The organism is Marinoscillum sp. 108 (genome assembly GCF_902506655.1).
GTDB classification, from domain to species: Bacteria; Bacteroidota; Bacteroidia; order Cytophagales; family Cyclobacteriaceae; genus Marinoscillum; species Marinoscillum luteum.
Genome location: NZ_LR734817.1, coordinates 633,708 through 689,883 on the forward strand (window position 1 = coordinate 633,708; position 56,176 = coordinate 689,883).

At 43.2% G+C, this 56,176-nt stretch carries 67 protein-coding genes and 4 tRNA genes (2 of these 71 only partly in view); 16 read left to right on the top strand and 55 right to left on the bottom strand.

What is annotated here, in order from left to right; genetic code table 11:
• From rpsM to GV030_RS20440, 42 genes are all read right to left on the bottom strand, one after another.
• Positions 1-152: the 5' portion of a 30S ribosomal protein S13 gene (gene rpsM, locus GV030_RS20235; protein WP_159585172.1), read on the bottom strand. Its footprint begins 226 nt before the window's first position; the window shows 152 of its 378 coding nt (coding positions 1-152); the start codon lies at positions 150-152; its stop codon lies off the left edge, out of view.
• Positions 153-155: 3 nt separating this feature from the next.
• Positions 156-272: a 50S ribosomal protein L36 gene (rpmJ, locus tag GV030_RS20240; protein WP_009034194.1), complete on the bottom strand. Its 117-nt coding sequence runs from the start codon at positions 270-272 to the stop codon at positions 156-158.
• 5 nt (positions 273-277) lie between these two features.
• Positions 278-496, bottom strand: a complete 219-nt coding sequence (gene infA, locus GV030_RS20245) for a translation initiation factor IF-1 (protein WP_159585173.1) — start codon at positions 494-496, stop codon at positions 278-280.
• A complete protein-coding gene (gene secY / locus GV030_RS20250) occupies positions 496-1,818 on the bottom strand; it encodes a preprotein translocase subunit SecY (RefSeq protein WP_159585174.1) in 1,323 nt (440 codons plus the stop codon). Before secY ends, infA begins: the two co-directional genes overlap by 1 nt.
• Positions 1,819-1,821: 3 nt before the next feature.
• Positions 1,822-2,271 (bottom strand): 50S ribosomal protein L15, encoded by a 450-nt coding sequence (gene rplO, locus GV030_RS20255; protein ID WP_159585175.1) that lies wholly within the window; start codon positions 2,269-2,271, stop codon positions 1,822-1,824.
• 1 nt (position 2,272) lies between these two features.
• Positions 2,273-2,452 carry a 50S ribosomal protein L30 gene (rpmD, locus tag GV030_RS20260; protein ID WP_159585176.1) on the bottom strand — a complete coding sequence of 60 codons (180 nt, stop codon included), beginning with the start codon at positions 2,450-2,452 and terminating at the stop codon, positions 2,273-2,275.
• 4 nt (positions 2,453-2,456) lie between these two features.
• On the bottom strand, positions 2,457-2,975 hold the full coding sequence (rpsE, locus tag GV030_RS20265; protein WP_159585177.1) for a 30S ribosomal protein S5: 519 nt from the start codon (positions 2,973-2,975) through the stop codon (positions 2,457-2,459).
• Between the two features lie 8 nt (positions 2,976-2,983).
• Positions 2,984-3,331 (bottom strand): 50S ribosomal protein L18, encoded by a 348-nt coding sequence (rplR, locus tag GV030_RS20270; RefSeq protein ID WP_159585178.1) that lies wholly within the window; start codon positions 3,329-3,331, stop codon positions 2,984-2,986.
• 8 nt (positions 3,332-3,339) lie between these two features.
• Positions 3,340-3,891 (bottom strand): 50S ribosomal protein L6, encoded by a 552-nt coding sequence (rplF, locus tag GV030_RS20275; RefSeq protein ID WP_159585179.1) that lies wholly within the window; start codon positions 3,889-3,891, stop codon positions 3,340-3,342.
• 14 nt (positions 3,892-3,905) lie between these two features.
• The gene (gene rpsH / locus GV030_RS20280) at positions 3,906-4,304 is read right to left on the bottom strand and encodes a 30S ribosomal protein S8 (protein ID WP_159585180.1); all 399 of its coding nucleotides are present in this window, start codon (positions 4,302-4,304) and stop codon (positions 3,906-3,908) included.
• A gap of 85 nt (positions 4,305-4,389) precedes the next feature.
• The gene (rpsN, locus tag GV030_RS20285; RefSeq protein ID WP_159585181.1) at positions 4,390-4,659 is read right to left on the bottom strand and encodes a 30S ribosomal protein S14; all 270 of its coding nucleotides are present in this window, start codon (positions 4,657-4,659) and stop codon (positions 4,390-4,392) included.
• Between the two features lie 5 nt (positions 4,660-4,664).
• Positions 4,665-5,219 (bottom strand): 50S ribosomal protein L5, encoded by a 555-nt coding sequence (gene rplE, locus GV030_RS20290; protein WP_159585182.1) that lies wholly within the window; start codon positions 5,217-5,219, stop codon positions 4,665-4,667.
• Positions 5,212-5,556, bottom strand: coding sequence for a 50S ribosomal protein L24 (gene rplX, locus GV030_RS20295; RefSeq protein ID WP_370519087.1), 345 nt, complete (start codon positions 5,554-5,556; stop codon positions 5,212-5,214). Before rplX ends, rplE begins: the two co-directional genes overlap by 8 nt.
• On the bottom strand, positions 5,556-5,924 hold the full coding sequence (gene rplN, locus GV030_RS20300) for a 50S ribosomal protein L14 (RefSeq protein ID WP_159585183.1): 369 nt from the start codon (positions 5,922-5,924) through the stop codon (positions 5,556-5,558). The genes rplX and rplN overlap by 1 nt, the downstream gene beginning before the upstream one ends.
• A gap of 1 nt (position 5,925) precedes the next feature.
• Positions 5,926-6,180: a 30S ribosomal protein S17 gene (rpsQ, locus tag GV030_RS20305; RefSeq protein ID WP_159585184.1), complete on the bottom strand. Its 255-nt coding sequence runs from the start codon at positions 6,178-6,180 to the stop codon at positions 5,926-5,928.
• A 7-nt stretch (positions 6,181-6,187) separates the two neighbouring features.
• On the bottom strand, positions 6,188-6,382 hold the full coding sequence (rpmC, locus tag GV030_RS20310) for a 50S ribosomal protein L29 (RefSeq protein WP_159585185.1): 195 nt from the start codon (positions 6,380-6,382) through the stop codon (positions 6,188-6,190).
• Complete coding sequence (rplP, locus tag GV030_RS20315) at positions 6,379-6,801, bottom strand: 50S ribosomal protein L16 (protein ID WP_159585186.1); 423 nt, start codon at positions 6,799-6,801, stop codon at positions 6,379-6,381. Before rplP ends, rpmC begins: the two co-directional genes overlap by 4 nt.
• 21 nt (positions 6,802-6,822) lie before the next feature.
• A complete protein-coding gene (gene rpsC, locus GV030_RS20320; protein ID WP_159585187.1) occupies positions 6,823-7,584 on the bottom strand; it encodes a 30S ribosomal protein S3 in 762 nt (253 codons plus the stop codon).
• A complete protein-coding gene (gene rplV, locus GV030_RS20325; protein WP_370519088.1) occupies positions 7,585-7,944 on the bottom strand; it encodes a 50S ribosomal protein L22 in 360 nt (119 codons plus the stop codon). It lies immediately after the preceding gene.
• Between the two features lie 119 nt (positions 7,945-8,063).
• Positions 8,064-8,342 carry a 30S ribosomal protein S19 gene (gene rpsS, locus GV030_RS20330; RefSeq protein ID WP_159585189.1) on the bottom strand — a complete coding sequence of 93 codons (279 nt, stop codon included), beginning with the start codon at positions 8,340-8,342 and terminating at the stop codon, positions 8,064-8,066.
• A complete protein-coding gene (gene rplB / locus GV030_RS20335) occupies positions 8,342-9,163 on the bottom strand; it encodes a 50S ribosomal protein L2 (RefSeq protein WP_159585190.1) in 822 nt (273 codons plus the stop codon). The genes rpsS and rplB overlap by 1 nt, the downstream gene beginning before the upstream one ends.
• Positions 9,164-9,176: 13 nt before the next feature.
• On the bottom strand, positions 9,177-9,464 hold the full coding sequence (rplW, locus tag GV030_RS20340) for a 50S ribosomal protein L23 (RefSeq protein WP_159585191.1): 288 nt from the start codon (positions 9,462-9,464) through the stop codon (positions 9,177-9,179).
• 1 nt (position 9,465) lies between these two features.
• Complete coding sequence (gene rplD, locus GV030_RS20345) at positions 9,466-10,092, bottom strand: 50S ribosomal protein L4 (protein ID WP_159585192.1); 627 nt, start codon at positions 10,090-10,092, stop codon at positions 9,466-9,468.
• 2 nt (positions 10,093-10,094) lie between these two features.
• Positions 10,095-10,727: a 50S ribosomal protein L3 gene (gene rplC / locus GV030_RS20350; protein ID WP_159585193.1), complete on the bottom strand. Its 633-nt coding sequence runs from the start codon at positions 10,725-10,727 to the stop codon at positions 10,095-10,097.
• A 168-nt stretch (positions 10,728-10,895) separates the two neighbouring features.
• The gene (gene rpsJ / locus GV030_RS20355; protein WP_159585194.1) at positions 10,896-11,201 is read right to left on the bottom strand and encodes a 30S ribosomal protein S10; all 306 of its coding nucleotides are present in this window, start codon (positions 11,199-11,201) and stop codon (positions 10,896-10,898) included.
• Between the two features lie 12 nt (positions 11,202-11,213).
• On the bottom strand, positions 11,214-13,319 hold the full coding sequence (fusA, locus tag GV030_RS20360) for an elongation factor G (protein WP_159585195.1): 2,106 nt from the start codon (positions 13,317-13,319) through the stop codon (positions 11,214-11,216).
• Positions 13,320-13,334: 15 nt separating this feature from the next.
• Positions 13,335-13,802, bottom strand: a complete 468-nt coding sequence (gene rpsG / locus GV030_RS20365) for a 30S ribosomal protein S7 (RefSeq protein WP_159585196.1) — start codon at positions 13,800-13,802, stop codon at positions 13,335-13,337.
• A gap of 10 nt (positions 13,803-13,812) precedes the next feature.
• The gene (rpsL, locus tag GV030_RS20370; RefSeq protein WP_159585197.1) at positions 13,813-14,193 is read right to left on the bottom strand and encodes a 30S ribosomal protein S12; all 381 of its coding nucleotides are present in this window, start codon (positions 14,191-14,193) and stop codon (positions 13,813-13,815) included.
• Between the two features lie 97 nt (positions 14,194-14,290).
• A complete protein-coding gene (locus tag GV030_RS20375; protein WP_159585198.1) occupies positions 14,291-14,626 on the bottom strand; it encodes a DUF3467 domain-containing protein in 336 nt (111 codons plus the stop codon).
• 2 nt (positions 14,627-14,628) lie between these two features.
• On the bottom strand, positions 14,629-18,933 hold the full coding sequence (rpoC, locus tag GV030_RS20380; protein WP_159585199.1) for a DNA-directed RNA polymerase subunit beta': 4,305 nt from the start codon (positions 18,931-18,933) through the stop codon (positions 14,629-14,631).
• 51 nt (positions 18,934-18,984) lie between these two features.
• Positions 18,985-22,854, bottom strand: a complete 3,870-nt coding sequence (rpoB, locus tag GV030_RS20385) for a DNA-directed RNA polymerase subunit beta (RefSeq protein WP_159585200.1) — start codon at positions 22,852-22,854, stop codon at positions 18,985-18,987.
• A 133-nt stretch (positions 22,855-22,987) separates the two neighbouring features.
• Complete coding sequence (gene rplL / locus GV030_RS20390; protein ID WP_159585201.1) at positions 22,988-23,365, bottom strand: 50S ribosomal protein L7/L12; 378 nt, start codon at positions 23,363-23,365, stop codon at positions 22,988-22,990.
• Between the two features lie 30 nt (positions 23,366-23,395).
• The gene (gene rplJ, locus GV030_RS20395) at positions 23,396-23,923 is read right to left on the bottom strand and encodes a 50S ribosomal protein L10 (RefSeq protein WP_159585202.1); all 528 of its coding nucleotides are present in this window, start codon (positions 23,921-23,923) and stop codon (positions 23,396-23,398) included.
• Positions 23,924-23,929: 6 nt separating this feature from the next.
• Positions 23,930-24,628: a 50S ribosomal protein L1 gene (rplA, locus tag GV030_RS20400; protein WP_159585203.1), complete on the bottom strand. Its 699-nt coding sequence runs from the start codon at positions 24,626-24,628 to the stop codon at positions 23,930-23,932.
• A gap of 8 nt (positions 24,629-24,636) precedes the next feature.
• Positions 24,637-25,080 (bottom strand): 50S ribosomal protein L11, encoded by a 444-nt coding sequence (rplK, locus tag GV030_RS20405; protein WP_159585204.1) that lies wholly within the window; start codon positions 25,078-25,080, stop codon positions 24,637-24,639.
• A gap of 4 nt (positions 25,081-25,084) precedes the next feature.
• Positions 25,085-25,642 (bottom strand): transcription termination/antitermination protein NusG, encoded by a 558-nt coding sequence (gene nusG / locus GV030_RS20410; protein ID WP_159585205.1) that lies wholly within the window; start codon positions 25,640-25,642, stop codon positions 25,085-25,087.
• Between the two features lie 3 nt (positions 25,643-25,645).
• Positions 25,646-25,837, bottom strand: coding sequence for a preprotein translocase subunit SecE (secE, locus tag GV030_RS20415; RefSeq protein WP_159585206.1), 192 nt, complete (start codon positions 25,835-25,837; stop codon positions 25,646-25,648).
• Between the two features lie 18 nt (positions 25,838-25,855).
• Positions 25,856-25,928, bottom strand: a tRNA-Trp gene (locus GV030_RS20420).
• 105 nt (positions 25,929-26,033) lie between these two features.
• Positions 26,034-27,221 (bottom strand): elongation factor Tu, encoded by a 1,188-nt coding sequence (gene tuf, locus GV030_RS20425; protein WP_159585207.1) that lies wholly within the window; start codon positions 27,219-27,221, stop codon positions 26,034-26,036.
• A gap of 93 nt (positions 27,222-27,314) precedes the next feature.
• A tRNA-Thr gene (locus GV030_RS20430) sits at positions 27,315-27,386 on the bottom strand.
• A gap of 29 nt (positions 27,387-27,415) precedes the next feature.
• Positions 27,416-27,488 (bottom strand) — tRNA-Gly (locus tag GV030_RS20435).
• A 14-nt stretch (positions 27,489-27,502) separates the two neighbouring features.
• Positions 27,503-27,585, bottom strand: a tRNA-Tyr gene (locus GV030_RS20440).
• 129 nt (positions 27,586-27,714) lie between these two features.
• Between GV030_RS20440 and GV030_RS20445 the strand changes: the two genes are divergently transcribed.
• The 3 genes from GV030_RS20445 (at position 27,715) to frr (ending at position 29,641) form a co-directional block, all read left to right on the top strand.
• The gene (locus tag GV030_RS20445) at positions 27,715-28,296 is read left to right on the top strand and encodes a biotin/lipoyl-containing protein (RefSeq protein ID WP_221413416.1); all 582 of its coding nucleotides are present in this window, start codon (positions 27,715-27,717) and stop codon (positions 28,294-28,296) included.
• A gap of 75 nt (positions 28,297-28,371) precedes the next feature.
• Positions 28,372-29,076, top strand: a complete 705-nt coding sequence (pyrH, locus tag GV030_RS20450; RefSeq protein WP_159585209.1) for a UMP kinase — start codon at positions 28,372-28,374, stop codon at positions 29,074-29,076.
• A gap of 4 nt (positions 29,077-29,080) precedes the next feature.
• The gene (gene frr / locus GV030_RS20455) at positions 29,081-29,641 is read left to right on the top strand and encodes a ribosome recycling factor (RefSeq protein WP_159585210.1); all 561 of its coding nucleotides are present in this window, start codon (positions 29,081-29,083) and stop codon (positions 29,639-29,641) included.
• A gap of 8 nt (positions 29,642-29,649) precedes the next feature.
• Here frr and nadD read toward each other — a convergent pair whose 3' ends face one another.
• Genes nadD through GV030_RS20475 form a run of 4 tightly spaced genes read right to left on the bottom strand, consistent with a single transcriptional unit; the run spans position 29,650 to position 31,681 of the window.
• Positions 29,650-30,222: a nicotinate (nicotinamide) nucleotide adenylyltransferase gene (gene nadD, locus GV030_RS20460; protein ID WP_159585211.1), complete on the bottom strand. Its 573-nt coding sequence runs from the start codon at positions 30,220-30,222 to the stop codon at positions 29,650-29,652.
• Complete coding sequence (gmk, locus tag GV030_RS20465; RefSeq protein WP_159585212.1) at positions 30,219-30,788, bottom strand: guanylate kinase; 570 nt, start codon at positions 30,786-30,788, stop codon at positions 30,219-30,221. Before gmk ends, nadD begins: the two co-directional genes overlap by 4 nt.
• A 4-nt stretch (positions 30,789-30,792) precedes the next feature.
• Positions 30,793-31,059 carry an anti-sigma factor gene (locus tag GV030_RS20470; protein WP_159585213.1) on the bottom strand — a complete coding sequence of 89 codons (267 nt, stop codon included), beginning with the start codon at positions 31,057-31,059 and terminating at the stop codon, positions 30,793-30,795.
• 37 nt (positions 31,060-31,096) lie between these two features.
• Positions 31,097-31,681 (bottom strand): sigma-70 family RNA polymerase sigma factor, encoded by a 585-nt coding sequence (locus tag GV030_RS20475; protein ID WP_159585214.1) that lies wholly within the window; start codon positions 31,679-31,681, stop codon positions 31,097-31,099.
• A 234-nt stretch (positions 31,682-31,915) separates the two neighbouring features.
• Between GV030_RS20475 and GV030_RS20480 the strand changes: the two genes are divergently transcribed.
• Complete coding sequence (locus GV030_RS20480) at positions 31,916-32,674, top strand: glycosyltransferase family 2 protein (RefSeq protein ID WP_159585215.1); 759 nt, start codon at positions 31,916-31,918, stop codon at positions 32,672-32,674.
• Here the strand turns inward: GV030_RS20480 and GV030_RS20485 are convergent.
• The 3 genes from GV030_RS20485 to GV030_RS20495 all read right to left on the bottom strand — a co-directional run bounded on the left by GV030_RS20485 (position 32,671) and on the right by GV030_RS20495 (position 35,884).
• Entirely contained in the window at positions 32,671-33,744 is a 1,074-nt protein-coding gene (locus tag GV030_RS20485) for a glycosyltransferase family 4 protein (protein ID WP_159585216.1), read from the bottom strand. The genes GV030_RS20480 and GV030_RS20485 overlap by 4 nt on opposite strands.
• A gap of 63 nt (positions 33,745-33,807) precedes the next feature.
• Positions 33,808-35,115: an adenosylhomocysteinase gene (gene ahcY, locus GV030_RS20490; RefSeq protein ID WP_159585217.1), complete on the bottom strand. Its 1,308-nt coding sequence runs from the start codon at positions 35,113-35,115 to the stop codon at positions 33,808-33,810.
• Between the two features lie 49 nt (positions 35,116-35,164).
• A complete protein-coding gene (locus tag GV030_RS20495) occupies positions 35,165-35,884 on the bottom strand; it encodes a biotin--[acetyl-CoA-carboxylase] ligase (protein ID WP_159585218.1) in 720 nt (239 codons plus the stop codon).
• Between the two features lie 86 nt (positions 35,885-35,970).
• On the opposite strand from GV030_RS20495, the gene rsfS reads away from it, so the two are divergent.
• From rsfS to GV030_RS20515, 4 genes are read left to right on the top strand one after another with little or no spacing between them, the layout of a single operon-like run.
• On the top strand, positions 35,971-36,351 hold the full coding sequence (gene rsfS / locus GV030_RS20500) for a ribosome silencing factor (RefSeq protein WP_159585219.1): 381 nt from the start codon (positions 35,971-35,973) through the stop codon (positions 36,349-36,351).
• Positions 36,352-36,396: 45 nt separating this feature from the next.
• Positions 36,397-38,526: an ATP-dependent zinc metalloprotease FtsH gene (ftsH, locus tag GV030_RS20505; RefSeq protein ID WP_159585220.1), complete on the top strand. Its 2,130-nt coding sequence runs from the start codon at positions 36,397-36,399 to the stop codon at positions 38,524-38,526.
• A 51-nt stretch (positions 38,527-38,577) separates the two neighbouring features.
• Complete coding sequence (locus tag GV030_RS20510) at positions 38,578-39,342, top strand: UDP-2,3-diacylglucosamine diphosphatase (RefSeq protein WP_159585221.1); 765 nt, start codon at positions 38,578-38,580, stop codon at positions 39,340-39,342.
• On the top strand, positions 39,332-40,129 hold the full coding sequence (locus tag GV030_RS20515; RefSeq protein WP_159585222.1) for a hypothetical protein: 798 nt from the start codon (positions 39,332-39,334) through the stop codon (positions 40,127-40,129). The genes GV030_RS20510 and GV030_RS20515 overlap by 11 nt, the downstream gene beginning before the upstream one ends.
• Here GV030_RS20515 and GV030_RS20520 read toward each other — a convergent pair.
• The 3 genes from GV030_RS20520 to GV030_RS20530 form a co-directional block, all read right to left on the bottom strand.
• On the bottom strand, positions 40,124-41,473 hold the full coding sequence (locus tag GV030_RS20520; protein WP_159585223.1) for a TolC family protein: 1,350 nt from the start codon (positions 41,471-41,473) through the stop codon (positions 40,124-40,126). The two genes, GV030_RS20515 and GV030_RS20520, sit on opposite strands and share 6 nt — an antisense overlap.
• Before the next feature lie 67 nt (positions 41,474-41,540).
• Entirely contained in the window at positions 41,541-42,254 is a 714-nt protein-coding gene (locus GV030_RS20525) for an ABC transporter ATP-binding protein (RefSeq protein WP_159585224.1), read from the bottom strand.
• A 36-nt stretch (positions 42,255-42,290) separates the two neighbouring features.
• The gene (locus GV030_RS20530) at positions 42,291-43,541 is read right to left on the bottom strand and encodes an efflux RND transporter periplasmic adaptor subunit (RefSeq protein WP_159585225.1); all 1,251 of its coding nucleotides are present in this window, start codon (positions 43,539-43,541) and stop codon (positions 42,291-42,293) included.
• 318 nt (positions 43,542-43,859) lie between these two features.
• Here GV030_RS20530 and GV030_RS20535 point away from each other — a divergent pair, with 318 nt between their 5' ends.
• The 8 genes from GV030_RS20535 (at position 43,860) to GV030_RS20570 (ending at position 54,531) form a co-directional block, all read left to right on the top strand.
• Positions 43,860-44,534, top strand: a complete 675-nt coding sequence (locus tag GV030_RS20535; RefSeq protein WP_159585226.1) for a TetR/AcrR family transcriptional regulator — start codon at positions 43,860-43,862, stop codon at positions 44,532-44,534.
• Positions 44,531-46,705 (top strand): peptidase domain-containing ABC transporter, encoded by a 2,175-nt coding sequence (locus GV030_RS20540; RefSeq protein ID WP_159585227.1) that lies wholly within the window; start codon positions 44,531-44,533, stop codon positions 46,703-46,705. Before GV030_RS20535 ends, GV030_RS20540 begins: the two co-directional genes overlap by 4 nt.
• A 1-nt stretch (position 46,706) precedes the next feature.
• On the top strand, positions 46,707-48,059 hold the full coding sequence (locus GV030_RS20545; RefSeq protein WP_159585228.1) for an HlyD family secretion protein: 1,353 nt from the start codon (positions 46,707-46,709) through the stop codon (positions 48,057-48,059).
• Positions 48,056-49,489: a TolC family protein gene (locus GV030_RS20550; protein ID WP_159585229.1), complete on the top strand. Its 1,434-nt coding sequence runs from the start codon at positions 48,056-48,058 to the stop codon at positions 49,487-49,489. Before GV030_RS20545 ends, GV030_RS20550 begins: the two co-directional genes overlap by 4 nt.
• 151 nt (positions 49,490-49,640) lie before the next feature.
• A complete protein-coding gene (locus GV030_RS20555) occupies positions 49,641-51,020 on the top strand; it encodes a sigma-54 dependent transcriptional regulator (protein WP_159585230.1) in 1,380 nt (459 codons plus the stop codon).
• Positions 51,010-52,383: a PAS domain-containing sensor histidine kinase gene (locus tag GV030_RS20560; RefSeq protein ID WP_159585231.1), complete on the top strand. Its 1,374-nt coding sequence runs from the start codon at positions 51,010-51,012 to the stop codon at positions 52,381-52,383. The genes GV030_RS20555 and GV030_RS20560 overlap by 11 nt, the downstream gene beginning before the upstream one ends.
• A 31-nt stretch (positions 52,384-52,414) precedes the next feature.
• A complete protein-coding gene (locus tag GV030_RS20565) occupies positions 52,415-53,488 on the top strand; it encodes a glycosyltransferase family protein (RefSeq protein WP_159585232.1) in 1,074 nt (357 codons plus the stop codon).
• Positions 53,488-54,531: a hypothetical protein gene (locus tag GV030_RS20570; RefSeq protein WP_159585233.1), complete on the top strand. Its 1,044-nt coding sequence runs from the start codon at positions 53,488-53,490 to the stop codon at positions 54,529-54,531. Before GV030_RS20565 ends, GV030_RS20570 begins: the two co-directional genes overlap by 1 nt.
• A 13-nt stretch (positions 54,532-54,544) precedes the next feature.
• On the opposite strand, the gene GV030_RS20575 is transcribed toward GV030_RS20570, so the two are convergent.
• From GV030_RS20575 to GV030_RS20585, 3 genes are all read right to left on the bottom strand, one after another.
• A complete protein-coding gene (locus tag GV030_RS20575) occupies positions 54,545-55,051 on the bottom strand; it encodes a phosphoribosyltransferase family protein (RefSeq protein WP_159585234.1) in 507 nt (168 codons plus the stop codon).
• Positions 55,048-55,536, bottom strand: coding sequence for an Lrp/AsnC family transcriptional regulator (locus GV030_RS20580; protein WP_159585235.1), 489 nt, complete (start codon positions 55,534-55,536; stop codon positions 55,048-55,050). The genes GV030_RS20575 and GV030_RS20580 overlap by 4 nt, the downstream gene beginning before the upstream one ends.
• A 109-nt stretch (positions 55,537-55,645) precedes the next feature.
• The coding region annotated (locus GV030_RS20585) for a PKD domain-containing protein (protein ID WP_159585236.1) crosses the window boundary (this coding region is incomplete at its 5' end): on the bottom strand, positions 55,646-56,176 show 531 of its 4,544 nt. Its footprint extends 4,013 nt past the window's final position.

Here is a 56,176-nt window from a genome sequence, read left to right on the forward strand (position 1 = left end):
TCATCGTTCCAATCCTGAACTTTCTTGTTTGGATCTACACCAGCCTCGGCCAAAATACCTTGTGCCGAACTCTTTCCGATTCCAAAAATATAGGTAAGAGCAATCTCACCTCTTTTATTGTCGGGTATATCAACTCCTGCAATTCTAGCCATTTCTTATCCTTGTCTTTGTTTAAACTTAGGGTTCTTCTTATTGATCACGTAAAGCTTTCCTTTTCTTCGGATCACTTTGCAATCAACGCTACGCTTCTTTATGGATGCTTTAACTTTCATAATTTCTATTTATAGCGATATACTATTCTTCCTTTAGTCAAATCGTATGGTGACATCTCAAGCTTCACCTTGTCTCCGGGTAAAATCTTGATATAGTTCATTCTCATCTTACCTGAAATATGTGCGATCAATTGATGGCCATTTTCAAGCTCTACTCTAAACATTGCATTTGATAATGCCTCAACAATAGTACCGTCCTGCTCTATGGATGATTGCTTTGCCATTATGCTACTGCCGTATTTTGAGTTCGTCCTTTCACTCTACCTGACTTCATCATTCCTTCGTAATGTCTCATCAAGAGATAGCTCTCTATTTGCTGCAAAGTATCAAGGATCACCCCTACCATAATCAACAGGGAGGTACCTCCATAAAATTGAGCAAAAGTAGTGCTCACACCTGCCATCATGGCAAAAGCCGGCAAGATAGCGATCACTGCAAGGAATACTGAACCCGGCAAAGTGATACGGGTCAATACATTATCTATAAAGTCTGAAGTCTGTTTACCTGGCTTAATACCCGGAACAAAACCTCCGTTTCTCTTCATGTCATCGGCTATCTGATTAGGATTAATCGTAATAGCTGTGTAGAAGAATGTAAACAATATGATCAAAGTGGCAAACAACAGGTTGTATTGCCAGGATTGAATATCTGAGAAAGTAGTACCAATGTACTGTGCAATGTCGCTATCCTGACTCCATATACCTGCCAAAAGAGCTGGCAAAAACATCAGAGACTGAGCGAAAATGATTGGCATAACTCCTGATGAGTTCACCTTCAAAGGAATATACTGACGCTGTCCGCCGTATACCTTGTTCCCCACCACTTGCTTGGCATACTGAACAGGAATCCTTCTGGTTGCCTGCACAAGTGCCACTGTAGCCATTACTACCAGGAATAACGCAACCAATTCTAAGATAGAAAGCAGTGCTCCTGGCAATCCTTTTACTTCTACCACCTCATACCATAGAGATGCAGGAAGTCTTGATATAATACCTATCATGATCAGCATGGAAATACCATTACCGATACCTTTGTCGGTGATTTTTTCACCCAACCACATACAAAAAATTGTACCGGCTGTAAGAATCACCATTGAAGAGATTTGAAACAAAAACTGATTCTCTAAAACAATCGCTTCAGAAGGAATAGTTGCTGTTAAATATCCGATAGATTGTGCCAGACAGATAAATATGGTAAGGACTCTGGTAATTTGACTGATCTTCTTACGTCCACTATCTCCCTCTTTTTGAAGTTTCTGGAAATAAGGAACAGCCACAGTCATCAGCTGCAACACGATGGATGCAGAAATGTATGGCATAATACCCAATCCGAAAACTGAAGCTCTACTAAAAGCTCCTCCAAGGAAGGTGTTTAAGAGTCCAAAAATACCACCTGCATCACCAGTAAGTTGAGCAGGGTCCACACCAGGAAGAACCACAAAAGATCCTAATCGGAAAATAATTAAGAATCCAATAGTATTCAGAATTCTAATCCGCAGTTCCTCAATGGAAAAAATGTTCTTTATCGTCTGTATAAACTTCTTCATCTATTATTTTTCTACAGATGCAGTACCACCGGCCTTCTCAATAGCTTCTTGAGCTGTTTTGGAAAACTTATGGGCCTTAACCGTCAATTTAGCTTTCAACTCACCTCTTCCCAACACTTTAATTTTATCGCTCTTTTGAGCCAATCCGTTCTCTCTAAGTATTTCAGGAGTGATCTCGGTCAACTTCTTTGCTTCACTAAGTGCCTGCAAATCATCCAGATTGAGCGGCTTCATTACGATCTTGTTGTTATTCTTAAAGCCAAACTTAGGCACTCGTCTTTGAAGTGGCATCTGACCACCTTCAAAACCGATTTTTCGAGAATAACCCGAACGAGATTGAGCTCCTTTGTGACCCCTGGTAGCAGTACCACCTTTTCCAGAACCCTGGCCCCTTGCAATCTTCTTTCTATTTTTAGTAGCCCCACTAGCAGGCTTAAGTGATTCTAATTTCATCTTAAAGCTCTTTTACTTCGATTAAATGCTGAACCTTATTTATCATACCAGAAATCTGTGGAGTCAATTCCTTCTCTACACTTCTGTTGATTTTGCCTAAACCCAAAGCCTGGATAGTCCTCTTCTGACGTTGTGGACGCTTCACAATACTTCTGGTCTGTGTAATTATTACTTTAGCCATTTTCTTAACCGTTAAAGACTTTATCTAACGTAACTCCTCTTTGTTTTGCTACTGCATAAGGATCTCTCATCCTGTTCAAGGCATCAAATGTAGCCTTTACCACGTTGTGTGGGTTAGATGACCCTTTGGACTTAGCCAATACATCATGGATCCCAGCACTCTCCAAAACAGCACGCATCGCACCACCAGCAATTACTCCTGTACCAGGAGCTGCAGGCTTAAGTAATACCAAACCGCCACCGAATTTACCAATAGCTTCGTGAGGTACTGTGGTTTTAAACAAAGGAACCCTTACGAGATTTTTCTTTGCATCGTCCACTCCTTTTGTAATGGCGTCAGTCACCTCGTTTGCTTTACCAAGACCGTATCCCACTACACCACTACCATCACCTACAACTACGATTGCTGAAAAGCTGAATCTTCGACCACCTTTTACAACCTTAGCTACTCGCTTGATAGCAACCACCTTCTCTTTAAGGTCGATTTCGCTGGCTTTTACTGCTTTTATATTACTTTGTGACATAATCTTATTTAAAATTTAAGCCCACCTTCACGTGCTCCTTCGGCAAACGCCTTCACTTTACCATGGTATGGGTAACCGTTTCTGTCGAAGATTACACTCTGAATGCCAGCAGCACTTGCCTTCTCAGCGAGCTTCTTTCCAACCTCTTTGGATACCTCTACGTTAATTTGCTCTTTGCCCAGTTCAAGAGATGATGCGTAGGCCAATGTAACCCCTTTCACATCGTCAATGATCTGACCATAAATAGCCTTGTTGCTTCTGAAGACAGACACCCTTGGTCTGGTGCCAGTACCGCTGATTTTCCTACGGATACCGAGCTTAATTCTCTTTCTTCTCTCTAGTTTAGTTACGGCCATCTTATTTATTATTTAGAAGCGGTTTTACCAGCTTTTCTTCTTACTATTTCACCAACAAACCTGATACCTTTTCCTTTGTAAGGCTCTACCTTTCTTAAGGATTTGATCTTTGCAGCTACCTGACCAACCAATTGCTTATCAATACCCTCTACCGTTACCTTAGGGTTTTGACCCTTAGCAGTTTCAGCTCCTACGTTGATTTCACCTGGTACGGCAAGGAAAATATTATGTGAATAACCAAGGTTCAATTCAAGAATATTATCTTGTACTGCGGCTTTATACCCTACACCCACAAGTTCCAACTCTCTCTTATAACCTTCAGATACACCCACCACCATGTTGTTGATTAGTGATCTGTAAAGTCCGTGCATAGCTTTATGACGCTTCTGCTCAGTAGGTCTTTCTACAGTTAATGTATCTCCTTCAATATTCACCTTCATATCCGGGTGAATTTCTTGCTTCAACTCTCCCTTAGGACCTTTCACTGTTACCACGGTTTTATCCACGGTAATGCTGATTCCTGCAGGTATTGAAATGGGTGCTTTGCCTATCCTTGACATTTTAAATCAATTTTTTAATATACGTAACACAGCACTTCGCCTCCGACATGCTCTTTTCTGGCTTCTTTATCTGAAAGCACACCTTTTGAAGTAGACAAAATGGCTATTCCCAGGCCATTTAGTACTCTTGGAAGGTTTTCTGCATCAGCATATTTTCTTAAACCAGGCTTACTTATCCTTTCCAGGCTAGTAATTGCAGACTGTTTAGTCTGAGGGTTATATTTCAAAGCGATCTTGATGATCCCTTGCTTATCATCATCCTCAAACTTGTAGTTCTGGATGAACCCTTTCTCGTGCAAAACCTTTGTTACTTCCTTCTTCAAATTAGAAGCAGGTATCACTAAAATGCGATGGTTTGCTTTTATCGCATTTCTGATCCTTGTTAAGTAATCTGCAATCGGATCTGTTACCATTATCTTTATACAATTAAATACCCCGAAAACGGGGTGCAAAATTAAATGAATATTTTTAAAAATCTAAGCTAAGATGAAATAAAGATTACCAGCTAGCTTTTGTCACTCCAGGGATCTTGCCATCATTGGCCATTTCTCTGAAGGTAACCCTGGAAATACCAAACTTCCTCATGTAACCTTTAGGTCTTCCGGTAAGCTTACATCTGTTGTGTAATCTTACTTTAGACGAGTTTCTTGGAAGTTTATCCAATGCTTCATAATCACCAGCTTCTTTCAAAGCTGCACGCTTATTTGCATATCGAGCTACTAGCTTCTCTCTTTTTCTTTCTCTTGCTTTTATCGATTCTTTAGCCATGTCTTTTATTTTTTACCCGCTACAAACGGCATTCCGAATGCTTTGAGTAGTGCTAAACTTTCTTCATCAGTTTCTGCGGTGGTCACAAACGTGATGTCCATACCGGTGATTCTGTTAATCTTATCAATACTGATCTCAGGGAAGATGATCTGCTCTTCGATACCAAGGCTATAATTACCGTGGCCATCAAATCCCTTTTGCTTAATGCCTTTGAAGTCACGAACACGTGGCAAAGCCACTGTCATGAGTCTGTCAAGAAACTCATACATTTTGTCTCCTCTTAGGGTGACACGAGCTCCGATAGGCATACCTTCTCTCAACTTAAAGTTCGAGATAGAAAGTTTGGCAACAGTAGGTACCGCTTTCTGTCCTGTGATGGTGGTTAGTTCTTCAACCCCCACATCCACAAGCTTTTTATCAGCAACAGCGGCTCCAATTCCTTTATTCACAGAGATTTTAACAAGCTTAGGTACTTGCATCACTGACTTGTATTGAAACTTTTCTTTCAATGCAGGTGCAATCTCTTGGATATACTTTTCTTTTAATCTAGGTCTAGCCATTAGTGATAAATTCTCCTGTTTTTTTAGAATATCTCTGCAATTTTCCACTCTCGTTGAGCTTCCTGCCAGATCGAGTAGCCTCTCCAGTAGCAGGATCTACTACCATCAGATTACTCATGTGCACTGGAGCCTCAGTTTGCTCTCTTCCACCCTCAGGAGAAGTAGCAGAAGGCTTCTTGTGCTTGGTCACGATGTTGACACCTTCAACTATCGCTCTGTATTTTTCTGATATGACCTCCAGGACCTTACCAGTTTTATCCTTATCGTTTCCAGCCAATACCTTTACGGTATCGCCCTTTCTGATGTGAAACTTATTTGCTTTGTGGTTATTCATCATTAAAGTACTTCAGGTGCTAATGACACAATTCTCATGTACTGACGCTCTCTCAACTCTCTAGCCACAGGGCCGAAGATACGGGTACCTCTAGGCTCATTGTTGGCATTGAGAAGAACTGCAGCATTATCTTCAAAACGGATATAAGATCCGTCTTTTCTTCTTACCTCTTTTTTGGTTCGAACGATCACAGCTTTAGAAACTGTTCCTTTCTTTAAACTACTGGAAGAGATCGCTGATTTTACAGTCACAACAATAGTGTCTCCCACTGAGGCGTAACGTTTCCCCGTGCCTCCTAAAACTCTGATACAAAGTACTTCCTTTGCACCACTGTTATCTGCTACATTTAGCCTTGATTCCTGCTGTATCATTTTACTTAGCTCGTTCGAGTATTTCTACTAATCTCCACCTTTTGTTCTTGCTCAGCGGACGAGTTTCCATGATGCGTACGGTATCACCGATATTGCAATCATTGTTCTCATCATGCGCAGAAAATTTTGTCGTTTTTCGGATAAACTTACCGTAGATAGGATGCTTTACCTTTCTATCCACTTTGATGGTAATGGTCTTCTGCATTTTATTGCTAACCACTTGTCCGACACGCTCTTTTCGCAAATTTCTTTCCATCGATGCGTTATTTACTTATTTCTTTGGCTGTTATTTCTGTTTGAATCCTTGCCACCAGCTTTCTGCTTTCTCTGATCTTCATAGGATTCTCGATCGGCGTGATGCTGTGAGCAAATTTCAATTTGCCATAATTATCTTTCTCAGCAACGAGCTTATTTTTAAGCTCATCCAGGCTCAAACCTCTTAGTTCTGAATTTTTCATTCTCCAGTATAGTCTCTTCTTACAACAAATTTAGTTTTGATCGGAAGCTTCTGCTGTGCCAATCTCAACGCTTCTTTCGCCAGCTCAGTAGATATACCTGATGCTTCGAATATGATGGTACCTGGCTTAACTACAGCTACCCAATATTCCGGTGCTCCTTTACCTTTACCCATCCTCACCTCTGCAGGCTTTTTGGTGATCGGCTTGTCTGGAAAAATCCTGATCCAAACCTGACCTTCTCTCTTCATCGCTCTAGTAACCGCGATACGTGAAGCCTCAATCTGTCTGGAGGTAATCCATCCGGCTTCCATTGATTTTATTCCGAAGTTTCCGAAAGACAATCTATGACCTCTCTGAGCTATACCTTTAACCCGGCCCTTCTGCTTTTTTCTAAATTTGGTTCTCTTTGGCTGTAACATTTCTACTTAGCGTTTATGAGATTATTTGCGATCACGTCTCCTCTTAGGGCCTTCATTGGCTCCACCTCTTCTTCTTCTTGGTCCTCCTGGCTGTCCCGGTGCGTTGCTATTGCCACCACCTGTACTTGCCTGGCCTACATTTGGAGAAAGGTCTCTCTTACCGAATACTTCTCCTTTGAAGATCCATACTTTTATACCGATTTTACCGTATACAGTAGCTGCTTCAGAGATCGCATAGTCAATATCAGCTCTAAGTGTATGCAAAGGAATTCTACCTTCTTTATACTGCTCAGAACGTGCCATCTCAGCTCCACCAAGACGACCAGACACCTTTACTTTAATTCCCTGAGCTCCTACTCGCATTGCAGAGGCTATAGCCTGCTTCATCGCTCTTCTGTAAGAAATTCTCGCCTGTAACTGCTGAGCAATTGACTCACCCACCAACTTGGCATCCAACTCAGGTCTTTTGATTTCAAAAATATTGATCTGAAGGTCTTTCCCAGTCAGCTTCTTGAGCTCTTCTTTGATTTTGTCCACTTCAGATCCACCTTTACCAATCACCACGCCCGGACGAGCAGTGTGTACAGTAAGAGTAATTCTTTTAAGCGTACGCTCAATAATGACTTTAGAAATACCACCCTTAGGAATACGCGCACTGATGTACTCTCTGATTTTGTGGTCTTCAACGATTTTATCGGAAAAATCTTTGCCGCCAAACCACGCAGAATCCCATCCTTTAACGATTCCTAATCTGAATCCAACTGGATTTACCTTCTGTCCCATTTATTTAGTTTCTTTTTCTTCAGACTGATTACTCTCATTTACATCACTCACGATAATGGTGATATGATTAGATCTTTTTCTAATCCTGTGCGCCCGTCCCTGAGGAGCTGGTCGCAATCTCTTTAGCATCCGGCCTCCGTCTACAAACACTTCCTTCACCACTAGCTCGGCGTCTTCAATATTCACATCCCCATTACTGGCTTGCCAATCAGCGATAGCTGTCATGAGCAATTTCTCCATCGTAAGGGAAGCATGCTTATTGTCAAATTTCAAAAGGTTGAGGGCCACATTAACTTTCTGACCTCTGATCATGTCCGCGATCAATCTCATCTTACGAGGTGATGTTGGTACATTCTTCAAAGAAGATTTTACAGCGCCTAACTTACCAGCGTTTTCTTCTTTGTGCTTCTTGATCGCTTCCTTTTGAAGACGAATCCTGACTGATTTCTTAACTTTCTTTTCTGCAGTTTCCATCTTTATTATCTTCTACCTTTATCTTTTTTAGCAATATGGCCTCTAAAGTTTCTGGTAGGAGCAAACTCACCAAGCTTGTGTCCCACCATGTTTTCAGTGACGAAAACAGGGATAAACTTATTACCATTATGTACTGCGAATGTCTGACCAACAAAATCCGGCGAGATCATCGATCTCCGAGACCATGTTTTGATGACTGATTTTTTTCCAGACTCATTCATGGCGTCTACCTTCTTCTCAAGTCTGAAGTCTATATAAGGTCCTTTTTTTAGTGATCTTGCCATTATTTTCTCTTAGTTATAATCAGCTTATCAGAATATTTATTCGGCTTTCTTGTTTTCTTTCCTTTGGTATAGAGTCCGTTTCTGGATCTCGGGTGACCACCAGATGATCTACCTTCACCACCACCCATCGGGTGATCTACAGGGTTCATTACTACCCCTCTTACTCTAGGTCTTCTACCTTTCCATCTGTTTCTACCAGCCTTACCCAAGCGCACATTCATGTGATCATTGTTAGAAACAATCCCGATAGTCGCATAGCAAGTGATCAAAACCATTCTCATCTCCCCGGAAGGAAGCTTCAACGTGGCGTATTTACCTTCTCTGGCTACTAGCTGCGCATAAGTACCTGCACTCCTTGTAATAGCTCCACCCTTACCAGGCTTCAACTCTATGTTGTGTACAATTGTACCAAGTGGAATATCAGATAGTGGCAATGCATTACCTACTTCAGGAGGTACGCCAGGTCCTGAGATAATCTCAGTGCCAACCTCAAGATTTGCAGGAGCAATGATGTATCTCTTCTCTCCGTCAGCGTAGAAAAGCAAGGCTATTCTAGCAGTTCTTCCCGGATCGTATTCAATTGCCTTAACTGTAGCAGGAATCCCCTCTTTATCTCTCTTGAAATCAATGGTTCTAAGCTTCTGCTTATGTCCTCCTCCTACGTTTCTTATCGTCATCCGACCCTGATTGTTTCTACCTCCCTTTTTTCCTTTGGAGGTTAGAAGAGACTTCTCAGGAGTAGTTTTGGTAATCTTATCGAAAACCGGTGCTACTCTAAATCTCTGTCCGGGTGTAACGGGTCTAAGTTTCTTAACAGCCATCTATCTGTTTATTTTATATTCCGCTATAAAAATCAATGATATCACCATCAGCTACCTTCACAATAGCTCTCTTCTGAGATGGTGTCTTTCCTTCAATCACTCCAGACTTTGAATACCTGGATTTTGATTTTCCGGGGTGAACCATAGTGTTTACACTTTCTACTGTAACACCGTAGGTTTTTTCCACCTCTTTCTTAATTTGAACCTTGTTGGCCTTTTTGTCCACCACAAAGCCGTATTTTCCGTGCTCGTTGAGGGCTGAAGCCTTCTCAGTTACCAAAGGTTTTATTAATACTCCCATCTCAGTTTAATGTATTTTGAATTACCTCTACTGAACTCTCCAACAACACTACCAACTCAGCGTTCACCAAGTCATAAGTGCTTATCTCGTTGGCTGTAGATACTTTCGTATTCTTCAGGTTGCGAGATGATAAGAACACGTTCTTATTTGCTTCACTCAGTATGAGTAATGATTTCTTATTGTTCAACTCCAGGTTAGCAAGAATGCCAGCAAATTCCTGAGTCTTTGGATTCTCAAATGAGAAATCTTCCAATATTTTGATTTGCTTGTCTTTTGCTTTTGAAGAGAAAGCAGACTTCTTAGCCAAGTGCTTTACTTTCTTATTCAACTTAAAGCTATAGTCTCTTGGCTCAGGACCAAACATGGTACCACCACCTCTGAAAACAGGTGATTTGATACTACCCGCTCTGGCCGTTCCTGTACCCTTCTGCTTCTTTATCTTTCTAGTAGATCCGGAGATCTCATTTCTAGTCTTTACTTTGTGAGTACCTTGTCTCTGGTTCGCCAAATACTGCTTCACCTCAAGGTAGACAGCATGTTGATTTGGTTCGATACCAAACACATCCTTGCTCAGGGTTACTTCCCTTCCGGTATCTTCTCCTTTGATATTGAAAACTGACAGTTTCATCTTTATTTCTCTAGTATTAGATAAGAATTCTTAGCACCAGGTACTGGTCCACTGACAAGCACAAGGTTTTTCTCAGGATAAATCTTCACCACCTTAAGGTTCATTACTTTCACCCTGTCTCCACCTGTCCTACCAGCCATTTTAAGACCCTTAAACACTCTGGATGGGAATGAGCATGCTCCGATAGACCCAGGCGCTCTAAGTCTGTTATGCTGACCGTGAGTGGCTTGTCCTACCCCACCGAAACCGTGTCTCTTAACAACACCCTGGAAGCCCTTACCTTTAGATGTACCAACAACATCCACAAAGTCCTGCTCTACGAACACGTCTTCGATCTTGATGGTATTTCCAAGCTTCACCTTATCGTCAAACTCAGCTCTGAAATCTCTGAATTCAAACAACTTACTTTTAGGAGTCGTCTTGGCCTTTGCAAAATGTCCTTTCAATGCTTTAGGTGTGTTTTTCTCCTTGCGCTCACCATAAGCCAATTGAACTGCACGATATCCGTCAGACTCTTTATCTTTTACTTGTGTCACTACACAAGGACCAGCTTCAATGAGCGTACAGGCAAGATTCTTACCCTCCTCATTGTAAACGCTAGTCATCCCGATTTTTCTACCAATTATTCCAGGCATTTTGCTTAATATTTATTCTTTTACCGTTTCCGGATAAACTTTTCGTAAAAAGGACTGCAAAGATAGCAATTCCATGATCCGAACAAAAGATTTAATTCAATTTTTGAGACAAAAAAAGAACCAATAACACCACAGCTATTGGTTCTTCTTCTTTTACTATAAAAGTAACTATACCTTAATCTCTACGTCAACTCCACTAGGAAGCTCAAGCTTCATTAATGCATCTACAGTCTTAGCACTGTTAGAGTAAATATCTACCAGTCTTTTGTAGGTACAAAGCTGAAACTGCTCACGAGCCTTCTTGTTCACGTGGGGCGATCTCAAAACTGTAAACTTCTCTTTCACAGTTGGCAAGGGAATCGGTCCGCTTACCACAGCTCCTGTAGTCTTTACAGCGCGTACTATCTTTTCAGAGGACTTATCCACCAAATTGTGATCGTACGATTTCAGTTTTATTCTAATTTTTTGGTTCATGATCTGTGTTAATTAAACCGCTTCTCCTTTTGTCTTTTTGATAACTGCATCTGCAATACCAGCAGGCACCTGAGCATAATGAGCAAAGGTGAGTGACGCTGTGGCCCTACCCGAACTCATCGTTCTAAGGTCAGTAACATATCCAAAGAGTTCTGACAGAGGTACATCCGCCTTCACAACCTGTGAAGTACCTTTTGTATCCATTCCTTTCATCATTCCTCTTCTTCTATTCAAATCGCCTGTGATGGATCCTGTGTACTCATCTGGCGTCACTGCATCTACAGCCATGATAGGCTCAAGAAGAGCAGGCTTAGCCTTGCTCGCTGCGGCTCTGAAACCGGCTCTTGCAGCCAATTCAAAAGATAGTGCATCGGAATCCACATCATGGAAAGAACCATGGAAAAGTCTTACCTTCATAGAATCCAGAGGGAAACCGGCCAAAGGACCGTTTTTCATAGCTTCCTTAAATCCTTTTTCAATCGCCGGGATGAATTCTCTAGGAATCACACCACCTACAATGTCATTCTGAAACTGTAGACCTTCACCAGTGAAGTCTTCATCCACAGGCCCTAGTTCGAATACGATATCTGCAAACTTACCTCGACCACCAGTTTGTTTCTTATAAACCTCCTTGTGCTCAACAGTAGTATTGATCGCCTCCTTGTAAGCCACCTGAGGAGCTCCCTGATTGATCTCTACTTTAAACTCTCTCTTAAGTCTATCGATGATGATATCAAGGTGAAGTTCACCCATTCCTCTCAGGATGGTCTGACCAGTCTCCTGATCTGTCTCCACCTGCAAGGTAGGATCCTCTTCTACCAACTTAGAGATCGCCATTCCCAACTTATCTACATCCGCCTGTTGTTTAGGCTCAATAGCATAACCAATAACAGGTTCCGGGAATACCATTGACTCCAATATGATTTGATGTTTCTCATCACAAAGGGTGTCACCGGTCTTAATATCTTTAAACCCTACTACCGCTCCAATATCTCCACAATGCAAGGCATCAATTTGATTCTGCTTATTAGCATGCATCTGGAAAATACGGGAGATACGCTCCTTCTTATCCGTACGCATGTTGTGAACATATGAACCTGAATTAAGCAATCCTGAATAGGATCTGATAAAACACAATCTGCCCACAAATGGATCGGTAGCAATTTTGAAAGCTAGCGCAGCAAATGGCTCGCTCTCAGAAGGCTTTCTTGAAATCTTCTCTTCTGTGTCCGGATCTGTTCCGGTAATGTTGTCTCTATCAAGCGGTGAAGGAAGTAATTCCATCACATAGTTGAGCATCGTTTGTACTCCTTTGTTCTTGAAAGCAGAACCACAAAGCATTGGCACAAAGGCCAGGTCAATAGTAGCGGCACGAAGTGCAGCTATAATTTCGTCTTCAGTAATGGACTCTGGATCTTCGAAATACTTCTCAAGAAGGGTCTCATCATAGTCTGCAACTGCCTCCAGAAGCGCTTGTCTGTACTCAGCCACCTCATCCAACATATCTTCAGGAATCGGCACCTCACTCCAAGTCATTCCAAAGTCTTCTTCGTTCCAAACCATCCCTGTGTTTGAAACCAAATCAACAACACCCTGAAATTTATCCTCTGATCCGATTGGCAATTGCAACGGAACTGCTTTGGTTCCAAGCATCTCCTTCACCTGTCGACAAACATTCAAAAAGTCAGCACCCTGACGGTCCATCTTATTGACGAAACCAATTCGAGCTACTTTATAATTGTCAGCAAGTCTCCAGTTAGTCTCAGACTGTGGCTCTACACCATCAACCGCACTAAAAAGGAATACCAAACCATCCAATACCCTCAAGGATCTGTTCACCTCAACGGTGAAATCCACGTGACCCGGAGTATCAATAATATTAATATGGTAATCGTCGTTCTTATATTTCCAGAATACAGTGGTAGCTGCAGAGGTAATAGTAATACCTCGTTCTTGCTCCTGCTCCATCCAGTCCATGGTAGCCGCTCCATCATGAACCTCACCAATCTTGTGAGTTACCCCAGTATAAAACAGGATACGTTCAGTTGTAGTGGTCTTACCCGCATCAATGTGCGCAGCGATACCTATATTCCTTGTGTATTTTAAATCTCTAGCCATTAGTGATTTTGATTTTTAGAATCTGAAATGTGAGAACGCCTTGTTAGCCTCGGCCATTCTGTGAGTATCGTCCTTCTTTTTGATAGAAGCACCCTCACCTTTCGATGCAGCAATAATTTCACCTGCCAAACGCTCCATCATCGTCTTCTCTCCTCTAAGTCTGGCGTATTTGATCATCCATTTGATACCCAAAGAAAGTTTCCTTTCGGGACGAACCTCAATCGGCACCTGGAAAGTAGCCCCACCCACTCGTCGGCTTTTTACTTCCACACCTGGGCAAACATTATTCAATGCAGTTTTCCAAGTCTCAATTCCATTCTCTTTGGTTTTGGATTCAACCAATTTGATGGCATCGTAGAAAATAGAATAGGCTATACTCTTCTTCCCACTCAACATGAGGTTATTAACAAATTTAGTCACCAAGGTATCCTGATAAATAGGATCAGGAAGGATGTACCTCTTCTTTGGCTTAGCTTTTCTCATTTCTCAGATTTTACTTTTTATCCTTAGGCCTTTTAGCTCCGTATTTAGATCTTCTTTGTGTTCGCCCATTCACTCCGGCAGTATCCAAAGCTCCACGAATAATGTGATATCTCACACCAGGTAAATCCTTCACCCTTCCACCTCGTATAAGCACGATAGAGTGTTCCTGCAAGTTATGACCCTCGCCAGGGATATAGGCATTTACTTCTTTTCCGTTAGTTAGTCTAACTCTGGCTACTTTTCTCATGGCAGAGTTAGGCTTCTTAGGCGTGGTAGTATACACTCTTGTGCACACACCCCTTCGCTGTGGACATGAATCCAGAGCAGGAGACTTTGATTTAGAAGTTAACTTCTTTCTGCCTTTTCTTACTAATTGCTGAATAGTTGGCATTATGCTTTATTTCTTATTATCCAATTTTTTTGGGAACGCAAAGATAGAAATAGTTGGTATTATATCACAATCCAAATGCGAATTATCGTAGAGAATTTTATGCTTCTCCCATAGTTCCTCCGAAATTCATTGGAAACTTTGGTGTTTCTTCCACACTTTTGATGTCTCCATACGAGCTTTCGAACTTATTGATATTGTCTTCCAGGGCCTTTAAGAGGCGTTTTGCATGTTCGGGAGTAATCACAATTCGTGATTTCACCTTTGCCTTTGGCACACCCGGCATGAGCCGAATAAAATCGATGACAAACTCACTACTAGAGTGAGCTATCATCGCCAAATTTGCATAAACGCCCTCGGCTGTTTCCTCGGACAATTCAATATTGATTTGATTGGACGGCTTATTGCCTCCCTTTTTTTCATCTTTAGGATCCATACTTAAGACTCCAGTTCTTTTGAATTCGCAAACTGTTCTTTAGCTGCTACCAGATTTTCATAATCCTCGTTAGAGGTTACTATGTGGTTCAGGAAGTTTCTGTTTCCGGTTCCTGCTGGAATCAGATGTCCTACAATCACATTCTCCTTAAGTCCGCTCAAGTAATCTGCTTTACCTCTAATAGAGGCCTCACTAAGTACCTTGGTTGTCTCCTGGAATGAAGCCGCAGAGATGAAACTTTCGGTTCCAAGCGAAGCTTGGGTAATCCCCTGAAGAATAGGCTTAGAAACGGCTGCCTCGGCATTTCGTACCTCAACAATCTTCATGTCCCTTCTTTTCAGGTTAGAATTCTCATCACGCAGCTTTCTGCTGGTAATGATCATCCCTGCTTTCAAGGTTTCTGAATCTCCTGGATCCATAACCACCTTCTTGTCAAGGATATTATCATTTTCCTCCATGAAAGCGAATCTATCAACCGATTGATTGGTCAAGAAGCTAGTGTCACCGGCATCGATGATAATAACCTTTTGCATCATCTGTCTCACGATTACCTCAATGTGCTTATCGTTGATTTTCACACCCTGGAGTCTGTATACTTCCTGAATTTCATTCACGAGGTATTCCTGAACTGCTGTAGGTCCGCTAATCGATAAGATATCGGCTGGTGTAATCGCTCCGTCTGAGAGTGCATCACCTGCACGGATAAAGTCATTATCCTGTACAAGGATGTGCTTAGACAAAGGCACGAGATATCTCTTCTTCACGCCATCTTTTGACTCGATGAAGATCTCACGATTACCACGCTTGATCCCTCCATAAGTCACCACTCCATCGATTTCACTTACTACTGCCGGATTAGATGGGTTTCGTGCTTCGAAAAGCTCTGTAACCCTAGGAAGACCCCCGGTGATGTCTCTCGACTTACCTGTTTTTCTAGGAATCTTAGCCAATACCTGACCCGCTTTGATCTTATCACCAATATCCACAGCAAGGTGAGCGCCCACTGGTATGTTATACCCTTTGGACTCATCCTTACCCGCGACCACAACAGCCGGGTTCTTGGTTTTATCTTTAGTATCTATAATTACTTTCTCTCTGTGTCCTGTCTGCTCGTCAGACTCCTCTTTGTAGGTCACGCCCTCAATGATGGAATCAAACTCTGCCTTACCATCAAACTCCGCCATGATCACGGCATTGTATGGATCCCAGTTACAGATTTCGTCACCCTTGGCAATCTTATCTCCATCACTTACTTTCAGGATGGCACCATAAGGCACATGGTTTGTAATCAATACTCTTTCCTTCTTATTGTCAAGGATCTTGATCTCTCCAGAACGGCCCATCACCTTCTTCACCTTGTTGCCTTCTTCATCCTCAGAATCCACAGTTCGCAGTTCATCATACTCGATAAATCCATCAAACTTAGCTTTGATGTTGGCATCCACCGCAATGTTAGAGGCAGTACCCCCAACGTGGAAAGTTCTCAAGGTAAGCTGAGTACCAGGCTCTCCAATAGACTGTGCAGCAATAACACCCACAGACTCACCCATATTGGCCATACGACCACTTGCCAGGTTACGTCCATAACATTTTGCACACACACCTTGCTTAGTCTCACAAGTCAATACAGACCTGATTTCAACTTCTTCGATGCTTGTTTCGTCAATTTTTACAGCCACTTCCTCAGTGATCTCCGCTCCAGACTCAACGATGAGTTCTTCGGTAATCGGATCATAGATATCGTGTACTGAAACCCTACCAAGGATTCTTTCGAAAAGTGATTCGACTATCTCCTCATTGTCTTTCAATGCCTGTACTGACAAGCCTCTCAAAGTACCGCAATCTTCTTCGTTCACAACCATGTCCTGTGCCACATCCACCAATCGTCTGGTGAGGTAACCAGCATCCGCTGTTTTCAAAGCCGTATCTGCAAGACCTTTTCTCGCACCGTGAGTAGAGATGAAGTACTCAATTACATCCAGTCCTTCTTTGAAGTTAGAAAGAATAGGGTTTTCAATGATCTCACCTACAGAACCCTGAAGATTCTTTTGAGGCTTGGCCATCAGCCCTCTCATTCCACCCAACTGACGAATCTGCTCTCTTGAACCTCGGGCTCCAGAGTGCATCATCATGTAGATTGAGTTGAATCCCTGATCATCTTCTTCCAACTGCTGCATCAGCGTGTTAGTCAGCAACGTGTTCGTTCTCGTCCAGATATCAATTACCTGATTGTAACGCTCATTGTCTGTGATCAGACCCATCAAATAATTATTCCATACAGCTTCCACTTCCTCTTTGGCCTGCGCCACGAGTGCTTCTTTTTCTGCTGGAATCTGAATGTTATCAAGACCCATTGACAGTCCACCTTTGTAGGCTGTCTGGAATCCTAATTCCTTAATATCATCAAGGAAATGAGCTGTCTTGGCCATTCCTGTGATTTTGAATACAGTAGATATAATCTTCTGTAGTTTTTTCTTAGTAAGAAGTTCATCCACGAAACCAACCTCTTCTGGCACGTGCAAATTGAACAATACTCGTCCTGCCACCGTCTCAATGACCTTGGTCTCAAGCTCGCCATTCTCATTTCTCACTTTTGTTCTTACTTTCACGTAAGCATGCTGAGAAACTTTGCCTTCATTGATGGCAATGATCACTTCCTCTGCACTGTAGAAAGAAAGTCCTTCACCAATTACCGGCTTTTCAGGAGTGCTTCTTCGTCCCTTGGTGATATAATAGAGTCCCAATACCATATCCTGTGAAGGCACCGCAATAGGAGCTCCATTGGCAGGGTTTAGAATATTGTGAGAAGAAAGCATCAACAATGACGCTTCCAAAACCGCCTCGTGTCCAAGTGGAACGTGAACAGCCATCTGGTCACCATCAAAATCGGCGTTGAATGCTGTACAAACCAGAGGGTGTAGCTGAATCGCTTTTCCTTCAATCAACTTAGGCTGGAAAGCCTGAATACCCAACCTGTGAAGTGTAGGAGCCCGGTTAAGAAGAACAGGGTGCCCTTTCAGTACATTCTCCAGGATATCCCAAACTACCGGATCCTTTCTGTCAACTATCTTCTTAGCGGACTTCACCGTCTTTACAATACCTCTCTCGATCAGCTTTCTGATCACAAAAGGCTTGAAAAGCTCAGCTGCCATATCCTTAGGAAGACCACACTCGTGCATTTTCAGCTCCGGTCCAACCACAATTACCGAACGGCCAGAGTAGTCAACCCTTTTACCCAACAGGTTTTGACGGAATCGACCTTGCTTTCCTTTGAGCATATCACTCAAAGACTTCAGCGCTCTGTTTCCATCAGACCTTACAGCATTCACCTTTCTTGAGTTATCAAACAGTGAATCCACAGCTTCCTGAAGCATCCTCTTCTCATTTCTAAGGATTACTTCTGGTGCTTTGATGTCGATCAATCTCTTCAGACGATTGTTACGGATAATTACCCTTCTGTAAAGGTCATTCAAATCCGAGGTAGCAAATCTTCCACCATCAAGAGGTACCAAAGGACGTAGCTCTGGTGGTATCACCGGAACCATTTTAATGATCATCCATTCTGGTTTATTCTCAATTCTGGTTTTGGCATCTCTGAAGGCTTCAACCACCCTTAGTCTCTTAAGTGCCTCAGCTTTTCTTTGCTGTGAGGTATCAGTAGCTGCCTGATGACGAAGCTGATAAGAAAGCTCGTCAAGTTCAATTCTCGACAAAAGCATTTCCAAAGCCTCAGCACCCATTTTTGCAATGAACTTCTGAGGATCATCATCATCCAGCAGTTGATTTTCCCGAGGAAGTTTATCCAGAATATCAAGATACTCCTCTTCTGTGAGGAAATCCATCTCATTGATTCCATCTTCCTCTTTGATACCTGACTGGATTACTACATATCGCTCATAGTATATGATTTGATCCAGCTTCTTCGTGGGAAGACCCAGGAGATAACCTATTTTGTTAGGAAGTGATCGGAAATACCAGATATGTGCAACAGGTACCACCAATTCGATATGACCCATTCGCTCTCTACGGACCTTCTTCTCGGTCACCTCTACTCCACAACGGTCGCAAATAATTCCTTTGTATCGGATTCGCTTATATTTTCCACAATGACATTCCCAGTCTTTAACAGGACCAAAGATTCGCTCGCAGAACAATCCACCCATTTCAGGCTTGTAGGTTCTGTAGTTAATCGTTTCAGGCTGAGTAACTTCACCATGCGAGCTTTCTAAAATCGACTCTGGTGATGCCAGACTAATCGTTACTTTAGAAAAATCGTTAGACAGTTTTTTATTTTTTCTGAACGCCATAATTAAATGATCTATGTATAGCCCCGCAGAGCGGGGCTGTTATCCAATTTATTAGTCTAAGGTAATTTCAAGTGCCAATCCACGAAGCTCGTGAACCAATACGTTGAACGATTCAGGGATGTTTGGCTTCTGCATATTCTCACCTTTCACAATTGCCTCGTAGGCTTTTGCTCTACCAATCACGTCATCCGACTTAATGGTAAGGATCTCTTGCAAAACATGGGCGGCACCAAATGCCTCAAGTGCCCATACCTCCATCTCTCCAAATCTCTGACCACCAAACTGCGCTTTACCACCAAGTGGTTGCTGAGTGATGAGTGAGTATGGTCCGATGCTTCTTGCGTGCATCTTATCATCTACCAGGTGACCAAGTTTTAGCATATATGCCACACCTACTGTAACAGGTTGATCAAAGCGAACTCCACTCAAACCATCATATAGATAAGTACGACCAAATGAAGGCAGCCCTGCTTCTTTTAGTTCATTCTGAACTTCATCCTCAGTAGCACCATCAAAAATCGGAGTTGCATATTTCTTACCCAACCTTAGTCCAGCCCATCCAAGAACTGTTTCATAAATCTGACCGATGTTCATACGAGAAGGTACACCAAGCGGGTTCAATACAATGTCCACCGGAGTTCCGTCTTCCATGAAAGGCATGTCTTCATCACGAACAATTTTGGCTACAACACCCTTGTTACCATGACGACCAGCCATCTTATCACCAACTTTCAGTTTACGCTTTTTAGCCACGTAGACTTTGGCCAACTGAACAATACCTGCAGGAAGCTCATCCCCAACCTCAAGCGTAAAACGCTCTCTTTTGAAGATTCCCGACACTTCGTTTCTCGCATTGATATAATTCTTCACCATTTTGAAGATCAGATCATTGGTATGCTGATCAGTTGCCCAATCTTCGATGATCAAATCTGAAATCAAATTGGCTTCTTCAGGTACATTGTAGTTACTCTCATCCCTATAAGCATTCTTAGGTGGGAAAAGATTTGCCTCAATGTTCTTTCTGTTGAACTTAGTCCCCTTAGACATGACCTCTTCACCAAACTTATGTTTGATTCCCTGGCATGTCTTCCCTTCGAGAAGCTTTGCCAACTTATCGATCATTTGATTTCTGATCTCAGTAAGCTCTCCGCTGTAGCGGTTTTTCAGCATCTCTACTTCTTTCTTCGTTCTTGATCTAAGATCTTTATCTTTCTTAGGTCTTGAGAAGAGTTTAGTGTCAATCACCACACCTCTCAATGAAGGAGAAGCTTTCAATGAAGCATCTTTTACGTCACCGGCTTTGTCTCCAAAGATGGCGCGCAATAGTTTTTCTTCCGGAGTAGGATCAGTCTCACCTTTTGGTGTGATTTTACCAATCAGGATATCACCTTCTTTGATTTCAGCACCGATTCGGATAATACCATTTTCATCAAGGTTCTTAACGGCTTCCTCACTCACGTTTGGAATCTCCGAGGTAAGTTCCTCTTCACCTCTTTTGGTATCCCTTACTTCAAGATCGTATTCATCAATGTGGATAGAGGTAAATATATCCTCTCTTACCACTTTCTCAGAAATTACAATCGCATCCTCAAAGTTGTATCCTTGCCATGGCATATATGCCACCATCAGGTTTCTTCCAAGGGCCAGCTCGCCGTTCTCAGTAGCAAAACCTTCACACAGAGGTTGGCCTTTGGTTACCTTATCTCCCTTAGTCACAATTGGCTTCAGGTTGATACAAGTATCCTGGTTAGTTCTTCTGAACTTAATCAGTTCATAGGTAACACTTGGACTATTGAAAGAGATGAGCAAATCTTCTTCTGTACGCTCATATCTGACAACTATTTTCTTAGCGTCTACATATTCGATCTCACCATCACCTTCAGCAATCACCAACGCTCGTGAGTCAATGGCTACACGCTTCTCCAAACCAGTTCCAACGATTGGAGCCTGTGGCTTCAACAATGGTACTGCCTGGCGCTGCATGTTAGAGCCCATCAATGCACGGTTGGCATCATCATGCTCAAGGAACGGAATCATAGAGGCCGCTACCGATACAATCTGATTCGGAGCCACATCCATGTATTTCAAATCTTTGGGGTCCACTACCGGGAAATCCCCTTCGAAACGCGCCTTTACTTTATCGTTGAGGAAGTTACCTTTATCATCCAAAGGCGCATTGGCCTGAGCAATATTATAAGTATCTTCTTCCTCTGCAGTGAGGTAGTTTACACTACCTGTCATATCCACAGTTCCTTCTACCACATCCCTATAAGGTGTTTCGATGAAACCCATCTGGTTCACTTTGGCGTGTACGCAAAGTGAAGAGATCAAACCAATGTTTGGTCCCTCAGGAGTTTCAATCGTACAAAGTCTACCGTAGTGAGTGTAGTGAACGTCACGTACTTCGAAACCTGCTCTTTCTCTCGAAAGACCACCTGGTCCGAGTGCAGACATTCTTCTCTTATGCGTAATCTCAGCCAGTGGGTTGGTTTGATCCATGAACTGAGACAGCTGGTTAGTACCAAAGAATGAGTTGATCACAGAAGACAATGTACGAGCGTTGATCAGATCAACTGGTTTGAAGTCCTCATTGTCACGAACATTCATTCGCTCGCGGATCGTTCTGGCCATTCTGGCAAGACCCACACCAAATTGAGCGTACAATTGTTCACCCACTGTTCTTACCCTTCTATTGCTCAAGTGGTCAATATCATCGACAACTGCCTTGCTATTGATCAACCCGATCAGGTACTTCACAATCAGGATAATATCCTCTGTAGTAAGGGTTCTCTTATCGTACCCTATATCCAAACCAAGCTTCTTGTTGATTCTGTATCGACCTACCTCTCCCAGATCGTAACGTTTGTCACTGAAGAAGAGATTTTGAATAATATCCCGTGCAGTCTGCTCATCCGGAGCATCTGTGTTTCTCAGCTGACGATAGATCTGCTCAACAGCCTCCTTCTCGGAGTTTGAGTTATCCTTCTGAAGCGTGTTATATATAATGGAGTAATCCGTGATGTTAACATCCTTTCTGTGAAGGACAATTGACTTGCTGCCGGATTCCAGAATTGTCTCTATATCATCTTCAGAAATAATACCATCTCTTTCGAGGATGACTTCATTTCTGTCAATGGATACAACCTCTCCGGTATCTTCATCCACAAAATCCTCAGTCCAGGTACGCAGTACTCGGGCAGCCAGTCTACGGCCTATTACTTTCTTAAGCTCCTTTTCAGTAGCGTCGATCTCTTCGGACAGGCCGAAAAGATCCAATATTTTTTTATCAGATCCATATCCTATTGATCGCAGAAGTGTGGTAATAGGAAATTTCTTTTTTCGATCGATATAGGCATACATCACATTGTTGACGTCCGTAGCAAATTCGATCCAGGATCCTTTGAAAGGAATAATCCTTGCAGAATAAAGGTGGGTACCATTTGTATGCTTGCTTTGAGCAAAGAACACACCTGGTGACCTGTGCAACTGCGAAACGATCACTCGTTCAGCTCCATTGATTACGAAAGACCCCTTAGCGGTCATATATGGGATATTCCCCAAAAAGACTTCCTGCTCAATGGTCTCAAAATCTTCATTCTCCTCATCATTGCAAAGCAAACGAAGCTTAGCTTTGAGGGGAACAGAGTGCGTCAAACCTCTCTCGATGCTCTCATCAACTGAGTACTTTGGAGGGTCAACAGTATAATCGACAAATTCCAGCACGAAATTTTCTCTGGAATCACTGATAGGAAAGTTCTCCATGAACACTTTATACAGTCCTTCGGAATTTCTTTTCTCAGAAGGAGTGTCCAGCTGGAAAAAGTCAACGAATGACTTTAGCTGTACGTCAAGGAAATCAGGATAATCGATTACAGATTTTATAGAAGAGAAATTAACTCTCTCAGATGTATTTTTAGCCAAAGCTTTATCTGTTTAGTTCAAAATAAGGATCAAGAACAATATGTGGTAGATACAAACAGGAAAAGACCTGATCCTTATCCCGATGGATATCGGGATGGGAGCCAGGCCTAAACCTTAGTTGATGAAAATCAAATTATTTTAGCTCAACCTCGGCACCAGCTTCTTCAAGCTGCTTTTTCAGCGCCTCAGCTTCATCTTTAGCTACGCCTTCTTTTACGTTACTTGGAGCACCATCCACTAATTCCTTAGCTTCTTTTAGTCCAAGACCTGTAAGTTCTTTTACTAGTTTCACAACTGCAAGCTTAGCGGCACCAGCTGACTTAAGTACAACATCAAAAGATGATTTTTCTTCAGCAGCACTTCCACCATCACCACCACCAGCTACCATTACAGGAGCTGCTGCGGCTGCAGGCTCAATACCATACTCATCTTTAAGGATTGTAGCTAGTTCACTTACCTCTTTTACTGAAAGGTTTACTAGTTGCTCAGCGAATTCTTTTAAATCTGCCATTTTAATTGTCAATTAATTTTGTTAAAAATCTTATTCTCTTTCTGAAAGTGTTTTTACCAGTCCGGCTATTGTATGCTGACCACTCTGTAGAGCGGAAATAACATTCTTAGCAGGCGACTGAAGTAATGAAATAACCTCACCAATAAGTTCCTGTTTAGACTTGAGCTTACTCAAAATCTCTAACTGGTCTTCACCGATGAAAATATCTGAATCTATGGAAGCAGCCTTAAACTTAGGTCTCTGATCTTTATCTTCCTTCTTGAAGTCTTTAATGACTCTGGCAGGTATGTTTGCGTTTTCATTCACAAACATGATCCCTGAGAATCCTTTAAGTGTACTATCCAATGATGAATAGTCATTGTCAAGATTTTCAAGAGCTTTCTTGATCAAAGTATTTTTCACAACCTTGTACTCCACACCTTTCTTGAAGCACATCTCTCTGAACTTGTTGATTTGCTCAACAGTCAGTCCTGATGTGTCAGTGATGTAGAAGTGGTCTGTTTGCTGAAATTTTTCTGTTAAACCAGCAATCACTTGTGCTTTTTCTTCTCTAGTCATAACGTCTTATAGTCCAGCTATGCTATTTTTATCAACAGCTATTCCCTTACTCATTGTACTGGATAGTGTGATTGATTTAAAATATGTACCCTTGGCTGAAGAAGGTTTCAACTTCGCCACAGTTTGAATCATCTCTACTGCATTTTGCATGATCTTCTCTGGATCAAAGGAGATCTTACCAATGCTTGTATGAATAATTCCTGTTTTATCAACTTTGAAGTCGATCTTACCTGCCTTTACCTCGGTTACCGCCTGAGCAATATCCATGGTTACAGTGCCTGACTTAGGGTTAGGCATCAATCCTCTTGGTCCGAGTACTCTACCTAACTTACCCACTTTAGCCATTACTGTTGGCATTGTGATGATCACATCGATCGCAGTCCATCCACCTTCTATTTTGGTGATGTAGTCGTCAAGACCTACATAGTCCGCTCCAGCTGCCTTAGCCTCTTCCTCCTTATCTGGAGTACAAAGCACTAGCACCTTCACTTCTTTGCCAATCCCGTTAGGCAGAGCCACCACTCCACGAACCATCTGGTCCGCTTTACGTGGGTCTACACCCAGTCTAATATCAATATCAACAGACGCATCGAATTTGGAAAAGGTAATATCCTTTACCAATTGAGCAGCCTCTTCGATAGAGTATTCCTTATTTACGTCAACAAGCTCTGCAGCTTTTTTCTGATTTTTCGTAATCTTTCCCATTGTACTATTTAGTTAGCCCAAGGCGCTTTACCAGAAACTCTTACTCCCATACTTCTTGCTGTACCAGCTACCTGACGCATCGCTGCTTCAATTTGAAAAGCATTCAAATCCTGCATTTTCAACTCGGCAATTTCCTTCACCTGATCCCAGCTGATAGAACCTACTTTCGCACGGTTTGGCTCAGCAGAACCTTTTTTCAACTTAGCAGCTTCCATAATCAATATTGGAGCTGGAGGTGTTTTAATTACAAAATCGAAAGACTTGTCAGTATAGATCGCAACAACTACCGGGAGCAATTGACCCTGCTTATCTTGAGTTCTTGCATTGAACTGTTTACAAAACTCCATGATATTTAGTCCCTTAGAACCAAGTGCTGGTCCTACTGGAGGAGAAGGATTTGCCGCCCCTCCCCTAACCTGGAGTTTCAAATAACCTGTTATCTCTTTAGCCATTAGATTATTCTTGTTTTTCTACCTGTATGTAATTCAACTCTACAGGAGTGTTTCTTCCAAAAATTTTAACTGTAACATTTAACTTCTTTCGATCCTCAAATACCTCTTCTACAGTACCGGTAAAGCCACTGAATGGACCATCCATAACTTTTACCGACTCACCCACTATAAAAGGTGTATCAAGTTTCTCTTCGTACTCCTCGGCTTCATCGACTCTACCTAAAATTCTGTTCACCTCATTTTGACGAAGTGGGACAGGATCCTTGGAAGCGCTGGTAGAACCTTCACCAAGAAAACCAATAACATCTGGTGTATTGGTAATAATATGCTGAGTCTCGCCATTGCTCAAATCAGCTTGTATGAGGATATATCCTGGAAAAAAGTTGCGCTCACGTACACGCTTCTTTCCATTTCTCATTTCGTATACTTTCTCAGACGGAATAAGCACCTGGGTTACCAGTTGCTCAATGCCATTCCTAGCGATCTCTTGTTCCAGGTAACCCTTTACCTTCTTCTCACGGCCACTAATAGCCCGTACTACGTACCATTTGAACTCAGACATCCCTTAAAATTCGTTATAAAACCATTTCATGGCATTTTCGAATCCAAAGTCGAAAAGCCCTATCATCAGAGCGAAAATCAAAGAAGCGACCAAAACGAGGATGCTACTGTTTTGCAGATCAGCGTATTTAGGCCAGGTTACTTTGTGAAGCAACTCATCGTAAGCCTCTTTAAAAAAAGATATTACCTTATCCATCGTTATGTTTAAAGATTGCACGGGAGGAGGGACTCGAACCCCCAACCAATGGTTTTGGAGACCACTACTCTACCAATTGAGCTACACCCGTAAAAAAACCATGCAGCCCAAAAGGACTGCAAAGTTAGATGAATCAATATTTATAAACAAATGCCATCTGAAATTAATTTCCAGATGGCAATGTTTTGAAATTCAATTAGTCAAGGATCTCAGTAACCTGACCAGAACCAACAGTTCTACCACCTTCTCTGATCGCAAATCGCAGACCTTTTTCAAGAGCGATAGGGTTGATCAAATTTACTTCGATGGTTACGTTATCACCTGGCATTACCATTTCCACATTTGCAGGAAGCATGATCTCACCAGTTACGTCTGTTGTTCTAACGTAGAACTGAGGACGGTATTTGTTGAAGAAAGGAGTGTGACGACCACCTTCTTCTTTAGAAAGAACGTATACCTCAGCATTAAACTTAGCGTGAGGAGTTACAGAACCAGGCTTACAGATAATCATACCTCTTCTGATTTCGCTCTTCTCAATACCTCTCAAAAGCAAACCAACGTTATCGCCAGCTTCACCTCTGTCCAATATCTTTCTGAACATCTCCACACCAGTGATGGTAGACTTAAGACCTTCAGCACCCATACCGATGATGTCAACTGGATCTCCAGAGTTGATTACACCCCTTTCGATTCTACCAGTAGCTACAGTACCACGACCAGTGATTGAGAATACATCCTCTACAGGCATCAAGAATTCTTTATCAACTGCTCTAGGAGGAAGTGGAATAAACTCATCCACTGCATTCATCAGCTCTTCTACTTTTTCTACCCACTTAGGCTCACCGTTAAGTGCACCAAGAGCAGAACCCTGGATAACTGGAATGTCATCACCTGGGAAATCATAATCAGAAAGAAGCTCTCTGATTTCCATTTCCACAAGCTCAAGAAGCTCAGGATCATCAACCAAATCCACTTTGTTCATGAAAACAACCAAAGCAGGAACACCTACCTGACGAGAAAGAAGGATGTGCTCTCTTGTCTGTGGCATAGGACCGTCAGTCGCTGCTACCACAATGATAGCTCCGTCCATCTGGGCCGCACCAGTAACCATGTTCTTAACATAGTCAGCGTGACCAGGACAATCCACGTGCGCGTAGTGTCTTTTTTCTGTCTGATACTCAATGTGTGAAGTATTAATAGTAATACCTCTTTCTTTTTCTTCAGGTGCATTGTCAATTGAAGAAAAGTCTTTCATTTCTGCAAGGCCTTTTGAGGCAAGTACAGAAGAAATAGCAGCAGTTAATGTGGTTTTACCATGGTCAACGTGACCAATAGTACCGATATTAACGTGCGGTTTTGAACGATCAAAGGTTGCTTTAGCCATGTCTGATAATCCTCGGTTTAAATATTAAATAAATAAGTCAAAATAAAATATCCCAAATATTACCAACCAAATGGTTCCCCTTGAGGATACAAGAGCCAATGACGGGATTTGAACCCGTGACCTCTTCCTTACCAAGGAAGCACTCTACCCCTGAGCTACATCGGCTTTGGGAATTTCAAAAGGTTGATAATTCGAGCGGGTGACCAGGTTCGAACCGGCGACCTACAGCTTGGAAGGCTGTCGCTCTACCAACTGAGCTACACCCGCTTTTTAACATTTTGTGGGGGGAGAAGGATTCGAACCTTCGAAGACATAAGTCAACGGATTTACAGTCCGTCCCAGTTGGCCGCTTTGGTATCCCCCCAACTAACATTTATACTCTATCAAAGTACTCCCCTTTTTCGGTTCTCCTTGAAAAAGGGAATGCAAAATTATACGCTTTTTTATTTTAATCAAATTTTTACCGTTAAATCTGGAATCATTTTTTCAAAGCATGTTTTTAACCTTCCGAGGCCCTTTTTCGCAGCCCAGGTTCATTGATTTTCATTATTATAGTGGCCTGGAAAATGATATGACCGATATGAAACTAAAAGTAGAAGTAAATGGGCGCAATGAGTTTCAAATTGCGGAACGTGAAGGGGGGGCATTCATCAATGGCGAAGAAACATCTTATAGCCTACACAAGAAGTCTTCTAATGAATTTCTCCTTTACCAAAATCAACACGTCTATCAGATCTCGGTAGTGGAGTCACATGACAGCACCTTGACCTTAAATATTAATGGAGAGGAATTCAGCGTAAGCACCAAAGATCACATTGCCCAAATCCTGGAAGACCTGGGAATGGACGTGATCACCAACGAGGTAATCAATGAAATCAATGCTCCAATGCCAGGCACCATCATCGATATAGCGGTGTCTGAGGGTCAGGAGATTCAGGAAGGAGATACCATTCTAATCCTGGAAGCCATGAAAATGGAGAACATCATTAAATCTCCTGTGAATGCCACGATTCAGAAAATACACATTGGAAAAGGTCAAAACGTGGAAAAAAATCAAGTTCTGGTATCTTTTTAAGGATCATGGGCGCTTGATATGGTAATCTTTATACTTTTGTGAAATTTTAATCAACAAACAATTATATAGCCCTGCATGAAATATAAAAGGATACTCCTCAAACTTAGCGGCGAAGCCCTCATGGGAGAAAATCAACATGGCATAGACCCCAACAGACTGGAACAATATGCTATGGAAATCAAACGAGTCCATGAAAAAGGCCTTGAACTGGCCATAGTGATTGGAGGAGGAAACATCTTCAGAGGAGTGGATGGAGAGAAGTCAGGAATAGACAGGGTACAGGGAGACTACATGGGTATGCTGGCCACTGTCATCAACGCCATGGCGCTGCAAAGTACGCTGGAAAAGCACGGAATGTACACCCGACTGATGTCAGGACTGAAAATGGAACAGGTATGTGAGCCTTTCATCCGACGAAGAGCGATTCGGCATTTGGAGAAAAATAGGATTGTCATCTTCGGTGCTGGTATAGGTAACCCATACTTCACCACGGACTCTACTGCCAGTCTGCGGGCCATCGAAACTGAAGCTGACGTGGTGCTAAAGGGCACACGAGTAGATGGAGTCTACACGGCTGACCCTGAGAAAGATCCTACCGCGACCAAATACACTCACGTGTCTTTTCAGGAGGCCTACGAAAAAGGACTGAGCATCATGGACATGACGGCTTTTACCCTTTGCATGGAAAACAATCTCCCAATTATCGTATTTGACATGAATAAGCCTGGAAATCTATTTGATATCATAGATGGAAAAGAGGTGGGTACTTTAATCAATTAACACAATGGAGGAAATCGACTTTTATTTAGATCACTCACAAGAAATGATGGACAAAGCAGTGAGCCACTGCAACTCCGAACTGGCCAAAATAAGAGCTGGTAAGGCCATGCCTAACATGCTGGATGGAATCACTGTGGAATATTACGGAGCAAGCACTCCGCTACAGCAAGTAGCCTCAGTGACCACACCGGATGCCAGAACTTTGAGCATAAAGCCCTGGGAAAAGAAGATGATCCCTGAAATAGAAAAAGCCATCATCAATTCTAACCTTGGTTTCAACCCTCAGAATGACGGTGAATTAATCAGGATCAACATACCACCCCTTACCGAAGAGCGCAGAATCTCATTGGTGAAGCAAGCCAAATCAGAGACTGAAAACGGCAAAATCAGTGTGCGAAATGTGCGCAAAGAGGTAATGGATTCGCTCAAGAAGCTCTTAAAAGACGGAGCCTCTGAAGATGCCATAAAAGGAGCTGAAGAGGAAGTGCAGAAGATCACAGATCTCCACACCAAAAAGCTGGATGACCTACTGGAGCTGAAGGAGAAGGATATAATGACCCTCTAAATTGACGGTCAAATAAACAGTTTACGTGCCTGAATCATTTCTTCCACACGTGCAGGCACCAAATATTTGATAGATCGGTTTGCTCTTATCATTTTCCTGATAAGGGTAGCCGATATGTCCATCTCCGGCGCTTCTATCAACCGCACATTTGAGTGCTCCGTCAAATCTGATTTCTGAGCATTGGGCCTGGGGTAAACAATCAGCCCATAGTGATCCAAAATTACCTGATGATTCTTCCACTTGGTGAACGAGCCCAGGTTATCCTCCCCGATAATCAGGGTAAAGCTATGATCGGGATGCTTTTCAGTCAATACGGCCAAGGTGTCCACTGTGTAGCTGGGCCTGGGCATCTGAAACTCCACATCACTCGCCCTGAAATGGTAGTCATCCTCAATGGCGGCCTGTACCAAATCATATCGGTCAAACTCGTGTAGGAGGTTCTTATTTTTTTTGAATGGATTTTGCGGCGATACGATAAACCATACCTGATCCAGCTCTGTAGACTGATGAGCCACATTGGCAATAATCAAATGCCCAACATGGATAGGATTGAAAGATCCGAAAAAGAGTCCAACTTTCATTTGAGGAAATCATTTACAACCTGCTCAGCTTCCCTGAAAGCGGTCTTCAAATCTCTATTGATCAGCTCATAATCGAATTTCTCAGCGTATTGCATTTCAGCCTCTGCTTTGCCGACCCTACGCTCCAACGATTCTTTGGTTTCTGTTTGTCTCTTCTCCAGACGCTCGCGAAGCACATCCACACTTTCAGCATTTACGAAAACAGAGAGTGCCCTGTCTCCAAGTGCTTCCTTCAGGTTCACCCCTCCAATGACATCCACATCAAAAATCACATGATAACCTTCTGACCAAAGACGCTCCACCTCAGCTTTGAGCGTACCGTAGAATACCCCGGGGTACACCTCCTGCCACTCATACAGCTCTCCTGCCTCAAGCTTCTTGCGAAAGTCTGCCTGCGAAAGGAAATAATAATCCTTTCCGTCTTCTTCCATACCAGCCCTTTTGGCACGTGTAGTCGCGGAAATCGAAAATTTCAAATTGGGAATGGTCTCGATGAGATGCTTTACAATGGTGGTCTTACCGGCACCTGATGGTGCACAGAAAATTACTGCCTTGCCTCGGCTCATATGATCAGGCTGATTGAAAAACTTTATTTCTTATAGCTTGCGCCAGGTCAGCCGGTACTTTTTGATTGGTAAGTTTACTTCGCAACAGTTCTCTGATTTGTTTCTCTACTTCGTACTGCTCGAAGCAAACCATGCACTTATGAATATGGTTCTTCAGATAAATCTCCTGCTCCTCAGTGGCTTCATTGTCCAACATTAGATGTAGATACTGGAGGCATTTCGCAAACTCATTACAATCATTCGATCCTTTCTTCTCAGAGTTGTCTGACATGGTGATGCAATTATTTCACAAACTAAATAAATAAATATTATTTGTAGCCCATTGTTAAGGCATATGACTTCAGTTTCTCCTTCAGAAGGTTTCTGGCCCTGTGCAATCTGGACCTGACAGTACCTATCGGAATGTCCAGAATCTTCGCCATTTCCTCATAAGTAAACCCCTCCAGATCACAAAGAATAATCACCGTTCGGAAATCAACGGCCAATGCATTGAGCGCATTGGACACCTCATCCCCGATCATATCCTTCACCGCATCTATCCTCAGGTCTACTGTTCTGCTTTCATCAACATCTTCCGAATTGTAGAAGTTCTCTACTTCCTGATAATCTACTTTGGCCGGTTGTTTACTCCGCTTTCTGAAATCATTGATGAAGCTATTTTTGAGAATTCTATATAGCCACGCCTTGGCATTGGTGCCTTGCTGAAAAGAGTTGATAAACCGATATGCCTTCATGAAAGTATCCTGAACCAGGTCCTTTGCATCGTCCTGGTCGAAGGTGAGCCTGTAGGCGAAATTGTACATAGCATCTAAATGAGGCAGAAACTCATTGTCGAAAATGTTTTTTCGTTCTTTATCGGAATACTTACGCCTGATTACTTGTTCCTCGCTCATTTCTTTAATCTCCTCTGTTTGCCTAATAATAAAATCGAACTCTACACCAATTTGTTTAAGGTCATTTCAATGTACCTACACCTTTTTACGATTACACTCTTCAAATAGTTTATACTTATTCTAAATAAGAATGAACTTATTTACCCAACAAAACGGAGTTACCTCGGTACTCATTAATTTACGCTCTCTGTATTTACAACCCGACGTATCCTCTGGATTTCTGAAAGGAATAAAATGAAGCTCTCCACCATCATCATTACCTACAACGAAGCGCAAAACATCGAGCGTTGCATTCGGAGTGTGCAGAAAGTATCTGATGAAGTGGTGATCCTTGATTCGTTCTCTACGGATCGTACACCAGACATTTGCAGAAACCTCGGTGTACGTTTTGAGCAAAAAGCTTACTTAAACCAAATTGATCAGAAAAATCATGTCCTCACCCTGGCGCAATACGATCATGTGCTTTCACTGGATGGTGACGAAGCCCTCAGTGAGGAGCTGGCAGGCAGTATACTTCATGAAAAAGATCTGGGGTTCCCGAACCAGGCCTATTTACTCAACAGGCTATCGTTCTATTGTGGGAAGTGGATAAGACATGGTGACTGGTATCCCGATTGGAAAGTGAGGTTATGGAATAAGCATGAGGCGCACTGGGGTGGGAGCAATCCGCATGACAGGGTTTTTCCTAGGAAAGGGATCAAACCTAAAAAACTTCAAGGGGATCTACTTCATTTCACTTTTTCAACGCTCCAGGAGCACCAAAGGCAGGTCAAAAAGTATGCAGAAATCAGTGCCACCACATACTTTGGCAGCAATAGAAAATTTTCACTCGCCCGCATGATCCTGAGCCCCATCACTTCCTTTGTGAAAAGTTATCTTTTTAGGGGTGGTTTTTTAGACGGCCGACACGGCTGGCAAATCATCAGACTGGCTATGATGGAGAAATATTTAAAATACAAGAAGCTTCATCAGCTTCAAAAAATGAAGCACTAGCCAATAAGCTCCGTAAAGTACGCTTCATACTCTGTGACTGTTCTTTCTACTAAAAATTTTTCAATGGCATCTTTATAGGCCCTATTCACAAATTGCTCTCGCAAAATCTCATCCTCCGCCAGCCGCTGAATTTTCACAGCCAAATCCCGAGAATCCCCATTGTCAAAAAGGAACCCATTCACGCCATCTTGTATAATATCGGGAATCCCACCGAATCTTGAACCAATCACAGGAACCCTGCTGAGCATGGCCTCTACCAGTGCCAGACCGAACCCATCCATATGTGAGGGCAACACATTCACATGGGCCAACTGCAGGTAATGAAGTGCCTCCTCATGGCTCACCACGCCTGTAAATAGGATGCGTTGTTTAGGGCTTTCACTGGCTAGCCATTCCGCAAAATCGCCCTCATTAATCCCTACAAATAAAATACTGTAATCCTCCGGAAGGTATTTCAGTGCGCTAATGATTTCTCCTTGCAGTTTTTTCCTACTGATACAACAGATGATCTTACCGGTCAGGCCATGTACCCTCCTGAGCTCCTCCACGTTCTCCTTCTTTACATTCAGCAAAAGATCCTCTGGAACGCCGTTGAATATTACTTTCAGGTGAGCTTCATTATAACCCTTTGCCAAAAAAATATCTCTCAATCCTTTGCTTACCATCACAATACCTGAAGTCCCGGCCGTATGAAACCATCGTTTGATCCACGGCTCATTTCGTGGCCTTTGCCTTCTGGTGAAAACAATTTTCACATCCAATGCGAATGCCCACTTAGCAAGAATGGTGAGGTTGCGGTCTTTCCCGCCCTGTGCATTGATGAGGTCGATCTGATGTTTTCTGACGATGCGACCAACTGCCCGGACGGAGGCCAAATCCAGATAGGACGCAAAAGGCACATCATGACATTCAACACTTCCCAGTCTCTGGACCAAATCCCAAAGTAAAGAGCCCCTCCTACAGGCCAGATGAACCTCATGCCCTTTTCGGGCAAGGCCTCTAACGAGATAATAAATAGAATGGGTAGATCCGGCTACTCCGCCCTGGCACGTGGTGAAGAGTATTTTCATGGCATAAAAAAGGCGGCCTTCCATTAAGAAAAGCCGCCTTCTAAGATATTTAAAGTTGAGCGATTAATATCGGTAAGTATCCGGTTTAAATGGCCCGGCCACTGTCACTCCAATGTACTCTGCCTGCTCCTGAGATAGGGTTTCAAGCTCCACTCCTATTTTGGCGAGGTGAAGCGCTGCTACTTTCTCGTCCAAATGCTTAGGAAGCGTATAAACGGCATTTTCATAATTCTTCACGTTGGTCCACAGCTCTATCTGAGCCAGTGTCTGGTTGGTGAATGAATTACTCATCACAAAAGAAGGGTGTCCGGTAGCGCATCCGAGATTCACCAGTCTGCCTTCTGCGAGAAGAATGATTTCCTTACCATCAATATTATACAAATCTACCTGAGGCTTAATCTCCACCTTGGTACTTCCGTAGTTTCCATTCAACCAGGCTACATCAATCTCATTGTCAAAGTGGCCGATGTTGCAAACGATCGTTTTGTCATGCATGAGTTTAAAATGCTCTCCTCGGATGATGTCTTTGTTACCAGTGGCAGTAACAATAATATCTGCTCTAGGCACAGCATCCACCATTCTCTTTACTTCATAGCCGTCCATAGCGGCCTGCAGCGCACAGATTGGGTCTATTTCAGTCACGATCACTCTCACTCCTGCGCCACGCAATGAAGCTGCTGAGCCTTTCCCTACATCGCCATACCCGGCAACCACGGCTACTTTACCAGCCAGCATGATGTCTGTAGCTCTCCTGATCGCATCTACCAAAGACTCCTTACAGCCATATTTGTTGTCAAACTTCGACTTGGTGACCGAGTCGTTTACGTTGATAGCAGGCATTGGTAGTGTCCCTTTTCTCATGCGCTCATATAGCCTGTGGACACCAGTGGTAGTCTCCTCAGAAAGGCCATTAATCCCTTCTACCAACTCAGGGTATCTATCCAATACCATATTGGTAAGGTCTCCACCATCATCCAAAATCATGTTCAGAGGCTTACCACCCTCAAACGCGAATAGTGTTTGCTCTATGCACCAGTCAAATTCCTCCTCATTGAGGCCTTTCCATGCAAATACCGGCACACCAGCCTTAGCAATCGCCGCAGCAGCGTGATCCTGTGTTGAAAATATATTACATGAAGACCAGGATACTTCAGCTCCCAACTCCACGAGGGTTTCTATCAAAACGGCCGTTTGTATGGTCATATGCAAACAACCTGCTATGCGGGCTCCCTTCAGTATTTTTGAAGGTCCGTATTCTTCTCGTAAGGCCATCAGACCAGGCATTTCAGCCTCTGCCAACCTTATTTCGTTCCGGCCATATTCGGCCAGGTTAATGTCTTTTACTTTGTAGTTCAGCTTTTCTTCAATCATGACTCAATTTTTACAAGCGCAAAATTAATAAATTAAAAGTATTGGGTTGTTAATAGAGGAATGCTATTTCCTTCACATCGAAACGCCTGACGATATTGTTTGTTTTGACTGTAAGCCTGCCAGTATCGTCAATGCCAATAATTTCGCCTTCAAATATCCCTTCTTTATCCCGGAAAGAGTGGATTTCTCCACGCCACCTCATCAGCTTGTAATAGGCCCCAAGAAGGCCTCTGGTATCTCCTGATTTCAATTTCAGGTAATACTTTTCCAACTGCTGAATGATCTGCTCCAGTAACTCCTCTAGTTCGCAAGTCACACCACTTTCCATCAGAATGGAAGTGGCGGTTGCAAGAGGAAAGTGGGATTGATTGACATTTACGCCTATTCCTACTACCGCATCTGCTATCACACCACCTTCAATCATGGTCTCTACCAAAATGCCCGAGATTTTTTTATCACCCACATAGACATCATTTGGCCACTTCAATTCAACTTTGTCACTTACCCTTGGGACTAAGGCATCTACCACTGCCAATCCTGAAATGATATTTAATAGATATGCCTGTTTGGGCAAGAGTACTTTTGGTGTCAGATAAATGGAAAAAAGAAGGTTTTTACCGCGTTCGCTCAGCCAGGCGTTGCCTCGTTGTCCTTTTCCAGCTATTTGGTGTCCGGTGTGTAATACATGACCCTCATTAAGGGTTTCGCGACGGATTCTTAGCAGCAGCTCCTCATTGGTACTGTGACATTCTGGCAGGAATTCGAGCATTTTGCCTAGAAATAGCGGTTTGGCAAAGTATTTATGCAAAGTATATTAGTATTTTTGAAGATAAAGTAAGACTAAAAAATGATTGAATGCAGGTAAAAACAAAAGAAGCAATTAATTCCAGTAAATTAAGTGAACTGGTGGCGCAGGGTATGGTGGAGAAGAAGGCTTCTGATGTAGTGGTGATGGATCTTCGGGAAGTGAAAAACGCTGTAGCGGATTACTTTATCATCTGTTCTGGAAATTCTGATACTCAAATAGATGCAATTGCCGATTCTATAGAGGATGAGGTCTTTAAGCATTCTACTCAAAATCCCTGGAAAAGAGAAGGAAAAGAAAGCCGAGAGTGGATCATCATTGATTATGTAGATGTAGTTGCTCATGTTTTCAATAAAGAAAAGAGAAAATTTTACGGTCTGGAGGAGCTATGGGGCGATGCTAAAGTCACCCAGATAGACAAAGAGAACTAATTCACCTTCTGAGCGTTGTACGAATTAAACTTTTACAAATAGATAATGGCGGATAAACCGAGACAGAAAAACCCACTAATGGGTGGAAAGCCAAATAAACCCAACTATCAACTACTGATTATAGTAGGCTTGATTACCGTGGTTTTTGGATTTACATATTTCAGCCGTAGTAACACCACAGTTTCAATCTCTGATAAGCGATTTGAACAGATGGTCTTAGCTAACGATGTGAAAAAGGTCGTTCTCATCAAAAATCAGGATGAGGTGGAGGTCACACTGAAACCAGAGGCCCTGCAGAACACCAAATACAAAATAGAGTTAGAGGAACAATCCCCGTTTTCTACCAATAGCGGACCTCATTATAAATTCAAAATTGTAGACCCAACAATCTTCAATCAGAAGTTTAATGAGCTGATGGATAAACTACCCAAGGATCAGCAAATCGGGTATGAAGTAGACGAGCGGCAGGACTTTACCACCTTTATCTTCAACTGGGGATTCCTATTCCTGATCATCTTCGGGTTCTGGTTTCTGATGAGAAGAATGACAGGTGGTGGTGGCCCCGGTGGTCAGATTTTCAATATCGGGAAATCAAAAGCGGCACTTTTCGATGCTGAAAATAAAGTCAAAATCACATTCAATGATGCCGCCGGTCTTGAAGAAGCCAAGGAGGAAATCAAAGAGATTGTTGACTTCCTTCAAAACCCAGGGAAATTCACGACACTGGGTGGCAAAATTCCGAAAGGAGCCTTACTTGTAGGCCCTCCCGGAACAGGTAAAACCTTACTTGCCAAAGCGGTGGCTGGTGAAGCTGGCGTGCCTTTCTTCACACTTTCAGGATCTGATTTCGTGGAAATGTTTGTGGGTGTGGGTGCTGCCAGGGTAAGGGACCTCTTTAAGCAAGCCAAAGAAAAAGCACCTTGTATTGTCTTTATTGATGAAATAGATGCCATCGGCAGATCCCGGGGAAAGGGCCAAATGCCAGGCTCCAACGATGAGCGAGAAAACACCCTCAACTCTCTGTTGGTAGAGATGGACGGCTTTTCCACAGACTCGGGAGTAATCATACTGGCGGCAACTAACCGTCCTGATGTACTCGATTCTGCCCTGCTGAGACCTGGTAGATTTGACAGACAAATCAGTATTGACAAACCAGATATTATTGGCAGAGAAGCTATTTTCAAAGTACACCTGAAGCCAATCAAGCAGCACGAAAATGTGGATGCTAAAAAACTGGCAGCACAGACCCCCGGGTTTGCAGGAGCTGAAATCGCCAATGTATGTAACGAAGCAGCACTCATCGCTGCCCGACGTGACAAAAAGGCCGTTGATATGGCCGATTTTCAGGATGCCATTGACAGAGTCATTGGTGGACTGGAGAAAAAGAATAAAATCATCTCTCCTGAAGAGAAAAAAATCGTGGCATATCACGAAGCAGGTCACGCCGTGGCGGGTTGGTTTCTGGAGCATGCAGACCCCTTGGTAAAAGTGAGTATCGTGCCACGTGGTGTAGCCGCGCTGGGATATGCGCAGTATCTACCCAAAGAGCAGTTTCTCTATCAGACCGAGCAGCTCATGGATGAGATGTGTATGGCACTGGGTGGCAGAGTGGCAGAGGATTTGGTTTTCGGAAAAATCTCTACTGGCGCGCTCAGCGATCTCGAAAGGATCACCAAACTGGCCTACAGCATCGTCACTGTGTACGGTATGAATGATAAGATCGGGAACGTCTCGTTTTACGACAGTAAACAATCAGAATATAATTTCACCAAACCATATTCTGATGCCACGGCTGAGCTGATAGATAAGGAAGTGAAGAGCCTCATAGATCAGGCCTACGCCCGCACCAAGGAGCTGCTTAAAGAAAAAGGCAAGGAACTGGAGATCATAGCGAAGGAGCTGCTTGAAAAAGAGATTATTTTTCAGGGTGATCTTGACAGGCTGATTGGTAAGCGTCCTTTTGAGAATCAAACTACCTATGAGCGGTTTACTAATAATAAAAATGTAAACGACGAAAGGGATGAACAAGAGGCACTTGAAAAGCTAGAGGCTGAAAAAGCGAAGCAAGAAGAGCTGGCTAAGCTGAAAAGCAACGTAATCCAGGAGGTACAAAAAGAAGATGGTGCGGTAGACACCGAAACAGAGGAAGAACTGGAGGACAAAAAGCAGTCCTAAAAACATAAATACATTGCTTAAATTGGGAGCCCTAAAAGGCTCCCTTTTTTTATGGACTTACAGTTTTCTGATTTAGACCCTCAAAAAAAAATATACTTCGCCAGTGATTTTCACCTGGGAGCTCCAGATAGGATATCCAGCATGGAACGGGAGAAGAAAATCGTGCGATGGCTCACTGAAGTGAGCTCACACGCCGCTGGTATCTTCCTGGCCGGAGACCTGTTTGACTTCTGGTTTGAGTACAAGCATGTAGTCCCCAAAGGGTATTTGAGGTTTCTGGGTAAACTCGCCGAAATCAAAGACAAGGGTATCCCAATCATCATTTTCACCGGTAATCATGACCTGTGGATGGCGGACTACCTTACCCGGGAGCTGAACATTCCCATCATTCACCAACCTCAGTCTTTCCAGATCGGCCCTCATATCGTGCATATTGGCCATGGAGACGGTCTGGGGCCGGGTGATAAGAAATTCAAATTTTTCAAGAAAATATTCACCAATGGCCTGGCTCAATGGGCCTTTAGATGGCTCCACCCCGACCTAGGCATCTGGCTTGCCAACAAATGGTCTGACCACAGCAGAGATACCTGCTCCGATCCCCCTTTTAAGGGAGACGAGGAATGGCTGATCCAATATTGCAAGGAAATAGAAGCCAAGACTCATCATGATTTTTACATTTTTGGACACAGACACCTGGCGATAGAAGCACCCATCGGTACCCATTCTACTTATTTCAACCTTGGGGAATGGATCAACGGTAGCACCTACCTTGAGATGACCCAGGACAAAGCAACCTTAAAAACCTTTGAAAACTAAAGTCCTGATCTACACCTTATTATTACAGTTGAGCATGAGCTGTCTCGCTCAGGAGTGGACGCATGTCAAAACCATAAAGCTCAAAAATGAAATCACTGCACAGTCTGTAGATACGGACGGGAAGATATACCTCGGTACGATGGCCGGAGATATGCTTCGCTATGATCAGGATGGAAACGAGACTGAGCTCTACTCTGCTGTTGGTAATTTCCCTGTGACACTGATCAGCGCCTGGAACCGATTTAAGGTATTTCTTTTTTTTAAAAGTCCTCAACAATTCATTTTCTTGGACCGCTTCAGCACATCTCCCATCACCTATTCGCTTGCAGACTATCAGCGTCCCTTGGTAACCCTTTGTGCTCCCGGCATTGACAATAGCGTATGGGCACTGTCAGCAGACTACAATGAACTGAGAAAATACAACATTCAAAACTCCAATGTACTCCTATCTAATCCCTTACAAATAAACCTGAGTAACGCTAGTTACATGCAAGCCTATCAAAATCTAGTGCTCATCAGCGATACTCAGCAGGGCCTTCATTTTTTCGATCAGTATGGAAATTTACAGTTCAGCCATCCCGAAAAAGGTGTCTCCTATTTTCAGGTCATCAATGACCAATTGGTCTTTTTGGCCGGAGCATGGATTACTACAATTGATGTTTTTCGCCCGGGAAACATCACCAAAATAAAAGCCCCACTAGGGGGCTTTAATAATGTGCTGAAATGGGGGGATCGATATTACTTTATCGGAAAAGATCAGGTGTTGATCTACCAACTTACGTTATGACCCTCTGTACAATTCCAAAATTTTCTTTCTAAAAACGATGCTGTACTTGGAATTAATGAGCTCCAGTTCGGCCCTATTCTTGTTATTCAGGCTTTCCAAATAGGTATAAAAATCAGTATTTCCCGTCTCAAACCGCTTTTTCATAAACTCGAAGGTCTGTGTGGTAGCCGCCAGGTTTTCCTTAGCAGAGATGTAGGTGTTCTGGGCCGAAACCAAATCCAGATAAGCAGTTTGTACCAGGTTGGTGATCGTGTTCATAGCCTGCGATACCCCCAATTCGGCATTGGCCATTCCCACTTTGGCAATCTGAATACTATTGCTGGTTTGGTATCTGGAAAAGATGGGGATGTTCAATGAAAAATTCACATACTCAAATTCGTTAAACTCCATCTGTCTGGAAAAACTGGCATCCGGTTCAAAGTCGCCATTGGTGGGGTTTCGGGCTCCGTTAGATGAATAGTTAGATCCTATTCTTCCGAAAGCCGTAATCGTAGGGTACAATTGGGCTTTGGCAGACTTAAACTGATACCTCGACGCTTCGTAGGAGGAGCTTGCCGCTTTCAGTGCCGGGCTACTGCTCAGCGTTTCTTCCAACACTACCTCAAACGGATCTGCCTCGAGCAGGAGCTCGTCTTCCTGCACATCATAAGCCTGCACTTCTACCTCGCCATCATTGGGATTGAGCTGCATGGACTGAAACAGAGTAAGCAAATCTCTTCTCAGGGTATTTTCCAGATTGTTGAGCGTCAGTTTTTGATTGGCCAGCTGCCCCTGAAAATTGTATACTGACTCCAAATTACCCACACCCACAGATTCTCTTTTCTTCTCTCTCTCCAGTTGTGCTTCCAATAGCTCCACACGCTCTCTGGCTATTTTAATGTTCTCTTTGTCCAAAATCACACTGAGGTAGTAAGCCAAAATATTACTTTCCACATTGATCTCTGTATTCTTAATGGTCTCCGATGCAGCGACCAGTTCATGTTTCCGCTGACTCAGTTGAAAATGGTTTGAAAAACCATTGAACAAGACCATGCTGGAAGAAATATTGGGAGCAGAACTACTTGTGGTCTCAGATACCTGGCGAGCCGCATTAGGATCAAAGAAGTTACCGAAGAAATAGTCATAATTCACCCCGGCTGATATCGAAGGGAAAAAATTCATGATGGATTGTAGCCGATTAGATTCAGCCATGAGCTGACTATTGCGCGCCTGCTTCAACTGAATATTTCTCTCCAGTGCGGTCTGGATGCAGTCATCCAACGTGAGGACGGTCACCTCTTCTGTATCCTGTGCATGGGCCAGTACAGACATAGTAATCATCATGAAAATCAAAGTCTTCCTCATTTTCAGTTTATTTAGATCAAAAAAAGGCCGTCCAAAGAGGATCGGCCTTGAGCATACAAAAAGTGAATTAAACTAAAGCGTTGTCTTTGGCATTCATGTTTTCTGAAACGATCTGTCCGTCAAACAAGTGAATAACCCTGTGTGCGTACTCAGCATCCAACGGAGAGTGTGTCACCATTACTACGGTGGTCCCGTTTTCATTCAGTTCGGTCAGTAGGTTCATTACCTCCTGTCCGTTGGCAGAATCCAGATTACCTGTTGGCTCATCCGCCAGAATCAGTTTAGGCTTGGCCACCACAGCTCGCGAAATGGCCACACGCTGCTGCTGACCACCAGATAACTGTTGTGGAAAGTGATTTCTACGGTGCATGATCTTCATCTGCTCCATCACTTCTTCCACCCGCTTCTTGCGCTCAGAAGATGAGTATTTCAGATAAATAAGGGGAAGCTCAATGTTTTCATAAACCGTCAACTCATCAATCAAATTGAAGCTCTGGAACACAAAGCCGATGTTGGCCTTTCTAAGCTCCGCTCTTTTTCGCTCAGAGTAGGTTGAGATTTCCTGATCTGTAAAATGAAACTCCCCTTCAGATGGGTTGTCCAATAAGCCCACAATGTTGAGCAAAGTGGATTTACCACAACCAGACGGGCCCATTATGGCCACAAATTCACCTTTTTTGACCTCCAGGTTCACACCAGCCAGGGCTGTTGTTTCTATTTCGTCTGTATAGTAGAACTTCTTCAGTCCCACAGTTTTGATTAACGCTTCAGAGTTTTCCATTGTCTAAAATTTTATTTTGTATGTCGATTAGGTTTATTATTTAAATACTAGTTTGTCTTTGTCGTCGTAGCCTTCGTAAGAAGAGACTACTACTTTCTCGCCAGGTTGCAAGCCTTCTATGACTTCATAATATCTTGGGTTCTGTCTGCCCAGCCTGATTTGTCTTCTTACGGCCTCTGATTCATCAGCGGTCAGCACGAAAATCCAATTGCCTCCGGTGGTTTGATAGAAGCTTCCTCTTGGTATCTGTACTGCGGTAATATTTTCACTCAACTGCAACCTGATCTGCAGGGTCTGGCCTCTTCTGATACCCTGAGGGATGGTGTCAGTAAATACCATATCCACAGAAAACAGACCATTAGCCACTTCAGGGTATACTTTCGAAATCTGCAGCGTATAAGAACCTCCCGCGAAATCAAAAGTACCTGAAAGACCCTGATAAATTCTGGCAATGTAGTGTTCGTCTATCGCTGCCCTTACTTTGAAGCCATTCAGGTCGTCGATCTGCCCAATGTTCTGTCCAGGAGAGATGGATTCGCCCACTTCCGCATTCACAGTACTCAGGCTCCCTGATATAGGTGCTTTGAAGTACAGGTTATCCAGATTCTTCTTGATCATTTCCAGATTATCTCTGGTCCGATTGAGGGTAGATTCGGCCTGTGCTATCTGTAGTCGGGCATTCAGTGAATCAAACTTGGCTGACTCTATCTGAATAACCTTACTGTCAATCAGTCGATCATAAGCCCGCTTCAAATTCAGATACTCTTGTTCAGAAATGATCTTTTCGTCATAGAGCTCCTGTCCTCTGACATACGCATCTTTAGCTTCATCGATCTGGTAATCAAGCTCTATAAGGTTGCGTTTCAGTTCAAACTGGTTCCTCTTCAGGCTCAACTTGGTGTTTTCCAGGCTGTTCATCAGGATAAATGCCTGAGTCTCTTCCCGCACGAAGTTTTGCAATAGGTCATTGTTTGAAAGCTTCAGAATAGTGTCACCTTTGTCCACCAATATCCCACCTTCGTAATATTTCTTCTCTACCACGCCACCTTCTATCGCATCCAGGCGAATCGTTTTGATGGGCATCACAGAGCCATCCACAGGAATAAACTCTCTGAATTCACCCTCCATCACAGTGGCAATGTTCACTTTCTCACGTTCCACATTCAGGCGGGAGCCGCCATCGGCAAAAATGAAACTGTATAAAATGAAGATGACGAACACACTGGCTCCACCCCAGGTAGCGATACGCTTTAACGTCCACTTTTTCTTTTGAATCTTTCGGTCCATATTCTTTGTCTAGTCTGTCCCCCCTATGCCAATTAAAGTGCCAATGATTGTAAATTGCTGAAATATAACGAGTTAGGGGATTATGGGATTATGAAGCATCTGTGCGCTTGTACAAAATGGAACAGGAAACTGTCCGCAAGCGGGCATAAAAAAAGGTTCAATCCGCTCCCGGACTGAACCTAAAGGTCAAAAACTCAAAATAAAAGAACTAATAGATATCAAAAATAACCTTTTTTATGACAATTCAAAGTTTTAAACAAAGTGTCATAGGAAAAGTTGATAGTATTACTATTATATTTATAAGTAAAAACACTTAGTATGGTGGTATTACAATTGGTACTCAATAAAAATCTCTATTCAAAAGATCCCCAGTCTTCAGAATTGGGGCAACGGATTACCGAGCACAGTATAGAAATGATCCACCAACTGGGATTCGAAGGGTTCACCTTTAAAAAGCTTTCTGACAGGATAGATTGCACCGAAGCTTCCGTGTACAGATACTTTGAAAATAAGCACCGACTTTTAGTTTATCTCATCACCTGGTATTGGGCGTGGCTGGACTATCGGATCGAATATGAAACGCATAATCTGGAAGATCCAAAGACAAAACTCAGCCGTGCGCTACGGATCATTACCGAGAAAAAGATGAAAGATCCAGCCTTTCCTGATATCAATGAGGAAGCGCTGCATAAAATTGTGATTGCCGAGTCGCACAAAATATATCTTGCCAAGCAGGTGGATGAGGATAATAAAGACGGTTTTTTCAGAGGATACAAGTCTCTATGTAAAAAGATCGCTGAGTTTATCACAGAAATAAATCCGTCTTACCCGTACCCCAGTACCATTGTAAGCACGGCAATGATGGTGGCCAATCAGCAAATATTCTTTGCGGAACACCTGCCTTCACTCACTGAGCTTAGTAAAGAGGACGATCCATATATGGCCAATTACGAATTTCTGAAATCAATGATCTTTCAAACTATTGAAGCATGAATAATCATCAGATCATCAAAGTAATCCAGGAGTGTGCAGGTTACTTAAATCTAGAAGTGTCAAGTGATGTTGTTCAATCTCTGGAGAGGAACTTCAGGGAGTATGATAACCTCGATCTCATTGAGTTCATTCGGGATACGGTGGAGTCGGGAAATGATTGCGGCATTATTTTCCTGGAGAAGCACCTCAAAGAATCCCTTTTTCTGAAATCCATGAGTAGCCACAGTGCTCCGGTCATGGTATTTGCCAAAGACGATGAGCTGGCTCCGGTCCTCATCACTCGAAAAGGAAAAAAATACCTCTTCACAAAAATACGGGAAGAGGGAGTGGAAAAGTGGGAAGGGGATGATCTGACAGCACTGGACATGGCCTGTACAGAAAAACTTGAAGTCATTTTTCTGGCCATTTTTGATCATCAAAGTTTGGTGAGCTCAGACAAGGATTATCTGGATAAGACCCCGGTCTCTGCTGTCTACCGACTATACAAGCTACTCGCCGCTGAACGTCAGGATATCCTGTATGTCTACATCTATGCCGCTCTCATAGGACTACTGGGATTAAGTCTGCCTCTTGGTATACAAGCCGCAATAGAACTGATCAGCGGGGGCGTGCTCTTTAGTTCAGTCTATGTGCTCATAGCATTCATCATCCTGGGTGTCATTGCCACGGGGGTGCTGCAGGTATTTCAAATCACCATTGTGGAATACCTGCAAAGAAGGGTATTTACCAAAGCAGCTTTTGAGTTTGCATTCAGAGTGCCTCGAATACAGATGGAGTCTGTGCTAAATCTCCACATGCCTGAATTGATGAACAGGTTCTTTGATGTGATCACTCTTCAAAAAGGTCTACCAAAGCTGCTAATCGATCTATCCACTGGTATCATTCAAATCATATTCGGACTGATCTTGCTGTCATTTTACCATCCCTTTTTTGTGTTTTTTGGTCTGGGGCTTTTGGGCACTCTATTCAGTATCTTCTATCTCACAGGTCCACAGGGACTGAAATCAAGCATTGTAGAATCTAAGTATAAATACAAAGTCGTCTATTGGCTGGAAGAAATGGCTCGCACCTTATATTCTTTCAAGCTGTCAGGTAACACTAACCTTCCGATCAAAAACACCGATTTGAATGTAAACAGCTACCTCAAACATCGGAGTGCTCATTTCAAAGTACTGATCAAACAATACTCCTTCATTCTACTCTTTAAAGTGGTAGTGACAGGCGGCCTACTGATCATAGGAACTATCCTCGTCATCAATCGGGAGATCACTTTAGGTCAATTCGTAGCTTCAGAGGTGATCATCATCCTGATCATCAATTCGGTAGAGAAAATCATCATGTATATGGATGTGGTCTACGACATGCTCACGGCTGTTGATAAAATTGCCCAGGTAACAGACTTACCTCTGGAGCCTTCAGGGGGAATTGACATTCCCGCGAGCCAACTCAATGAAAAAGGGCTTTCGGTAGAAATAAAAAACCTTCAATATACCTACCCAGACAGAGATCATCCTTCGATCTCAGACATCAATCTCAGTATAGCTCCAGGCGAAAAAATTTGTATCTCGGGAGGGGGCAACTCTGGCAAAACCACCCTCACCAATGTGATCGCCGGCATACACACCAAATACGAAGGAGTGATCACCTACAACCGTTATAATCTGAAGGATCTTGACAGAACCCATCTGAGAGATCAGATTGGTAAAAATGTATCTCAGGAAGACATCTTTGAAGGAACCATACTTGATAATATCCTGGTAGGTAAGCCCTTTTCTAATATGAGTATGGCCATGGAAGCTATGGACAAAGTTGGGCTCATGGACCAAATCCATGAATGGCCGGAAGGATTCAACACCCCTATTCGAAGTGCCGGGAAAGGGTTTAGTAGTTCTTTTATCAACAAACTGATACTGGCCCGCTGTCTGGCCAAGCAGCCCTCCCTTCTCATCCTCAACGACTTCTTCAATAGCGCACAAAAACATGAACGACTCAAACTAATAGAAATACTCACCAATCCGGAAATACAGCGAACACTCATAGTGGTATCAAACGATCCCCTCATTATGGCCGCAATGGACAGGGTGATCTATATGGATGCAGGTAAAATCATCGCTGATGACACCTTTGAAAACGTCTTGAAAAACGAAAATATTCTTAAAAATATCTACTGAGATGCTGAATATAACTGACGATAAAATAGACGATATGTTGGAGGAAGGGGATTTTTACTCCCTCCATACCCTAAAAACACCAGGTATGGGGCGTCTTCTGGCGAAGGTCAGCCTAACCTTAGTGGTATCCGCCTGTCTTTTCCTGTTTTTACCTTGGCAGCAAAACATTCGGGGCTCAGGCAAAGTGACCGCACTCAACCCTCAAAATCGGCCTCAAACCATTGAAAGCGCAATCTCAGGAAGAATAAAAGTCTGGAAAATAAGTGAAGGTCAGCATGTAACCCAAGGGGACACCATCCTTACCCTATCGGAGGTTAAGGATAAGTACTTTGACCCAAATCTACTGACACGGCTTAGCCAACAGCTGGAAGCCAAGGAACAGGGGCTTGCCGCCAAAATGTCCAAAAAAGAAGCTCTGGAAAGGCAAATCATCGCCCTGCAAGAGACTCGCGCTATCAAGCTGCGCCAGGCCAGAAATTATTTCCAGCAAAGCATTCTTAAGTTGGAAATTGACAGTATCGCTTTTGAATCTGAAAAAATTCAATTCGCCAACTCCGAGAATACTTTCGATCGAAACCAAAAACGCTACCAGGCAGGTAACATCACGCTCACAAAATTTCAGGAAATAGAATCCAAGTTTCAGGCGAGCAAAGCCAAACTGATCTCAGCAGAAAATAAATGGCTTCAAAGCAAAACCGAACTTATCAACTACCGCATCAGCATAGCCGGTACCGAAGCGGAATATCAGGATAAGATAAGCAAGGCACAGTCTACAGTGAGTGAAACGCTAGCGGATATACATGCCACGGAAGGTGAGATTGCTAAAATCAAAAACGAATTTTCCAATATGGAAATTCGAAATCAGCAGTACCAAATTATTGCTCCCCAAACGGGCTACATTGTACGGGCCCTCAAGGCCGGAATAGGAGAAACCATCAAAGAGGGTGAAGCTGTGGCGACCATCATTCCAGATAGCGACGACCTGGCAGCCGAAATGCACGTAAGAGCAATGGATCTGCCATTCATCAGCACCGGACGTAAGGTGAGGATCGAGTTTGACGGCTGGCCATCGCTGCAGTTTTCTGGCTGGCCCAATGCATCGGTGGGGACTTTCGGCGGAATAGTCAGTGTCATAGATCGGGTAGACAGCAAGCCAGGATCTTTTAGAATACTTGTGGCCCCCGATCCAGATACTGAAGCCTGGCCCGAGCAAATCAGAATGGGCTCAGGCATAAAGGGCTGGGTCATGCTCAACGACGTACCTATCTGGTTTGAGCTATGGAGGCAACTCAATGGCTTCCCTCCCAGCATCTATGAAAATCAGCAAACCACGACAAATACTTCCAAAAAATGAGGCTTAAATGGATCATTCTCTTCCTGCTGCCAACATTCACAGGGTTCTCTCAGGCGCCTGATTCCGCGGCTCTAAGCCTGGGTGATATCTTCGCGATAGCCAAGGCCAACCATCCCATCATCAGACAAGCCAAATTGCAAGATGACATGGCCGTAGCTGAGCTCCTATATACGAAAGGACAATTTGACCCGAAGGTTCAATCCAATTACAATGTCAAAAACCTCAACGGAACGAAGTACTACCAAAAGTTTAATAACGCACTTAAAATACCCACCTGGTTTCCGCTTGATCCGAAATTCGAAGTTTACAGAAATCAGGGAGCATATCTGAACCCGGAGAGCTATGTGAGCAGCAGCCAGGACTACTGGCAAGTCGCCGCTGGTGTAAGCTTACCTATTGGAAAAGGGCTCTTTATAGATGAAAGAAGAATGCTGGTGACTCAGGCCCGACTCTACTCCGGGCTGGCTCAAGCCGAAAAAATAAAGCTTATCAACAAGACGCTACTTACCATATCCAAGTCCTACTGGGACTGGTATTTGGCTTACAAAAAATATGAGCTCACTTCATCTGCCATTGAAATAGCCCGGGAGGTGTTGGCCAGGACTCAACTGGATTACGAATTTGGAGAGGCCGCTGTAGTGGACACCATTCAGGCCAAAATCACTTATCAAGGTCGCCAAACTGATTTTGAAAAGGCTAAGTTAGAGCTGTTACAGTCGCAGTTGGCACTTTCGGTCCACCTCTGGAGCGAAGAGGGGATTCCACTGGAGCTTTCAAGCGGCTCCTTCCCGGTCTCAGAAGATACTGACTTCATGGTGCCATCAGATTCAGGCTTTCAAATACTGGTGGCATGGGCACTCAATAACCACCCGGACCTGCAAAAGCTCAGTACCAAAAGAGACCAACTCGAAGTGGAGCAAAGGTGGAACAAAGAAAGTCTGAAGCCAGAGCTGAATTTGAGCTATTCGCTAATCGATGCACCGTTCAATGCCGACGGATTCGAGTCCCCAGACTGGGAGAATAACTACAAACTTGGTGTGGATTTTAGCATCCCCATCTTGCTCAGAAAAGAACGCGGGAAAATACAAAAAAACAGAGTGTACCAAGAGCAAATTGAATTTGAAATGTCTCAAACCAGACTGACCCTTAGCAACCAGCTCCAAAGCACTTATGCCGAACTCAAGACCAACCAGACCCTTGCTCAACAATTTTCGAATATGTCCCAAGGGTATCGGCAGCTATTTGAAGCGGAGATCTTTAATCTGGAAAGCGGAGAAAGCGATCTCTTCAAATTGAACATCCAGCAGGAAAAATACATCGGTGCCCAGATCAAAGCCCTTGAAGCTTTGGTGAAGTTTGAAAAAATGAGGTACCAGCTGCCTTACGAGGTAGGGCTACCCAATCTTTCCTATCAAGTATTGTACGAATAAGGACACCTCATGAAATAAGTGTACATTTACGGACAAGCAAAAACTCCGAAAATAGCCTTGCATCCAAAACTGATCACTTTTTCTTAGTTGGCATAGTTTCTGGCTTTCATTAGGTGTAATTTTCAAATCAATACACAAAACACTGCTACCCGTGGATAAAGAACTAGGTAAAATTTTAATAATCGATGATGATGAGGATGTGCTGTTGGCAGCCAAAATGCTTCTGAAGAAACATGCCAAAGAAGTCCTGATAGAAAAGAATCCAAAGAAAATCCCTTTTCTGCTCAACAACGACACTTATGACCTGATTTTGCTGGATATGAACTTCAGCAAGGATATCACGAGTGGAAAGGAAGGTTTTTACTGGTTGGAGCAGATTTTGGATAAAGACCCACAGGCCGTAGTGGTGCTCATTACAGCTTTTGGCGATGTGGAAATGGCGGTGAGGGCCCTGAAGGCTGGTGCCACTGATTTTGTGCTCAAGCCATGGCAAAATGAAAAATTGATTGCCACACTCAATAGTGCCGCCAAACTAAAGGAGTCTTATAAGGAGGTCTCACAACTCAAGCAAACCAGCAAGCAGCTGCAGGAAGACAGCAACCTGGCTTTCAAGAACATCATAGGTGAGAGCAACGAGATCAAAGAAGTCTTCAAAATCATCGATAAAGTAGCCGGTACGGATGCTAACATTTTGATCCTGGGTGAGAACGGTACCGGTAAGGAGCTTATCGCCAGAGCTATTCACCAAAAATCTTTGAGAAAAGACAATGTATTCATTGGGGTAGACATGGGTGCCATCACCGAAAGTTTATTCGAAAGCGAGTTGTTCGGTCATAAAAAAGGGGCCTACACAGATGCCAAGGAGGATCGTGCAGGACGGTTTGAGATCGCCAACAATGGCACCCTTTTTTTGGACGAGATTGGCAACCTGAATATGCCGCTCCAGTCCAAACTACTCACCGCTCTGCAGAAGCGTGAAGTCACACGGATCGGCAGCAACCAGTCACTGCCCATAGACATCCGACTCATCTGTGCCACCAACATGCCTATCTATGAAATGGTAGGAGAAAGCACCTTCAGACAGGATTTACTTTATCGTATCAATACCGTAGAAATCCATTTGCCCCCGTTGAGAGACCGGTTGGATGACATCCCTTTGCTGGCTAATCATTTTCTGGAAACCTACAATCAGAAGTATCGAAAGAATATTTCCAAGATTGCTCCAAATACGATCAAAAAACTCCAAAAATACAGCTGGCCCGGTAACATCAGGGAACTCCAGCATGCCATTGAGCGAGCGATCATCATGAGTGACACGGAAGTCCTAAGCCCGGATGATTTCTTCTTTTTGGCCCAAAAGCCAGAAAACAATAACACCGTAGAAGCTGATAATTTCAATCTGGATGAGGTAGAAAAAAATGTGATCCAGCGCGCCGTGAACAAGCACAATGGAAACATCTCGAAAGCAGCAAAAGAACTGGGTCTGACCAGAGCCTCACTCTACAGAAGGCTGGAGAAATATGGGTTATAACAAATTTCGATATCAACTAATAGGCCGGGTAATCCTGCTCGGCCTCACCATCTTTCTGTTTGCCAATCTCTTTTATACCGAGAGTTATACATTCAGTAAAATTCTCATATTCCTGCTCATTTGTGTGCAGGGGTATTACCTCTTTTATTCTCTGGAAAAGTCCAATAGGGAAATCATTGGTTTTTTACAAAGCATCAAATGGGACGACTTCTCGCACACTTATCCGGAGCGAAAGGAGGGGTCGAGCATTGATGAACTTTACAATGAGTTCAACGCTGTAATCAAAAAATTTCGAGAAATCAGGGCCGAAAAGGAGGCCAGCTATCAGTACCTCAAAACCATCGTTCAGCATGTGGGGATAGGCATTGTTACATTTGATGCTCAGGGCGAAGTACAGATCATCAACACCACGGCGCGCACCCTTTTGGGTGTAAAACACCTCAAAAACATCAAACAGCTAAAGGTTATCAACGAGGAACTGGTAACAACGCTTCGGGAGCTTCGCACCGGAGGAAGGGATCTGGTGAAAATCTCCAAAACGGATGAGGACGAAATACAGCTGGCCATCTATGCGATTGAATTGTCCCTGCGAGGTAAAGAATTCAAGCTGATCTCCCTCCAAAACATCCAAAGTGAGCTGGAAGAAAAGGAAATGGAAGCCTGGCAAAATCTGATTAGGGTACTCACCCATGAAATCATGAATTCTGTCACCCCGATCTCCTCACTGGCACGCACCATAGAATCGGAGATGGAGGAGTGGCTCGATAATGGGCAGGACATCAATCAGATCAACAATGAGCAGATTAGTGACTTCCACACTGCCCTACACACCATCCACAGGAGAAGTGAGAGTCTGATCAAATTTGTGGGTGATTTTAGAAATATGACCCATATCACGCTCCCCAACCTGTCTCAGGTATGTATCAAAGAGCTAATCGGGCATGTGGTTTCGCTACTCAAACACGATTTTCAGCAAACCGGGGTGCAGTTAGTGCAGGACGTACCTGATTCGCTTTGCATTCAGATAGACGAACAGCAAATAGAGCAGGTAGTCATCAATATTGTGAAAAATGCCATTCAGGCACTTGGAGAAGTAGACGATGAAGACATCCAAAAAACCCTGTGGATCAAGGCTTCTGAGCGGCCAGAGGGCGGTGCACTCATTTCCATCAGAGACAATGGGCCTGGCATCGAAGAGGAAGCGCTCAAAAAGATTTTCATCCCATTCTACACCACCAAGAAAAGTGGATCCGGAATTGGGCTGAGCCTTTCCAAACAGATCATGAGAAATCATCGTGGGTCCATAGCTGTACGCTCTGTGATCAATGACGGTACAGAATTTACCCTGAAATTCTCTCAGTAAATCACTATCTTAATTTCTCAATCCGAAACCATTGAAATACATCTTCATCATACAAGGCGAAGGCAGAGGTCACATGACCCAGGCACTTTCACTCGCTAAAATACTCAGGCAAAATGGCCATGAAATCACCAGGGTAATTGTGGGAAAAAGTGAGCGCAGGTCCATTCCACAGTTCTTCACTGACAAAATTGGCACCGAGGTGGTGCCACTGGAAAGTCCAAATTTTGTCACAGACAAGCAGCAGAAGTCCGTAAAACCCTTTCGGACGATAGTCTATTCCCTGCTCAAAGCTCCCATTTACAAGAAATCAATGGATCGGATGGATGAGATCGTGCGTGAAGATGAGCCCGATGTAATTGTCAATTTTTACGATTTCCTGGGTGGGCTTTATAATTTTTCACGGCGACCTAAGGCGTTGTTTATCTGTATTGCGCACCAGTACCTCATTAGTCATCCGGAATTTGATTTTCCTCCAAAGAGAAAACTGGATAAACTCTCTCTACAAATGGGAAATAAAATCACCAGCCTGGGGGCCAACAAGATATTGGCGCTCTCCTTTCAGCCGTTTCAGGATGTACCAAAGAAAAAGCTGTATGTAGTGCCCCCATTGCTCAGAGATGAGGTAAAAGAGGAGCAGGTAACCAGCGGAGATCATTTTCTGGTCTATATGGTTAACCCCGGATACTCAGCTGAGGTAGAAAAATTTCATCAAACCTACCCAGAGCAGGCCTTGCATTGCTTTTGGGACAAAAAAGAGATACCGGAGGAGCACCAAATAGATGCCACCCTTACCTATCACCAGCTCAATGATGAGAAATTCATCTCTAAAATGGCCAGCGCAAAAGGATACGTCACCACTGCGGGCTTTGAGTCAGTATGTGAGGCTATGTATATGGGTAAGCCTGTACTGATGGTGCCTGTGCAAGGCCACTATGAGCAGGCCTGCAATGCCGTGGATGCCATGAAGGCCGGGGCGGGTACTTTCAGTGAATCTTTTAATATTGAAAAGCTGTATCAATATCTACCCAATCATGTCGATATTAGTCGACCATTCCAGCAATGGGCAGACCAGGCAACCGAAATGTTTCCCAAACACCTGAAGTAATGGCCATCATCAGCAAGAAAAAAATTCCCTATAAGATCAGCACAAGGCTGAGGGCATATCTGAATAAGTATGACCGGGAAATTGCCTTGCCCATCGCATATGACTCACTCCTGAGGTATGACAATTCCATACCCTTGTATGACAGAAATGGTAACGATACCCTGTGGGAGACCGTGCTATATCCGCAAGATGATATGGCGGATATTTATTTTGCGCTGAAAAAAATCTACTCCATCATGAAAGCAGATGGTGACGTGGGAGTCATGGACCACCTTTTCATTGACCGGGTAGATTTGTGCGTCTACGGCAATACACAACCCTTTCGAGTGAGGATCGTCAATCGCATCAACGACAACTTTGACTATTTCTATATCAAAAATGCTGACGCTTCCCGTATCTACGGCTTGGAACTTGAGCACTTGCTCTCCCCTAATAAAATCAGCTATGTGGTCTATAAAGACACACTGATAGAAGAACATATTGTGGGTATTCCCGCCGAGCAATTTATCAAAAATCACCTCAAGGACCCTAACCTGAATGAGACCAGGCTGGCCAAAGAATTTGTGAAGTTCAACGAACGGTGCTTTGTAAGGCTCCTTGGAGACATGCACTCCAGCAATTTTGTGATTGATATCACCCCTGATTTTGAAGAAGTAGATTACCGCCTGAGGGCCATAGATTTTGATCAACAATCCTATGAAGGGCGTCGGGCGATTTATTTACCGCAGTATTTTAAGCAAAATAACCCCATCATTAAAATTGGACTGAAGTCTCTGACACCCGAAACCGTTCGTCAGTACCAGCGTGAGGAGCGTTCGCTGATTGCCAATAGGGTGAAAGTAGAGAAGATCAGAGTGGATGATCTGCTTAGCGCTATGACCCATGACCGGATATCGAAACCCGGAAATGTGGCTCGTCTGGGGGAAGAGTTAGCAGAATTTTACGAAGAAACGGAATTCATTCACTGCAAGAACATGGGTGAATTGGTGGAAATGAGTCTGGAAATGCTCATCAAAAAGCCCGAACTGTATAAAGATTACTAAAAGGTGTAGGTCTTCAATACAGGAACACGCCTACTGGATCTTCCAGCTTCACATCCACGTGTTCGTCTATGGTAGTGGATAGCTCATATCCTTTGTAGTTGGCCGAAAGGGGAAACTGTTTGTGGCTTCTGTTGACCAACACTGCAATCTGAAGCTTCTTGACTTCCACTTCCAGCAATGCGCTCATACTATGCGCCATGGTTTTGCCTGTATTGAGCACATCATCTACCAAGATGATCACTTTCCCTTTCAGATTTTTGGAGGGCACATCCAGTGTGACCTCCGAAGCAAGTGGCTTCTCTTTATTTATCTCAAGCTTGATCAAGCTGATCTTTACACCTTCCGCTATCGCCGAGAGCTCACGCACAATCCTTTCAGCAAGTAAATAGCCTTTGTCATAAATGCCAACAACCACGATGTTCTTTTCATCAAAGTTGTTTTCATAAATCTCAAAGGCTATCCGCCTGATGATTTGATTGACTTGTACTTCAGATAAAATAAGATTTTGTGCAGCTATCATGACAATGGCACAGGCATCACTTTGCTATCCTTGAAAGTAGAAAGAATCACCATAGACTGCAAGCTGTCTACCACGTCGATCTCACTTACTTTTTCCAGCATGAGGCGCTGATAGGAGGTAATATCTTTAGAAATAACCTTTAAAATAAAATCCCCAGAGCCCGTGATGTGATGACACTCAATCACTTCAGGAATCTGATTGATCTCAGCCAAAAAGATATCAATGTTCTTTTTGTTATGGCCCTTCAAAGTAACCTGAACAAAAGTGTGAACACCCAGACCTATGCGCTCGGTATCCAGTTTGGCATGGTAGCTCTTGATAATACCTGAATTTTCCAACTTTTTTACTCTTTCCAGGGTTGGGGCTGGCGACAGACCTATATCTTTTGATAATTGGGCGTTGGTGATCTTAGCGTTTGATTGTAAAATCTCTAAAATCTTCCTGTCTATTTCGTCTAGCTTTAAGTGCAGTGAATTTAACTTCATTCCAAATTTTATTTGCTGCAAAGGTAATAATAATTATAAATATTTGGATTCTTTCGACTAATTCTCTTCGGATAAACAATCCATTCTCCGTTTCCCCTAAAAGCAGCGATTATTGCTTGATTATGCGTGCCCGATGGGTTCCACCATTGTGTTTGATGGAAATAAAATAGGTACCAGACTTTAAGGTCTGAAGGTCTATGGTGAAGGTCGTAAGCCCTGAAGGGCGGTTATAGAGGTTTTTTTGTTGTTTCACCTGTCCGGAAAGATCGAGTATGGTCAGTTCTACATCGCCATCCAAAGGTAAAACCATCCGGATATGCGTACGGTCTGTTGCCGGGTTTGGAAACGCAGGCTCAAAAATCGTTCGGGCTTCCATGTTAATACACCCTTCGTTATTTTCTGGTATTTGATCCGGTACATTATAGGGGGCCACCAGGCTCACACACAGGTACCCTAGTTTGGACACTGATGGAAGGCTGACACTTAAACCAATGATCGCTTCTTTCCCTTTATTGATCCGTTTGGTTACATTTTCCGAAAGGGTAAATTCATTTTCAAGGGTAATTTGCACCTCAAACAGCTCAACAGGCAGGTTACTTTTATTACTCACATCCAGCAGGATTTTCTGGAGGCCTCCGTC

Coding starts and splice junctions, on each gene's coding strand:
- rpmJ (WP_009034194.1), bottom strand. CDS start 272: ATGAAAGTTAAAGCATCCATAAAGAAGCGTAGCGTTGATTGCAAAGTG.
- infA (WP_159585173.1), bottom strand. CDS start 496: ATGGCAAAGCAATCATCCATAGAGCAGGACGGTACTATTGTTGAGGCA.
- secY (WP_159585174.1), bottom strand. CDS start 1,818: ATGAAGAAGTTTATACAGACGATAAAGAACATTTTTTCCATTGAGGAA.
- rplO (WP_159585175.1), bottom strand. CDS start 2,271: ATGAAATTAGAATCACTTAAGCCTGCTAGTGGGGCTACTAAAAATAGA.
- rpmD (WP_159585176.1), bottom strand. CDS start 2,452: ATGGCTAAAGTAATAATTACACAGACCAGAAGTATTGTGAAGCGTCCA.
- rpsE (WP_159585177.1), bottom strand. CDS start 2,975: ATGTCACAAAGTAATATAAAAGCAGTAAAAGCCAGCGAAATCGACCTT.
- rplR (WP_159585178.1), bottom strand. CDS start 3,331: ATGGCCGTAACTAAACTAGAGAGAAGAAAGAGAATTAAGCTCGGTATC.
- rplF (WP_159585179.1), bottom strand. CDS start 3,891: ATGTCAAGGATAGGCAAAGCACCCATTTCAATACCTGCAGGAATCAGC.
- rpsH (WP_159585180.1), bottom strand. CDS start 4,304: ATGGTAACAGATCCGATTGCAGATTACTTAACAAGGATCAGAAATGCG.
- rpsN (WP_159585181.1), bottom strand. CDS start 4,659: ATGGCTAAAGAATCGATAAAAGCAAGAGAAAGAAAAAGAGAGAAGCTA.
- rplE (WP_159585182.1), bottom strand. CDS start 5,219: ATGGCTAGACCTAGATTAAAAGAAAAGTATATCCAAGAGATTGCACCT.
- rplX (WP_370519087.1), bottom strand. CDS start 5,556: ATGATGAATAACCACAAAGCAAATAAGTTTCACATCAGAAAGGGCGAT.
- rplN (WP_159585183.1), bottom strand. CDS start 5,924: ATGATACAGCAGGAATCAAGGCTAAATGTAGCAGATAACAGTGGTGCA.
- rpsQ (WP_159585184.1), bottom strand. CDS start 6,180: ATGGAAAGAAATTTGCGAAAAGAGCGTGTCGGACAAGTGGTTAGCAAT.
- rpmC (WP_159585185.1), bottom strand. CDS start 6,382: ATGAAAAATTCAGAACTAAGAGGTTTGAGCCTGGATGAGCTTAAAAAT.
- rplP (WP_159585186.1), bottom strand. CDS start 6,801: ATGTTACAGCCAAAGAGAACCAAATTTAGAAAAAAGCAGAAGGGCCGG.
- rpsC (WP_159585187.1), bottom strand. CDS start 7,584: ATGGGACAGAAGGTAAATCCAGTTGGATTCAGATTAGGAATCGTTAAA.
- rpsS (WP_159585189.1), bottom strand. CDS start 8,342: ATGGCAAGATCACTAAAAAAAGGACCTTATATAGACTTCAGACTTGAG.
- rplB (WP_159585190.1), bottom strand. CDS start 9,163: ATGGCTGTTAAGAAACTTAGACCCGTTACACCCGGACAGAGATTTAGA.
- rplW (WP_159585191.1), bottom strand. CDS start 9,464: ATGGGAGTATTAATAAAACCTTTGGTAACTGAGAAGGCTTCAGCCCTC.
- rplD (WP_159585192.1), bottom strand. CDS start 10,092: ATGAAACTGTCAGTTTTCAATATCAAAGGAGAAGATACCGGAAGGGAA.
- rplC (WP_159585193.1), bottom strand. CDS start 10,727: ATGCCTGGAATAATTGGTAGAAAAATCGGGATGACTAGCGTTTACAAT.
- rpsJ (WP_159585194.1), bottom strand. CDS start 11,201: ATGAACCAAAAAATTAGAATAAAACTGAAATCGTACGATCACAATTTG.
- fusA (WP_159585195.1), bottom strand. CDS start 13,319: ATGGCTAGAGATTTAAAATACACAAGGAATATAGGTATCGCTGCGCAC.
- rpsG (WP_159585196.1), bottom strand. CDS start 13,802: ATGAGAAAAGCTAAGCCAAAGAAGAGGTACATCCTTCCTGATCCTATT.
- rpsL (WP_159585197.1), bottom strand. CDS start 14,193: ATGCCAACTATTCAGCAATTAGTAAGAAAAGGCAGAAAGAAGTTAACT.
- GV030_RS20375 (WP_159585198.1), bottom strand. CDS start 14,626: ATGGATCCTAAAGATGAAAAAAAGGGAGGCAATAAGCCGTCCAATCAA.
- rpoC (WP_159585199.1), bottom strand. CDS start 18,933: ATGGCGTTCAGAAAAAATAAAAAACTGTCTAACGATTTTTCTAAAGTA.
- rplL (WP_159585201.1), bottom strand. CDS start 23,365: ATGGCAGATTTAAAAGAATTCGCTGAGCAACTAGTAAACCTTTCAGTA.
- rplJ (WP_159585202.1), bottom strand. CDS start 23,923: ATGACTAGAGAAGAAAAAGCACAAGTGATTGCTGGTTTAACAGAAAAA.
- rplA (WP_159585203.1), bottom strand. CDS start 24,628: ATGGGAAAGATTACGAAAAATCAGAAAAAAGCTGCAGAGCTTGTTGAC.
- rplK (WP_159585204.1), bottom strand. CDS start 25,080: ATGGCTAAAGAGATAACAGGTTATTTGAAACTCCAGGTTAGGGGAGGG.
- nusG (WP_159585205.1), bottom strand. CDS start 25,642: ATGTCTGAGTTCAAATGGTACGTAGTACGGGCTATTAGTGGCCGTGAG.
- secE (WP_159585206.1), bottom strand. CDS start 25,837: ATGGATAAGGTAATATCTTTTTTTAAAGAGGCTTACGATGAGTTGCTT.
- tuf (WP_159585207.1), bottom strand. CDS start 27,221: ATGGCTAAAGCAACCTTTGATCGTTCAAAACCGCACGTTAATATCGGT.
- GV030_RS20445 (WP_221413416.1), top strand. CDS start 27,715: ATGTTTTTAACCTTCCGAGGCCCTTTTTCGCAGCCCAGGTTCATTGAT.
- pyrH (WP_159585209.1), top strand. CDS start 28,372: ATGAAATATAAAAGGATACTCCTCAAACTTAGCGGCGAAGCCCTCATG.
- frr (WP_159585210.1), top strand. CDS start 29,081: ATGGAGGAAATCGACTTTTATTTAGATCACTCACAAGAAATGATGGAC.
- nadD (WP_159585211.1), bottom strand. CDS start 30,222: ATGAAAGTTGGACTCTTTTTCGGATCTTTCAATCCTATCCATGTTGGG.
- gmk (WP_159585212.1), bottom strand. CDS start 30,788: ATGAGCCGAGGCAAGGCAGTAATTTTCTGTGCACCATCAGGTGCCGGT.
- GV030_RS20470 (WP_159585213.1), bottom strand. CDS start 31,059: ATGTCAGACAACTCTGAGAAGAAAGGATCGAATGATTGTAATGAGTTT.
- GV030_RS20475 (WP_159585214.1), bottom strand. CDS start 31,681: ATGAGCGAGGAACAAGTAATCAGGCGTAAGTATTCCGATAAAGAACGA.
- GV030_RS20480 (WP_159585215.1), top strand. CDS start 31,916: ATGAAGCTCTCCACCATCATCATTACCTACAACGAAGCGCAAAACATC.
- GV030_RS20485 (WP_159585216.1), bottom strand. CDS start 33,744: ATGAAAATACTCTTCACCACGTGCCAGGGCGGAGTAGCCGGATCTACC.
- ahcY (WP_159585217.1), bottom strand. CDS start 35,115: ATGATTGAAGAAAAGCTGAACTACAAAGTAAAAGACATTAACCTGGCC.
- GV030_RS20495 (WP_159585218.1), bottom strand. CDS start 35,884: ATGCTCGAATTCCTGCCAGAATGTCACAGTACCAATGAGGAGCTGCTG.
- rsfS (WP_159585219.1), top strand. CDS start 35,971: ATGCAGGTAAAAACAAAAGAAGCAATTAATTCCAGTAAATTAAGTGAA.
- ftsH (WP_159585220.1), top strand. CDS start 36,397: ATGGCGGATAAACCGAGACAGAAAAACCCACTAATGGGTGGAAAGCCA.
- GV030_RS20510 (WP_159585221.1), top strand. CDS start 38,578: ATGGACTTACAGTTTTCTGATTTAGACCCTCAAAAAAAAATATACTTC.
- GV030_RS20520 (WP_159585223.1), bottom strand. CDS start 41,473: ATGAGGAAGACTTTGATTTTCATGATGATTACTATGTCTGTACTGGCC.
- GV030_RS20525 (WP_159585224.1), bottom strand. CDS start 42,254: ATGGAAAACTCTGAAGCGTTAATCAAAACTGTGGGACTGAAGAAGTTC.
- GV030_RS20530 (WP_159585225.1), bottom strand. CDS start 43,541: ATGGACCGAAAGATTCAAAAGAAAAAGTGGACGTTAAAGCGTATCGCT.
- GV030_RS20535 (WP_159585226.1), top strand. CDS start 43,860: ATGGTGGTATTACAATTGGTACTCAATAAAAATCTCTATTCAAAAGAT.
- GV030_RS20540 (WP_159585227.1), top strand. CDS start 44,531: ATGAATAATCATCAGATCATCAAAGTAATCCAGGAGTGTGCAGGTTAC.
- GV030_RS20545 (WP_159585228.1), top strand. CDS start 46,707: ATGCTGAATATAACTGACGATAAAATAGACGATATGTTGGAGGAAGGG.
- GV030_RS20550 (WP_159585229.1), top strand. CDS start 48,056: ATGAGGCTTAAATGGATCATTCTCTTCCTGCTGCCAACATTCACAGGG.
- GV030_RS20560 (WP_159585231.1), top strand. CDS start 51,010: ATGGGTTATAACAAATTTCGATATCAACTAATAGGCCGGGTAATCCTG.
- GV030_RS20570 (WP_159585233.1), top strand. CDS start 53,488: ATGGCCATCATCAGCAAGAAAAAAATTCCCTATAAGATCAGCACAAGG.
- GV030_RS20575 (WP_159585234.1), bottom strand. CDS start 55,051: ATGATAGCTGCACAAAATCTTATTTTATCTGAAGTACAAGTCAATCAA.
- GV030_RS20580 (WP_159585235.1), bottom strand. CDS start 55,536: ATGAAGTTAAATTCACTGCACTTAAAGCTAGACGAAATAGACAGGAAG.